The organism is Agrobacterium genomosp. 2 str. CFBP 5494 (assembly GCF_900013495.1).
In the GTDB taxonomy this organism is placed as follows: Bacteria; Pseudomonadota; Alphaproteobacteria; order Rhizobiales; family Rhizobiaceae; genus Agrobacterium; species Agrobacterium pusense.
Genome location: NZ_LT009718.1, coordinates 115344 through 170445, shown reverse-complemented (window position 1 = coordinate 170445; position 55102 = coordinate 115344). Strand labels below are relative to the sequence as shown.

Annotated in this window: 57 protein-coding genes and 1 pseudogene (2 of these 58 only partly in view); 28 read left to right on the top strand and 30 right to left on the bottom strand. The window is 59.1% G+C overall.

Annotated elements, in window-relative coordinates; genetic code table 11:
• The 3 genes and pseudogenes from AGR2A_RS00790 to rplS all read right to left on the bottom strand — a co-directional run.
• Nucleotides 1-759 carry the 5' portion of an amino acid ABC transporter permease gene (locus AGR2A_RS00790; protein ID WP_080822331.1) on the bottom strand. The gene continues 75 nt to the left of window position 1, outside the view, so 759 of the gene's 834 nt are visible here — the first part of the coding sequence; its start codon is at nucleotides 757-759; the stop codon falls past the left edge of the window.
• Nucleotides 756-1552 (bottom strand): annotated as a pseudogene (locus tag AGR2A_RS00785) (transporter substrate-binding domain-containing protein). Before AGR2A_RS00785 ends, AGR2A_RS00790 begins: the two are co-directional and overlap by 4 nt.
• A gap of 123 nt (nucleotides 1553-1675) precedes the next feature.
• Nucleotides 1676-2215, bottom strand: coding sequence for a 50S ribosomal protein L19 (gene rplS / locus AGR2A_RS00780; protein WP_003505101.1), 540 nt, complete (start codon nucleotides 2213-2215; stop codon nucleotides 1676-1678).
• A gap of 266 nt (nucleotides 2216-2481) precedes the next feature.
• Here rplS and AGR2A_RS00775 point away from each other — a divergent pair, with 266 nt between their 5' ends.
• Nucleotides 2482-3228 (top strand): sulfite exporter TauE/SafE family protein, encoded by a 747-nt coding sequence (locus AGR2A_RS00775; RefSeq protein ID WP_006698271.1) that lies wholly within the window; start codon nucleotides 2482-2484, stop codon nucleotides 3226-3228.
• On the opposite strand, the gene trmD is transcribed toward AGR2A_RS00775, so the two are convergent.
• The 5 genes from trmD to ffh form a co-directional block, all read right to left on the bottom strand.
• Complete coding sequence (gene trmD, locus AGR2A_RS00770) at nucleotides 3210-3908, bottom strand: tRNA (guanosine(37)-N1)-methyltransferase TrmD (protein ID WP_035207958.1); 699 nt, start codon at nucleotides 3906-3908, stop codon at nucleotides 3210-3212. The two genes, AGR2A_RS00775 and trmD, sit on opposite strands and share 19 nt — an antisense overlap.
• A gap of 3 nt (nucleotides 3909-3911) precedes the next feature.
• Complete coding sequence (gene rimM, locus AGR2A_RS00765) at nucleotides 3912-4478, bottom strand: ribosome maturation factor RimM (RefSeq protein WP_072495161.1); 567 nt, start codon at nucleotides 4476-4478, stop codon at nucleotides 3912-3914.
• A 120-nt stretch (nucleotides 4479-4598) separates the two neighbouring features.
• Complete coding sequence (gene rpsP / locus AGR2A_RS00760; RefSeq protein WP_004443943.1) at nucleotides 4599-4976, bottom strand: 30S ribosomal protein S16; 378 nt, start codon at nucleotides 4974-4976, stop codon at nucleotides 4599-4601.
• Between the two features lie 33 nt (nucleotides 4977-5009).
• Nucleotides 5010-5327, bottom strand: a complete 318-nt coding sequence (locus tag AGR2A_RS00755; RefSeq protein WP_003505091.1) for a chorismate mutase — start codon at nucleotides 5325-5327, stop codon at nucleotides 5010-5012.
• Between the two features lie 11 nt (nucleotides 5328-5338).
• On the bottom strand, nucleotides 5339-6910 hold the full coding sequence (gene ffh / locus AGR2A_RS00750; RefSeq protein ID WP_072495160.1) for a signal recognition particle protein: 1572 nt from the start codon (nucleotides 6908-6910) through the stop codon (nucleotides 5339-5341).
• Nucleotides 6911-7235: 325 nt separating this feature from the next.
• On the opposite strand from ffh, the gene AGR2A_RS00745 reads away from it, so the two are divergent.
• The 7 genes from AGR2A_RS00745 (at nucleotide 7236) to AGR2A_RS00715 (ending at nucleotide 14684) form a co-directional block, all read left to right on the top strand.
• Nucleotides 7236-8306, top strand: a complete 1071-nt coding sequence (locus AGR2A_RS00745) for an MBL fold metallo-hydrolase (RefSeq protein WP_048902859.1) — start codon at nucleotides 7236-7238, stop codon at nucleotides 8304-8306.
• Nucleotides 8307-8494: 188 nt separating this feature from the next.
• Nucleotides 8495-9394: a diaminopimelate epimerase gene (gene dapF, locus AGR2A_RS00740; protein WP_072495159.1), complete on the top strand. Its 900-nt coding sequence runs from the start codon at nucleotides 8495-8497 to the stop codon at nucleotides 9392-9394.
• Nucleotides 9391-10665, top strand: a complete 1275-nt coding sequence (gene mtaB, locus AGR2A_RS00735; RefSeq protein ID WP_045533386.1) for a tRNA (N(6)-L-threonylcarbamoyladenosine(37)-C(2))-methylthiotransferase MtaB — start codon at nucleotides 9391-9393, stop codon at nucleotides 10663-10665. The genes dapF and mtaB overlap by 4 nt, the downstream gene beginning before the upstream one ends.
• Nucleotides 10666-10697: 32 nt before the next feature.
• Complete coding sequence (ftsY, locus tag AGR2A_RS00730) at nucleotides 10698-12134, top strand: signal recognition particle-docking protein FtsY (RefSeq protein WP_072495158.1); 1437 nt, start codon at nucleotides 10698-10700, stop codon at nucleotides 12132-12134.
• A gap of 2 nt (nucleotides 12135-12136) precedes the next feature.
• Nucleotides 12137-12787 (top strand): septation protein A, encoded by a 651-nt coding sequence (locus tag AGR2A_RS00725; RefSeq protein WP_004443928.1) that lies wholly within the window; start codon nucleotides 12137-12139, stop codon nucleotides 12785-12787.
• Nucleotides 12784-13380: a DUF2585 domain-containing protein gene (locus tag AGR2A_RS00720; protein ID WP_004443925.1), complete on the top strand. Its 597-nt coding sequence runs from the start codon at nucleotides 12784-12786 to the stop codon at nucleotides 13378-13380. The genes AGR2A_RS00725 and AGR2A_RS00720 overlap by 4 nt, the downstream gene beginning before the upstream one ends.
• Nucleotides 13381-13502: 122 nt before the next feature.
• A complete protein-coding gene (locus AGR2A_RS00715) occupies nucleotides 13503-14684 on the top strand; it encodes a GGDEF domain-containing protein (RefSeq protein WP_035207948.1) in 1182 nt (393 codons plus the stop codon).
• Nucleotides 14685-14698: 14 nt separating this feature from the next.
• Here the strand turns inward: AGR2A_RS00715 and AGR2A_RS00710 are convergent, their stop codons facing one another.
• The 5 genes from AGR2A_RS00710 to ccmA all read right to left on the bottom strand — a co-directional run bounded on the left by AGR2A_RS00710 (nucleotide 14699) and on the right by ccmA (nucleotide 17817).
• Nucleotides 14699-15304, bottom strand: coding sequence for a DsbE family thiol:disulfide interchange protein (locus tag AGR2A_RS00710; protein WP_072495157.1), 606 nt, complete (start codon nucleotides 15302-15304; stop codon nucleotides 14699-14701).
• Nucleotides 15301-15474 carry a heme exporter protein CcmD gene (ccmD, locus tag AGR2A_RS00705; RefSeq protein ID WP_006698263.1) on the bottom strand — a complete coding sequence of 58 codons (174 nt, stop codon included), beginning with the start codon at nucleotides 15472-15474 and terminating at the stop codon, nucleotides 15301-15303. Before ccmD ends, AGR2A_RS00710 begins: the two co-directional genes overlap by 4 nt.
• A gap of 3 nt (nucleotides 15475-15477) precedes the next feature.
• A complete protein-coding gene (locus AGR2A_RS00700; RefSeq protein WP_006698262.1) occupies nucleotides 15478-16239 on the bottom strand; it encodes a heme ABC transporter permease in 762 nt (253 codons plus the stop codon).
• A 74-nt stretch (nucleotides 16240-16313) separates the two neighbouring features.
• Nucleotides 16314-16973: a heme exporter protein CcmB gene (gene ccmB / locus AGR2A_RS00695; protein WP_072495156.1), complete on the bottom strand. Its 660-nt coding sequence runs from the start codon at nucleotides 16971-16973 to the stop codon at nucleotides 16314-16316.
• A 202-nt stretch (nucleotides 16974-17175) separates the two neighbouring features.
• Nucleotides 17176-17817 carry a heme ABC exporter ATP-binding protein CcmA gene (gene ccmA, locus AGR2A_RS00685; RefSeq protein WP_072495155.1) on the bottom strand — a complete coding sequence of 214 codons (642 nt, stop codon included), beginning with the start codon at nucleotides 17815-17817 and terminating at the stop codon, nucleotides 17176-17178.
• A gap of 269 nt (nucleotides 17818-18086) precedes the next feature.
• On the opposite strand from ccmA, the gene acnA reads away from it, so the two are divergent.
• From acnA to AGR2A_RS00670, 3 genes are all read left to right on the top strand, one after another.
• Complete coding sequence (gene acnA / locus AGR2A_RS00680; protein WP_072495154.1) at nucleotides 18087-20780, top strand: aconitate hydratase AcnA; 2694 nt, start codon at nucleotides 18087-18089, stop codon at nucleotides 20778-20780.
• A 189-nt stretch (nucleotides 20781-20969) separates the two neighbouring features.
• Nucleotides 20970-21710, top strand: a complete 741-nt coding sequence (locus tag AGR2A_RS00675) for a DUF1223 domain-containing protein (protein ID WP_072495153.1) — start codon at nucleotides 20970-20972, stop codon at nucleotides 21708-21710.
• 389 nt (nucleotides 21711-22099) lie between these two features.
• Nucleotides 22100-22492, top strand: coding sequence for a DUF2794 domain-containing protein (locus tag AGR2A_RS00670; RefSeq protein WP_004443903.1), 393 nt, complete (start codon nucleotides 22100-22102; stop codon nucleotides 22490-22492).
• 114 nt (nucleotides 22493-22606) lie between these two features.
• Here the strand turns inward: AGR2A_RS00670 and AGR2A_RS00665 are convergent, their stop codons facing one another.
• From AGR2A_RS00665 to AGR2A_RS00655, 3 genes are all read right to left on the bottom strand, one after another.
• Entirely contained in the window at nucleotides 22607-23344 is a 738-nt protein-coding gene (locus AGR2A_RS00665) for a Bax inhibitor-1/YccA family protein (protein ID WP_006698258.1), read from the bottom strand.
• Nucleotides 23345-23562: 218 nt separating this feature from the next.
• The gene (locus AGR2A_RS00660; RefSeq protein ID WP_072495152.1) at nucleotides 23563-26124 is read right to left on the bottom strand and encodes an ABC transporter permease; all 2562 of its coding nucleotides are present in this window, start codon (nucleotides 26122-26124) and stop codon (nucleotides 23563-23565) included.
• Nucleotides 26121-26831, bottom strand: a complete 711-nt coding sequence (locus AGR2A_RS00655) for an ABC transporter ATP-binding protein (RefSeq protein ID WP_037090183.1) — start codon at nucleotides 26829-26831, stop codon at nucleotides 26121-26123. Before AGR2A_RS00655 ends, AGR2A_RS00660 begins: the two co-directional genes overlap by 4 nt.
• 91 nt (nucleotides 26832-26922) lie before the next feature.
• On the opposite strand from AGR2A_RS00655, the gene AGR2A_RS00650 reads away from it, so the two are divergent.
• Both AGR2A_RS00650 and thpR read left to right on the top strand, forming a co-directional pair.
• A complete protein-coding gene (locus tag AGR2A_RS00650) occupies nucleotides 26923-27573 on the top strand; it encodes an arylesterase (protein WP_072495151.1) in 651 nt (216 codons plus the stop codon).
• A gap of 68 nt (nucleotides 27574-27641) precedes the next feature.
• On the top strand, nucleotides 27642-28235 hold the full coding sequence (gene thpR / locus AGR2A_RS00645; RefSeq protein ID WP_004443895.1) for an RNA 2',3'-cyclic phosphodiesterase: 594 nt from the start codon (nucleotides 27642-27644) through the stop codon (nucleotides 28233-28235).
• Here the strand turns inward: thpR and AGR2A_RS00640 are convergent.
• Nucleotides 28169-28645, bottom strand: coding sequence for a low molecular weight protein-tyrosine-phosphatase (locus AGR2A_RS00640; protein ID WP_072495150.1), 477 nt, complete (start codon nucleotides 28643-28645; stop codon nucleotides 28169-28171). The genes thpR and AGR2A_RS00640 overlap by 67 nt on opposite strands.
• A gap of 58 nt (nucleotides 28646-28703) precedes the next feature.
• Here AGR2A_RS00640 and AGR2A_RS00635 point away from each other — a divergent pair, with 58 nt between their 5' ends.
• The 7 genes from AGR2A_RS00635 to AGR2A_RS00605 all read left to right on the top strand — a co-directional run bounded on the left by AGR2A_RS00635 (nucleotide 28704) and on the right by AGR2A_RS00605 (nucleotide 34522).
• Nucleotides 28704-29009, top strand: a complete 306-nt coding sequence (locus AGR2A_RS00635; RefSeq protein WP_004443891.1) for a 4a-hydroxytetrahydrobiopterin dehydratase — start codon at nucleotides 28704-28706, stop codon at nucleotides 29007-29009.
• Between the two features lie 51 nt (nucleotides 29010-29060).
• Nucleotides 29061-29441, top strand: a complete 381-nt coding sequence (locus AGR2A_RS00630; protein ID WP_004443888.1) for a YkvA family protein — start codon at nucleotides 29061-29063, stop codon at nucleotides 29439-29441.
• A 296-nt stretch (nucleotides 29442-29737) separates the two neighbouring features.
• On the top strand, nucleotides 29738-30241 hold the full coding sequence (locus AGR2A_RS00625) for an invasion associated locus B family protein (protein WP_003523183.1): 504 nt from the start codon (nucleotides 29738-29740) through the stop codon (nucleotides 30239-30241).
• 266 nt (nucleotides 30242-30507) lie between these two features.
• Nucleotides 30508-31680 carry a 23S rRNA (adenine(2503)-C(2))-methyltransferase RlmN gene (rlmN, locus tag AGR2A_RS00620; RefSeq protein ID WP_077987047.1) on the top strand — a complete coding sequence of 391 codons (1173 nt, stop codon included), beginning with the start codon at nucleotides 30508-30510 and terminating at the stop codon, nucleotides 31678-31680.
• Between the two features lie 108 nt (nucleotides 31681-31788).
• Nucleotides 31789-32742, top strand: a complete 954-nt coding sequence (locus AGR2A_RS00615) for an ABC transporter substrate-binding protein (protein ID WP_072495149.1) — start codon at nucleotides 31789-31791, stop codon at nucleotides 32740-32742.
• A gap of 107 nt (nucleotides 32743-32849) precedes the next feature.
• On the top strand, nucleotides 32850-33731 hold the full coding sequence (locus AGR2A_RS00610; RefSeq protein WP_004443879.1) for an ABC transporter permease: 882 nt from the start codon (nucleotides 32850-32852) through the stop codon (nucleotides 33729-33731).
• Entirely contained in the window at nucleotides 33728-34522 is a 795-nt protein-coding gene (locus tag AGR2A_RS00605) for an ABC transporter ATP-binding protein (protein WP_022556955.1), read from the top strand. Before AGR2A_RS00610 ends, AGR2A_RS00605 begins: the two co-directional genes overlap by 4 nt.
• A 38-nt stretch (nucleotides 34523-34560) precedes the next feature.
• Here AGR2A_RS00605 and AGR2A_RS00600 read toward each other — a convergent pair whose 3' ends face one another.
• A complete protein-coding gene (locus AGR2A_RS00600) occupies nucleotides 34561-35208 on the bottom strand; it encodes a LysE family translocator (RefSeq protein ID WP_072495148.1) in 648 nt (215 codons plus the stop codon).
• Between the two features lie 143 nt (nucleotides 35209-35351).
• On the bottom strand, nucleotides 35352-36206 hold the full coding sequence (locus AGR2A_RS00595) for an SDR family NAD(P)-dependent oxidoreductase (protein ID WP_004443871.1): 855 nt from the start codon (nucleotides 36204-36206) through the stop codon (nucleotides 35352-35354).
• 312 nt (nucleotides 36207-36518) lie between these two features.
• Here AGR2A_RS00595 and AGR2A_RS00590 point away from each other — a divergent pair, with 312 nt between their 5' ends.
• Nucleotides 36519-37742: an argininosuccinate synthase gene (locus tag AGR2A_RS00590; RefSeq protein WP_004443869.1), complete on the top strand. Its 1224-nt coding sequence runs from the start codon at nucleotides 36519-36521 to the stop codon at nucleotides 37740-37742.
• Between the two features lie 53 nt (nucleotides 37743-37795).
• Here AGR2A_RS00590 and AGR2A_RS00585 read toward each other — a convergent pair whose 3' ends face one another.
• The 3 genes from AGR2A_RS00585 to AGR2A_RS00575 form a co-directional block, all read right to left on the bottom strand.
• Nucleotides 37796-38992, bottom strand: a complete 1197-nt coding sequence (locus tag AGR2A_RS00585) for a multidrug effflux MFS transporter (protein WP_004443867.1) — start codon at nucleotides 38990-38992, stop codon at nucleotides 37796-37798.
• Between the two features lie 5 nt (nucleotides 38993-38997).
• A complete protein-coding gene (locus AGR2A_RS00580; protein ID WP_080822329.1) occupies nucleotides 38998-39456 on the bottom strand; it encodes a MarR family winged helix-turn-helix transcriptional regulator in 459 nt (152 codons plus the stop codon).
• Between the two features lie 133 nt (nucleotides 39457-39589).
• On the bottom strand, nucleotides 39590-40015 hold the full coding sequence (locus tag AGR2A_RS00575) for a hypothetical protein (RefSeq protein WP_037090200.1): 426 nt from the start codon (nucleotides 40013-40015) through the stop codon (nucleotides 39590-39592).
• Nucleotides 40016-40186: 171 nt separating this feature from the next.
• Here AGR2A_RS00575 and AGR2A_RS00570 point away from each other — a divergent pair, with 171 nt between their 5' ends.
• From AGR2A_RS00570 to ppa, 4 genes are all read left to right on the top strand, one after another.
• Nucleotides 40187-42247: a M3 family metallopeptidase gene (locus AGR2A_RS00570; RefSeq protein WP_072495146.1), complete on the top strand. Its 2061-nt coding sequence runs from the start codon at nucleotides 40187-40189 to the stop codon at nucleotides 42245-42247.
• Nucleotides 42248-42397: 150 nt separating this feature from the next.
• Entirely contained in the window at nucleotides 42398-44221 is a 1824-nt protein-coding gene (gene typA / locus AGR2A_RS00565; RefSeq protein WP_004443860.1) for a translational GTPase TypA, read from the top strand.
• A gap of 209 nt (nucleotides 44222-44430) precedes the next feature.
• The gene (locus AGR2A_RS00560; protein ID WP_006698245.1) at nucleotides 44431-44937 is read left to right on the top strand and encodes a GNAT family N-acetyltransferase; all 507 of its coding nucleotides are present in this window, start codon (nucleotides 44431-44433) and stop codon (nucleotides 44935-44937) included.
• Nucleotides 44938-45094: 157 nt separating this feature from the next.
• Complete coding sequence (ppa, locus tag AGR2A_RS00550; protein ID WP_004443856.1) at nucleotides 45095-45628, top strand: inorganic diphosphatase; 534 nt, start codon at nucleotides 45095-45097, stop codon at nucleotides 45626-45628.
• A 6-nt stretch (nucleotides 45629-45634) separates the two neighbouring features.
• Here the strand turns inward: ppa and AGR2A_RS29450 are convergent, their stop codons facing one another.
• The gene (locus tag AGR2A_RS29450) at nucleotides 45635-45940 is read right to left on the bottom strand and encodes a DUF167 domain-containing protein (protein ID WP_072495144.1); all 306 of its coding nucleotides are present in this window, start codon (nucleotides 45938-45940) and stop codon (nucleotides 45635-45637) included.
• Complete coding sequence (locus tag AGR2A_RS29445; protein ID WP_004443850.1) at nucleotides 45937-46227, bottom strand: YggT family protein; 291 nt, start codon at nucleotides 46225-46227, stop codon at nucleotides 45937-45939. The genes AGR2A_RS29450 and AGR2A_RS29445 overlap by 4 nt, the downstream gene beginning before the upstream one ends.
• Before the next feature lie 244 nt (nucleotides 46228-46471).
• On the opposite strand from AGR2A_RS29445, the gene AGR2A_RS00540 reads away from it, so the two are divergent.
• On the top strand, nucleotides 46472-47704 hold the full coding sequence (locus AGR2A_RS00540) for an MFS transporter (protein WP_004443847.1): 1233 nt from the start codon (nucleotides 46472-46474) through the stop codon (nucleotides 47702-47704).
• 115 nt (nucleotides 47705-47819) lie between these two features.
• Here AGR2A_RS00540 and AGR2A_RS00535 read toward each other — a convergent pair whose 3' ends face one another.
• The 6 genes from AGR2A_RS00535 to hemC form a co-directional block, all read right to left on the bottom strand.
• A complete protein-coding gene (locus tag AGR2A_RS00535; RefSeq protein WP_042936033.1) occupies nucleotides 47820-48551 on the bottom strand; it encodes a glutamine amidotransferase in 732 nt (243 codons plus the stop codon).
• Complete coding sequence (locus AGR2A_RS00530) at nucleotides 48541-49029, bottom strand: TerB family tellurite resistance protein (RefSeq protein WP_072495143.1); 489 nt, start codon at nucleotides 49027-49029, stop codon at nucleotides 48541-48543. Before AGR2A_RS00530 ends, AGR2A_RS00535 begins: the two co-directional genes overlap by 11 nt.
• A gap of 14 nt (nucleotides 49030-49043) precedes the next feature.
• Complete coding sequence (locus AGR2A_RS00525; protein ID WP_072495142.1) at nucleotides 49044-50660, bottom strand: heme biosynthesis protein HemY; 1617 nt, start codon at nucleotides 50658-50660, stop codon at nucleotides 49044-49046.
• A gap of 4 nt (nucleotides 50661-50664) precedes the next feature.
• Nucleotides 50665-52110: a COG4223 family protein gene (locus AGR2A_RS00520; protein WP_072495141.1), complete on the bottom strand. Its 1446-nt coding sequence runs from the start codon at nucleotides 52108-52110 to the stop codon at nucleotides 50665-50667.
• A gap of 73 nt (nucleotides 52111-52183) precedes the next feature.
• A complete protein-coding gene (locus AGR2A_RS00515; protein ID WP_072495140.1) occupies nucleotides 52184-52924 on the bottom strand; it encodes a uroporphyrinogen-III synthase in 741 nt (246 codons plus the stop codon).
• Nucleotides 52925-52928: 4 nt separating this feature from the next.
• On the bottom strand, nucleotides 52929-53858 hold the full coding sequence (hemC, locus tag AGR2A_RS00510; RefSeq protein WP_072495139.1) for a hydroxymethylbilane synthase: 930 nt from the start codon (nucleotides 53856-53858) through the stop codon (nucleotides 52929-52931).
• Between the two features lie 73 nt (nucleotides 53859-53931).
• On the opposite strand from hemC, the gene tsaD reads away from it, so the two are divergent.
• A complete protein-coding gene (tsaD, locus tag AGR2A_RS00505; RefSeq protein WP_035207919.1) occupies nucleotides 53932-55029 on the top strand; it encodes a tRNA (adenosine(37)-N6)-threonylcarbamoyltransferase complex transferase subunit TsaD in 1098 nt (365 codons plus the stop codon).
• A protein-coding gene (locus tag AGR2A_RS00500) for an NAD(P)H-dependent glycerol-3-phosphate dehydrogenase (RefSeq protein WP_072495138.1) crosses the window boundary here: on the top strand, nucleotides 55029-55102 show its start. It continues 910 nt past the right edge of the window; the window shows 74 of its 984 coding nt (coding positions 1-74); it begins with the start codon at nucleotides 55029-55031; its stop codon lies beyond the right edge, outside the window. Before tsaD ends, AGR2A_RS00500 begins: the two co-directional genes overlap by 1 nt.

The window sequence follows — 55102 nt, the reverse complement described above, 5'->3', positions numbered from 1 at the left end:
GATATAGGCGACGATCGAATAGGTCTCGAAAAACCGGAAAGAACCGGCGGCATAGACTTTTCCCATTTGGGTGATGTCGGTGACGCCGAGCACCGAAACAAGTGAGCTGTCCTTCACCATCGAGACGAAATCGTTCGAAAGCGGCGGAAAGATCGTCCGGGTCGCCTGTGGCAGAGTGATCAGCCTGAAGCGCTGATAGCGGCTGAAACCGAGGGCCTTTGCTGCCTCGATCTGCCCCTCCGGAACGGCCTGTATGCCGGCGCGGAATATCTCTGCAATGAAGGCCGCATAACCGATGGTCAGTGCGATGATCGCCCGCCAGATCATCGATACGTCCCGCACAAGCAAAGGCTCCACCCATCCCTGTGAGACAAGCGGAGCAGTCAGCCCGTTATAGAGCGCCACCAGGCCTGGCGTTCCCACAAAAGCGATGTAGAAAAGCAGAACGATGATCGGTATGCCGCGAACCACTTCGATGTAAAACCGCGCCACTTGCCGTGCCACGATATTATCAGCCATTCCGACGATGGCGATGCAAAGGCCGAGCAATGTTGCCAGCATAAAGGCCGTGAGCGTGACGGAAACCGTGATGCCGACACCTTTTGCCACGGTGCTGAACACCTGCGTGTAAATGCCATTGACAGCGATCATCGCGGCAAGGGCAATGCCGATCACGAGGATCGCGAGCAGCCACCAGGGAAAATCCTCGCTCGTGCTGTTCTGCGTGTTCCGCTTTGTTGTGGCGTCGTGCAGCGTCATTCGCCAAGCTTGTAGTCGAGGAACCACTTCTTATCGAGTGCGGCGAAGGTGCCGTCCGCCTTCAGCGCCGCGATCGCGGCATTGACAGGGGCAACGAGATCGGAACCTTTTTTGAAGATGAAACCGAAGTCATCGCCGCCAAGCGGACCACCGATCAGTTTGAGCGTGCCGTTTGACGCATCGACATAACCCTTGCCGGCAACGCCATCGGTGAGCACGAGGTCGACATCGCCTGTTTTCAACGCCTGAACGCTGGCGCCGAAGGTTTCCATCAGACGAAGGCGCGGATTTTGCTCGTTGCCATCCAGAACATCGTAAACGGCGGTGTAGAAGGGCGTGGTGCCGGCCTGTGCGCCAACGAGACCTTTATCGAAGGCGGCGAAACTTTTTGCGTCGGTAAAGCGGTTTTCGTCTGCCCGCACCAGCATGAACATTTCCGAACGCATATAAGGGACGGAGAAATCCACTTTTCCCTGCGGTCGTCCTTGATGCTGATTCCGGTCATGCCGATGTCGTATTGCCCCGCAGAAACTGACTGGATCATCGCGTCCCAGGAAATATTCTGATATTCGACCTTGAAATTCAGCCGTCTGGCGATCTCTTCCATCGCATCATATTCCCATCCGATGGCTTTTCCGCTTTTCGGGTCGACGAATTGCAGCGGCGGATAGGCATTTTCCGTGACCACGACGACGGTGCGTCCCTCAAGATCCGGCAGATCGACGGCGCCGGCGAGTGCAGGCGTCATGGCCAATACGGCGAGGGCGGCGAGAAACGGGCGTCTGGCGATCATGAAAGGCTCCGGAGCGATTTTTCTCAAATTGCACGCTTGCCGGAGCGAGAGCAAGACATGTGAGCGCAACAAAAAAGGCGGTCCCAAGACCGCCTTTTCCGTAAATCCAGTAAACTGGAAATCTTATTCTGCTGCGGTTTCTGCAGCCTTTGCTGCTTCTTCTGCTGCCTTGGCTTCAGCAGCTTCGGCTGCTGCCTTTTCGGCGGCGAGAGCCTGTGCTGCTGCTACCTTTTCAGCTTCCAGACGTGCCTTTTCTTCGGCAGCTGCCTGGCGCTCGGACTCGTTCAGCTTACGGGCGCGCGTACCGGTGTTTTCAACGATACGGGCAGCCTTGCCGCGACGGTCGCGCAGATAGTAGAGCTTCGCACGACGAACCTTACCGCGGCGAACGATTTCAACGCCTTCGACCAGCGGCGAGTAGATCGGGAATACGCGCTCTACGCCTTCGCCGTAGGAGATCTTGCGAACGGTGAAGCTTTCGGAAAGGCCGCCGCCGGAACGGGCGATGCAAACGCCTTCATAAGCCTGAACGCGGGTACGGTTACCTTCGGTAACGCGGACGTTCACGCGCAGCGTGTCGCCCGGAGAAAACTCAGGCAGGGTGCGCTTTGCTTCGATCTTGGCAGCCTGTTCGGCTTCCAGCTGCTGAATGATATTGGTCATGTTAACCTCTGATTTCTTCTGAAACAGCCAGAGCGCTCAACGGTTGCCTATCGGTCGATTGCCTTCAGGCCATGCCTTGCGGCAGGAGCGGGTTCGCCATTCTTTGCTTGCGGTTAAAGGGGTAAACCCCAATTCCACGCGGGCACATACACGAGGATGCACCGTTTGTCATCCCTTCATGACAATTTTTATCAATTCTTCACCGCGCTCCGACAGTTGCGAAGCGGCTTTCGGCCGGATATGGCATGAAAACCTTGGGAGGGGCCATGTCCATATTCATCGTTCTCATGCTGTTTGCAACCGGCTTTCTGTCAGGTGTCGTCAATGCGATTGCCGGCGGCGGCACATTCCTGACCTTCGGTGCGATGACGCTGGCCGGCCTGCCGCCGATTGTCGCAAACGCCACGTCGGCGATCGTGCAGTTTCCGGGCTACGTCACGTCCGTCATCGCCTATGGGCCGGAGATACGCGCCCATTGGCGCGAGGCGATCCTTCTGTCGGCTGTTTCCGTCGTCGGTGGGCTGGGTGGATCGCTCCTGCTTCTGTCGCTCGACAACCCCTCCTTTCGTCAGCTGGTTCCATGGCTGCTTCTCGCCGCCACCGCCGTTTTTGCCGCCGGCCCGTGGCTCAGGCCGAAGGCAAGCACCGAGCGCTCTCCCGGCAATCTGCCGAGCCTCGTCTTCCAGGGGCTTGCCTCCATCTATGGCGGCTTTTTCGGCGCAGGAATGGGCATCATGATGCTTGCCATCCTCGGAATAACCTCGGGCGGAAGCTATCATCATCTGAACGCTTTGAAGAACCTGCTGTCGGTGGTGATCGCGGTCATCGCGATTACGATCTTCGTCAGCGGCGGTGTTGTCTCCTGGTGGGCGGCGCTCATCATGTTTCCCGCGGCAGCGCTTGGCGGCTATGCGGGCGTGCACACGGCGCGGCGGGTGCCGCAGTGGGTCATTCGCTGGCTGGTGATTGCGGTCGGGCTGGTGCTGACGGCTTATTATTTCGTCTCGACCTGAGGCTTCTCAAGAAGGTCGGGCCGCCTTTCCTTCGTCAGCTTCAGCGCCTGTTCATGACGCCATTTGTCGATGACGGCGTGATTGCCGGAGGTGAGAACGGCGGGGATATCGCGGCCTTCCCAGACCTGCGGGCGGGTATAATGAGGATGTTCCAGCAGCCCGCCCTCGAAGCTTTCATGCACGCCGGAAAGGTCATTGCCCATGACGCCCGGCAGGATGCGGACGACGGCGTCCAGCAGCGTCAGCGCCGCCGGCTCACCGCCGGAGAGGATGTAATCGCCGATCGACACCTCCTCCAGCGCGCGCGCCTCGATCACCCGCTGGTCGACGCCTTCAAAACGGCCGCAGACGATGATTGCGCCGTCACCCGCCGCAAGTTCGCGCACACGGTTCTGGGACAAAGGCTTGCCGCGCGGGCTCATCAGCAGGCGCGGGCGCGTGTCACCATTGGAAACGTGGTCGATGGCCGCGGCCAGGACATCGGGTTTCAGCACCATGCCAGCGCCGCCGCCTGCGGGCGTGTCATCGACGCTTCTGTGCCTGTCGGTGGCGAATTCGCGGATCTGCACGGCGTCCAGCGACCATTGTCCCCGCTCCAGCGCCTTGCCGGCCAGCGAATATCCGAGATGTCCCGGGAACATTTCCGGGTAAAGCGTCAGCACGGTAGCCTTGAAGGTCATCGGTTACTTCTTGCCGAACGGCCGTACGCCGGTTTCGTCCTTGTCGTCGGGATTGTCGATCAGGCCGGCGGCCATCGGATCGATAAGAATGCGTCCGGCTTCGAGGTCGATCTCCAGCACCGCCGCCTCTGAAAAGGGAATGAGGGCCGGGCGACGGCCCGCACCCTTCAGCTCCAGCAGATCACCCGCGCCGAAATCATAGACCGCACTGACGGCGCCATAACTCTTGCCTTCGGCATCAACTGCCTCCAGCCCTTCGAGATCGGCATAATAGAATTCGTCGTCATCAAGCTCGTCGTCGGGCAGATTGTCGCGTTCGATGAAGAGTTCGAGCCCATTCAGGCTTTCGGCCGCATTGCGGTCGTTGACGCCCCTGAAGCGCACAATGACAACGTTCTTGCCCTCGCGAATTTCCAGAATTTCAAAAATGCGGCCATCGGCGCTGACCAGATTGCCGTAATCGCCGAGCGCCAGCGGGTCATCAGTATATGTGCTGACACGGACTTCGCCACGCAGACCCTGCGCGCCACCGATTTTTGCCATGAGTATCGGGTTTTCCAGCTTTGCCATCGGGCCGTCCGTCTTCTGGTATTGGTTGCGTCAGCTTTAAGGTCTGTTGACGCCAAAATAAACAAAAAACGGGCGGCGTGGAAATCCACGCCACCCGTTCCTCAAAAGTTTCCGTGCAGATTATTCTGCAGCAGAGGCTTCCGCAGCGGCAGCGGCTGCATCTTCAGCCTTCTGCTTCTTTTCAGCAACGCGTTCCAGAGCGCGCTTGCCCGGCTTTGCCTTTTCCGGGTTGCTGCGAGCGGCGCGCTCGGCAAGGCCGGCTTCTGCGAGGAAGCGCAGAACGCGGTCGGTCGGCTGTGCGCCCTTGGCGATCCATTCCTTGATGAGGTCAGCCTTCAGCTCAACGCGCTGCGGGTTGTCCTTGGCAAGCATCGGGTTCCAGGAACCGACCTTCTCGAGGAAGCGGCCGTCGCGGGGCGAACGGGCGTCAGCAACAACGATCTGGTAATACGGGCGCTTCTTGGAACCACCGCGTGCGAGACGAATTTTGAGTGCCATGTCATTTACTCCTTAGGATGGCTTGTCCGCCTTTCAGGCGGTCTTTTCTGTGCCGCCATGTTCGGCGGCGATTGCTTCATGATGCCGGATGACTTCCTTGATGATGAAGTTCAGGAACTTCTCGGCGAAATCCGGGTCCAGATTGGCGTCCTTTGCCAGGTGGCGAAGGCGTTCGATCTGGTATTCCTCGCGCGCCGGGTCTGCCGGCGGCAAATTGTACTTTGCCTTCAGCACGCCCACCGCCTTGGTACAGCGGAAACGTTCGGCAAGAATGTGAACCAGTGCGGCATCGATGTTGTCGATCGACTGGCGGTATTCGGAAAGCTGGGCTTTCACCTCTGTATTGTTCATTGGCGTCCCCCTCACTTCTTTTTCGGAAAGCCGGGAAGGCCCGGCATGCCGCCAAGACCCGGCAGCTTTGTGCCTCCGAGGCCCGGCAATCCGCCCGGCAGACCGCCAAGGCCGGGCATTCCACCCGGCTTGCCGAGGCCGGCGGCTTCCGCCTGCTTCTGGAGCGCTTCAAGCTGCTTCGGATCGATGTTGGACAAATCAGGCATGCCGCCGCCCATCATGCCACCGAGACCCATCTTGCCGGCAAGGCCGCCCATCATCTGCTTCATGATGCCGCCTTTGCCCTTGCCGCCCATGGCTTTCATCATGTCGGCCATGCCGCGATGCATCTTCAAGAGCTTGTTGATTTCGGCGGCATCGGTGCCGGAACCGGCGGCGATGCGCTTCTTGCGGCTGTGTTTCAGAATATCCGGATTGGCGCGCTCCGCCTTGGTCATGGAGGAGATGATGGCAATCTGGCGGTCGAACATCTTGTCGTTCATGCCGGCTGAAGCCATCTTGTCCTTCATGCCGGCCATGCCGGGCATCAGCCCCATGATGCCGCCCATGCCGCCCATCTTCTTCATCTGGGCAAGCTGGTCGGCCAGATCGTTGAGGTCGAACTTGCCCTTGGCCATCTTCTCGGCCATGGCGCGGGCTTTTTCCGCATCGATGTTTTCGGCGGCCTTTTCGACCAGCGAGACGATGTCGCCCATGCCGAGAATACGGTCGGCGATACGGCGCGGGTGGAACTCGTCGAGTTCGTTCATGCGCTCGCCGATACCGATCAGCTTGATCGGCTTGCCGGTGACGGCGCGCATGGAGAGGGCCGCACCGCCGCGGCCGTCACCGTCCATGCGGGTGAGAACAAGGCCGGTTATACCGACACGCTCATCGAAATTGCGCGCCAGATTGACGGCGTCCTGACCGGTCAGAGAATCCGCGACCAGCAGGATTTCATGCGGATTGGACTTCTTCTTGATGTCTGCCATTTCCAGCATCAAGGGTTCGTCGATGTGTGTGCGGCCGGCGGTATCGAGAATGACGACGTCATGCCCGCCGAGCTTTGCGGCCTGCACGGCACGTGCGGCAATATCCGTCGGCGACTGGCCGGCAATGATCGGCAGCGTGTCGACGCCGGTCTGGACGCCGAGCTGGCGAAGCTGCTCCTGGGCGGCCGGACGACGCGTGTCGAGAGATGCCATCAGCACCTTCTTCTTGTCGCGGTCGGTCAGGCGCTTGGCGATCTTGCCGGTGGTTGTTGTTTTACCCGAGCCCTGCAGACCTACCATCATGATGACGACGGGGGCGGTCGCATGAAGGTCGATCGAGACGCCTTCGGTGCCGAGCATTTCGACAAGCTCGTCATGGACGATCTTGACGACCATCTGGCCGGGCTTGATGGATTTCAGAACGGCCGCGCCGACGGCCTTTTCACGCACTCTGTCGGTGAAGGAACGTACGACTTCCAAGGCCACATCCGCTTCCAGCAGCGCACGGCGAACCTCGCGCAGGGCGGCGGCAACATCGGCTTCCGTCAGCGCGCCACGGCCGGTCAGTCCATTCAGAATGGAACCAAGGCGGTCCTGGAGGTTTTCAAACATCGTTTCTTCCTTCTTCGTTCCGGGTTTCCGAAACGTCGGTGCTTTCGCTGGCAAAAACAAGACGCAAAGCCAAAAAGCACCCGAGGGCGCATCGCGCTGTCGGGTGTTGACCTCCGGGATCTCTTTATACCTTTTCGGGTCCCGGTCGGCGGCTTGGAGTCGTGAAACTGCCAGCTGATGGGCGGGATAAACAGGAAAGTGCCGGAAAAGTCAAGGCAGCGTTGGTTTCCGCCCGACAAAGCCTGCATTTCATCTTTGCGTGATCGGTCGTCGGCCGCCAGAGGCGGTGCTTGAACGGCGCGATTCTGCTCCCTATACATTTGTCATGAACCGTCGAAAATTTTTCCGTTTTTCCGCTGTTGGTCTGCTCGCTCTGGCGGGCGGCGGCCTTTATGCCCGTCGTTCAAGCGCCAGCGCTTATTACAGCGGCCCTATCTCCGATCATTTCGACGGGATACGCTTTTTCAATCCCGGTGGTACGCCGCCCAGCAACTTCATGGGTCTGCTGAAATGGCGCTTCAACGGTGAACGCGCCAAGTGGCCGGAAAGCTATGCGAGCCCGTTTCCGTTTGCGAAACCGGACAGCCGGGTCGAGGGTAAAGACATGCGTGTCACCTTCATCGGCCATGCTTCCTTTCTTATCCAGACAGCGGGCCTGAATATTCTCGTCGATCCCGTGTGGTCTGAGCGCACCAGCCCCTTCAGCTTCGCCGGGCCCAAGCGCGTCAACCCGCCCGGTATCCGTTTTGAGGATCTGCCGCCCATCGATCTGGTGCTGGTAACGCATAATCACTACGATCATCTGGATATGGAGACGCTGAAGCGCCTGCATGTGGCGCACAAGCCGCTTTTCATCACGCCGCTCGGCAATGATGCCATCATCCGTACCGGCGTTCAGGCCGCGCGCATCGAGGTGGGCGACTGGGGTGATGTGATTGATGCCGGTGCGGTGAAAATTCACTTCGAGCCGTGCCATCATTGGTCGGCGCGTGGTCTGAACGACCGGCGCATGGCACTCTGGGCGGCGTTCGTCATCGAAACGCCGGGTGGGAAAATCTACCATATTGGCGATACCGGCTTTCACGAGGGCCTCAACTATCACGCCGCGCGCAAGAAGCATGGTGAGTTCCGCCTCGCCAACCTGCCCTTCGGCGCCTATGAGCCACGCTGGTTCATGAAGGGCCAACACCAGAACCCGGCGGAAGCCGTGGAAGGCATGGAGCTTTGCGGTGCGGCGCATGTCTGCGGCCACCATTGGGGTACGGTACAGCTGACCGATGAGGCGGTCGATGCGCCGCTCGCAGCCCTCAAGGTTGCGTTGAGCGAACACGGGGTGGAGGAGAGCCGTTTCCGGCCGATGCGCCCCGGCGAGGTTTTCGACGTGCCTTCTGCCTGACAGCCGCCCCGTTTGCGACGCAACAGTCTGGTAATTTGCCGGTGTTTCCGCCATGTTTTCGACGTGCCTTCTGCCTGACAGCCGCCCCGTTTGCGACGCAACAGTCTGGTAATTTGCCGGTGTTTCCGCCATATAGGGCGAAAGCACGGGAAAATCCCGTATGAAAAGCGGTTTTCAGGTTTAAAGCGATGGCGAACACGGTCGAATTTGCGAAGATGAACGGGCTTGGCAACAAGATCCTGGTTGTCAATATGCGCGGCCGACAGGATATGGTCACGCCAGAGGCAGCAATTGCCCTCAATGCCGATCCTGCCACCCAGTTCGACCAGATCATGGCCATCCACGATCCGCGTATCGCGGGAACGGATGCCTATATTGACATCCTCAACTGCGATGGCACCAAGGCGCAGGCCTGCGGCAACGGCACGCGTTGCGTGGTGCAGGCCCTGTCGTCCGAAACCGGCAAGACCAGCTTCACCTTCCAGACGGTCGCCGGTATCCTGAATGCCGTCGAGCATGAAGACGGCATGATATCGGTCGATATGGGGCTCCCGCGTTTCCGCTGGAGCGACATTCCGCTTTCTGAGGAATTCCACGATACCAGCCGCATCGAATTGCAGATCGGGCCGATCGATGCGCCGATCCTGCATTCGCCGGCCGTCATGTCGATGGGCAATCCGCACGCTATTTTCTGGGTTGATCGTGACCCGATGACGTTTGATCTCGAACGCTTCGGCCCGTTGCTCGAAAACCATCCGGTGTTTCCGGAAAAGGCCAATATCACGCTGGCGCAGGTGATTTCAGACAGCGCGCTTCGCACCCGCACCTGGGAGCGGGGCGCCGGGCTAACGCTTGCCTGCGGTTCGGCCGCCTGTGCTTCAGCTGTTTCCGCTGCCCGCACCGGCCGCACCGGCCGCAAGGTCAGCATCGATGTCGCCTCAAGCCCGATCCGCGTGCCGCTGACTATCGACTGGCGTGAAGATAACCACGTCATCATGACCGGCCCGGCCGAATGGGAATGGTCGGGCTCCGTCGATCCCATTACCGGCTTGTGGGCGCGGGATGCTGTCGAGCGGGGGGCTGTATGAGCGGGGTCGAGGTCATAACCTTCGGCTGTCGTCTCAACACCTATGAATCGGAAGTGATGCGGGCGGAGGCCGAAAAGGCCGGGCTTAACAATGCCGTGCTGGTCAATACCTGCGCGGTGACCGGGGAAGCGGTGCGACAGGCTCGTCAGGCGATCCGCCGCGCCCGGCGCGACAACCCACATGCGCGCATCATCGTGACGGGCTGTGCCGCCCAGACCGAGAAGCAGACCTTTGCCGAGATGCCCGAGGTAGACGCGGTATTGGGCAATGAGGAAAAGCTGAAAAGCGCCTCTTATCGCGCGCTGCCGGATTTTGGCGTTTCGGCGGAAGAAAAACTGCGCGTCAACGATATCATGAGCATCAAGGCGACCGCACCTCAGATGGTCAAGCACATAGACGGGCATGTGCGCGCCTTCATTCAGGTGCAGAACGGCTGTGATCATCGCTGCACCTTCTGCATCATTCCCTATGGGCGCGGCAATTCGCGCTCCGTGCCGATGGGTGCGGTGGTGGATCAGGCCCGCCGGCTGACGGAGAGCGGTTATTGCGAGATCGTGCTGACCGGCGTGGATGCGACCAGTTACGGCGCCGATCTGCCGGGTGAGCCTTCTCTTGGTTATCTTGCCAAGACATTGCTGAAGCAGGTGCCCGACATCCTGCGCCTGCGCCTTTCTTCCATCGACAGTATCGAGGCCGACCACCATCTGATGGATCTGATTGCCGGTGAGCCGCGTTTCATGCCGCATCTGCACCTGTCACTCCAGCATGGCGACGACATGATTTTGAAACGCATGAAACGCCGCCATTCACGTGCCGATGCCATCCGCTTCTGTCACGAGGTGCGGGCCCTCAGGCCCGATGTGGCCTTCGGCGCGGATATGATCGCCGGTTTTCCGACCGAGACTGAAGAGATGTTCGAGAACGCGGCGACGCTTGCGGAAGAATGCGGCATTTCCAACCTGCATGTCTTTCCCTACAGCCCGCGTGCCGGCACGCCCGCCGCACGCATGCCGCAGCTGGACCGAGCGCTTGTGAAGGAGCGGGCGGCGAGGCTTCGCGTGCGGGGGGAGTCGCTTAAGGTGGCGCATCTGCAAGGAATGGTTGGTTCGGTGCAGACCATTCTTGTTGAAAACAACGGTTTTGCCCATACGGACAATTTCACGCTGGTGGCGGCACCTGATCTTGCCCCGCGCACCCTTGCGCGGGTTGCGATTACCGGCCACAACGGCAAACATCTGAATATGAGGCTTCTGGCGGCAGATGCGGCCTGAGGCAGCGCAAGAAAAGAGACACGGGAACAACCATGGCCCTCGGCTTCATCAAAAAAGTCTTTTCGTTCGGCAAGGACAAGGCCGAAACGGAAGAGCGGCCACAAGAGAATGCTGCGCTTGAGCGCGGCAATGAAAACGCCTCTTTCGAAGCGGCGCTGAACGACGCCGAAGCGCATGATGCTGTCGACAGGGATCCTGTTTCCAAACTGGAGATGGAGACGGCCGGCGGCCCGGCCCCCGACGAGGCGGAAGATCTAGCCTCCTCCGGCGAGAATGAAGACGAGGACGCGCCGCTTCTTCCCGGTGCCGAGCTGTCCGGCGATATGGGCCTGGTGCCATTGTCGTTGCTACAGGCGGAAGCGGCTGCCGAGGAGCAGGTCGAGCCGACTCCGGAGGCTGCCGACGTCGTGCTTGATGCCGATGCGATGGATGCGCTGCTTGACGAGGCGGAAGCCGCGACCGCGCCTGAACCCATTGCGGTTCCACCAGCTCTGCCAAAGGGCTTTTCGTCCGCCAGCGAACGGCAGGAGCCTGCGCCTGCCGTAGCTGAGGTGAAACTGACATGGTTCCAGCGCCTGCGAAACGGGCTTGCCCGCACGTCTTCGCAGCTAACCACACAGATTTCGGCGCTTTTCACCAAACGCAAGCTGGATGAAGATACGCTCGACGAGCTGGAAGACCTTCTCATCCAGTCCGATCTCGGCGTCGAGACCGCCATGCGCATCACCGGCGCCCTGTCTTCGGAGCGTTACGGCAAGGATGTGAGCGGTGAAGATGTGGCGCGCATCATGGCGGGCGAGATCACCAAGGTTCTGAAGCCTGTTGCCAGACCTTTGGAACTCGATCTCTCGCACAAGCCGCATGTCATTCTCGTGGTCGGTGTCAACGGTACGGGCAAGACGACGACCATCGGCAAGCTCGCCGCCAAGCTTTCTGGCTCGGGCCTCAAGGTGATGCTGGCGGCCGGCGATACTTTCCGCGCGGCAGCGATTGAGCAGTTGAAGATATGGGCCGACCGCACCGGCTCGGACTTTATCGGCACCAAGCTTGGGGCAGATGCCTCGGGTCTGGCTTACGATGCCTATGAGCAGGCGCGGGCGCAGAAAAGCGATGTGCTCATCATCGATACCGCTGGCCGTTTGCAGAACAAGACGGAACTGATGGCGGAGCTGGAAAAGATCGTGCGCGTGCTCGGCAAGCTCGATCCGGATGCGCCGCACACCGTGTTACAGACTCTGGACGCAACGACGGGCCAGAACGCCATGAACCAGGTGGAAATATTCCGCAATGTTGCGGGCGTTTCGGGCCTGATTATGACAAAATTGGATGGCACGGCGCGCGGTGGTATCCTCGTCGCCATTGCCGCCAAACACAGGCTGCCGGTTTATTTCATCGGTGTGGGTGAAGGTGTTGACGATCTGGAGCCCTTCGAGGCGGAAGATTTCGCCAAGGCCATTGCGGGAGTTTGAGTATGGATATTGAAAGCAATTCCAAGGAAAGCGAAAAGATGGTGGCGGAAATCAGCCCGCTCCTGAAATTCGTGCTTGAGCTTGGCCCGCTCGTCGTTTTCTTTTTCGCCAATTCCCGCGGCGAATGGCTTGCCACCACTTTTCCGGTTCTAACAGAGTTCGGTGGCCCGATCTTCATCGCCACCGGCCTGTTCATGATCGCGACAGCGATTGCGCTCTCCGTTTCCTGGGTGCTGACGCGCAAGCTGCCGATCATGCCGCTGATTTCAGGCATCGTGGTCTTCGTGTTCGGCGCTCTGACGTTGTGGTTGCAGAACGACACTTTCATCAAGATGAAGCCGACCATCGTCAACACGCTGTTTGGCGTCATTCTGCTGGGCGGCCTGTTCTTCGGGCAGTCGCTGCTCGGTTACGTCTTCAATTCCGCCTTCAAGCTTACGGATGAGGGCTGGCGCAAGCTGACGCTGCGCTGGGGCATCTTTTTCCTCTTTCTGGCGGTGCTGAACGAGGTTGTCTGGCGCATGTTCTCCACAGACACCTGGGTGGCCTTCAAGGTCTGGGGCACCATGCCGATCACCATCATCTTCACCATGGCGCAGATGCCGCTTGTGATGCGCCATTCTGTCGAGCCGCTTGGCAAGGACGAAAAATGACAGTTGCGGAGATGCCGGCTTCCCGTTCGCGTTCGCTTAGATGGTTCGGCGTGGCCGCCGGGCTGCTTCTCCTGCAGATCATCATTCTCTACGCCATGGGCCGCATTCCGATTTGTGAATGCGGTTATGTTAAGCTGTTCGAGCCTGGCGTGAATACACCGGGCAACTCCCAGCACATCGCTGACTGGTACACCCCGTCACATATCATCCACGGCTTCCTGTTCTACTGGTTTGCGTGGCTGCTGTTCCGCAACAAGCCGCTTTCCATGCGGCTTTCCCTTGCGGTGCTGGTAGAGGCCGCGTGGGAAATTCTTGAAAACTCGCCCATCATCATCGATCGCTACCGAACCGCGACGATGGCGCTGGGGTACACGGGCGACAGTATCCTGAACTCGGCGATGGACACGGTTTTCATGGCGTTGGGTTTCTTCTTCGCCGCCCGTGCGCCGGTGTGGCTAACGGTGGTGGTCGCCATCTTCTTCGAGATATTCACCGGCTGGCTGATCCGCGACAACCTGACGCTCAACGTCGTCATGCTTGTCTGGCCTGTTGAAGCCATAAAGGAATGGCAGAACGCGCTCCCGCAAATGTGAACGGGGTTCGCCGACGTTGCAGTCCGAACGGCCCTGGAATCGCGCGATATATGCAGGCTTTCTTAAGGGCATTGCGGTAACATCCGGGTTCAAAGGCTCGTCTCTCCCTCCGGCAGAACCCATTGCAAGACAATTTCGCCTATCTTCTTCCCTTTATCATGCTGACATTCGGCGTGGTGTTTCTGTTCCTGCAGAGGACCGGGCAGGCTTCCGCCCGCTACTGGGGTATCGGATATCTTTCGGCGGCCTTTGCTTTTGCAACACCGCTGGTGCTTGGCGGGCTGCCTTTTGAAGTTCAGGCGATCCTTTCGAATCTGTTGTTCTTTTCCGCCTTCTTCCTCTATGGCCACGCGTTGCTCACCCATTTCGGGCGGCCGCTCTATACCAAGGCGCGGCTGTCGATCGTCGTGGTTGCGGTGTTGCTGGTTTCTTTCCATGTTTTCATCACGCCCGATCTGAAACGCGAACTCGTCATCGGCGATCTCGTTTGCGCCCTTTTGCTCGCGATCCCGGTCTGGCTCGTGCGAAAGCGCCCGGCTGCGCTTGCCGACAGGCTGATGGTGGGGATCGCCTGTCTCGTGGTGGTGGAGACGCTGGTGCGCATCGGCTTGCTGCTGGTGATGACGCCGGGAGGCTCGATGATCGAGCTCAGCGAGTTCTTCGAGTCGGATTATGCTTTCTACATGCAGCTTGCTGCGAGTATTTTTGGTTTCCTGCTCGCGCTTTCGGTGCTCGCGAGCCAGATTTCCGTCACCGTGGACCGGCATCAGCACGCGGCGGAGCATGACCCCCTGACGGACGTGCTGAACCGCCGTGGCTTCGACCGGCGTGTGCCCGACTTTCGTAATGATACGCCTGATGGCGCGGTGATTGCCTGCGACATAGACCATTTCAAGCGCATCAATGATGTCTACGGCCATGCGGCGGGAGATATCGTCCTCATCGGCCTTTCCGATCTTCTCACAAAAAATGCGCCCGAGGATGCGCTGGTAGCGCGTTTCGGCGGCGAGGAATTCGTGGTGTTCCTGCCCGGTCGGACGGCTGCTGCGGCCAGCCAGCTTGCCAATGGCATGCGGACAGGCCTGTCGTCACTGGATTGGCGCAGCCGGGGTGTGACCAGTCAGATCACGGCGAGCTTCGGTGTTTCCGCGGTCGCGAGGGGCGATCATTCCATTCACGACGCCATCAAGCGTGCTGATGACAGTCTTTATGCCGCAAAACGCGGCGGTCGCGATCAGGTGGTGCTGGAAGGCATGCGTCTGCCGGCGGAAGGCCCGCCTCTGAGGGTCGTTAACAAGGCGTGATGCCTTACGAGCGGTTATTTCCCGGCTGCGGCCGCAATGGCCGGTCGCAGGTCGCGCTCGACGCTGCGGGCATCGAAGGGGCCGACCTTTTTGTAAAGGATCGTGCCGTCCGCGCCGACCAGGTAACTTTCGGGAATGCCATACACACCCCAGTCAATCGCCGCCTTGCCGCTGGGATCGATACCTATGGCAGCAAAGGGGTTGCCGAGCTCGCCGAGGAAGCGCAGGGCATTGTCCGGCTTGTCCTTGTAATTGATGCCGACGACAGTGATGCGGTCGTCTTTCGCCAGTTCCTGCAACAGCGGATGTTCCTGCCGGCAGGGAATGCACCAGGAAGCGAAGACATTGACCAGTGTCAGCTTGCCCTTGATGGCGGCATCCGTCAGTGCCGGCAGGTTCGAACCTTCCAGTGGCGGCAGCGACAGGGTCGGCGCCCTGGTACCGATAAGCGCTGACGGTATGGCGCTGACATCCAGCCCGTTGACATCCTGATCATATAGCATCTTGCCGGCAACGAGGGCAAAGCCGCCGAACAGCAGCAAGGGAAGAAGCGCCAGCGCGTAACGTGCGCGGCCAGACGACCTGGATTTTGATGCGTCATTCTGGTTAGTCTGCGTCATTTGCCGTCACCAGCGGAACCGGCTCTTGTCCTGCGGCGCACGCCGGATGCTTCGAGTTCCTTCAGTTCCCGCTTGCGTGCCTGGCCGTCAACGACGACCCAGGCGATGAGACAGAGAACGACAAGGCCGGTCGCCGCATAGGACATGCCGATATAAAAGGCGTGTGTCATCCCTCAACCCTCCCGGTTCGCCATGCGAGCGGCAAGCCGGCGTTGCGCGGCCACGCGTCGGCGCCAGATTTCATTGCGCATGGCGGCGATATGCAGGGTGAAGAACAGCAACGTGAAACCGATCGCCATGGTCAGAAGCGGCCAGAGAAACTCCGCGTCGATGGCGGAGCCGCCCATCCGGATGACGCTTGCCGGCTGGTGCAACGTATTCCACCACTCGACCGAAAACTTGATGATCGGAATATTCACGAACCCGACGAGGATCAGCACCGCGCTGACGCGGGCGGCTCTGGATGGATCGTCCATGGCGCGGTTGAGTGCGATGAGCCCGAGATACATCAGGAAAAGCACGAAAACGGAGGTCAGCCGCGCATCCCACACCCACCAGGTTCCCCACATAGGCTTGCCCCAGAGCGAGCCGGTGATAAGTGCGATGAGCGTGAAGGCCGCGCCAATGGGGGCTGCGGCCTTATGGCTGACATCGGCTAGCGGATGGCGCCAGACGAGGGTGCCGATAGCGGATATTGCCATGACCGAATAACACATCATGGCCAGCCAGGCGGAGGGCACGTGCACATACATGATGCGCACCGTGTAACCCTGCTGGTAATCTCCTTCCGAGGTGAAGGACATGTAGAGGCCGGCCGCCAGCACCAGCGCGGTCAAACCGGCGAGCCATGGCAGGATGCGTGCCGCCAGCGCCAGAAACCGCGTGGGATTGGCGAGATCGCTGAACTTGGTGATGGAGAAAGTCTGCTCGTTCATGCCGTTTGTGTAACCCGAGAATGGCCGCCCCGCAATTGATCCCTGTCAACAGGGTATCGTGCGTTGCGGTTTCCTCAATCCATAACATTGCGCAGTGCCGAAGCGGCAAAGAAAGGGCCGGTCACGGCTGAAAATAACGTGATCGCGCAGAGAATGAGAAAGGGTGGCAGGAAAGGCGCCGGGTCCTGCACTGCCGCGTAGGAAGCGCTGACACCGAAGATCAGCACCGGAATGGCGAGCGGCAGGACGAGGATGGAGACCAGAAGGCCGCCGCGTGGCAGGGCAACGGCAACCGCCGCCCCTACCGCGCCGATGAAGGTGATGGCGGGAGAGCCGACGAGAAGGGTGAGCATCACCGCGCCGATTGCCACCTCGTCCATGTTCATGAACAGGCCGAGAAGGGGCGATGCCAGCACCAGGGGCAGGCCCGTTGATACCCAGTGCGCCAGGCATTTGACGAAGACGGTCAGCACCAGCGGCGTTTCCTGCATCAGGATGAGATCGAGGGAGCCGTCGTCGCGTTCGGCCTGGAACAACCGGTCGAGGCCGAGAAGGGCGGACAGAAGTGCGCCGATCCAGACAATGGCCGGGCCGATACGAGCAAGCAGGTTGAGATCGGGTCCAACGCCGAAAGGGATGACGGCAACCACTGTCATGAAGAACAGGACGCCGATCAGCGCGCCGCCGCCGGCGCGGATGGAGAGCTTGAGATCGCGGAGGAAGAGAGCGGTCATTGGGGCGACCTCGGTGGGTGTAGTTTACCCCCCTCTGTCCTGCCGGACATCTCCACCTCAAGGGGGGAGATCGACTCGCGGTTAGGTTTCGTCCAACTCAATGCTCGAGAATCGAGTGGCTGTAGCGCCTCTTGCCGATCTCCCCCCTTGAGGGGGAGATGCCCGGCAGGGCAGAGGGGGGTAAGCCGCGTGCACATCGCCATCACGCCCAAGCCTCCACGCCCGCGAACCCGGCCATTTGCAACTCCTGCGCCTTCTCCAGCCCCAAAGGCTGATGGGTTGCCGCCAGCACGATCCCGCCTTTTGCAAGATGGCCTTTCACAAGGTCGGTAAACATGTCGTCTGCCGCCCTGTCGAGCGCCGCAGTCGGTTCATCGAGAATCCATACCGGTCGCCATGCGACAAGGAGCTTTGCCATCGCGAAGCGGCGCTGTTGACCGGCGGACAGGTAACCGAAAGGCAGGTGGATAATGCTGTCAAGGCCGACACTCTCGGCCGCTTCGTCAATCGCTACGCCCGCCGCGCCATGAAAGTCTCCAAGGAAATCCTTCCAGAAGTGCAGGTTCTCGGAAACTGTCAGTTCCGTCTTCATCGCATTGCGATGGCCGAGATAATGGCACGCTTCCGAAGGTCGCATCTCGGCTTCTATTCCTTCGCCGGCTATCTTCACTTGCCCCCGCTCGGGTCGCAACAGACCGGCCACCGTGCGCAGCAGCGTCGATTTTCCCGAGCCGTTACGCCCGGTCAGCACCAGCGCCTCACCGTCGCTTAACTTGAAGGAAATGTTCATGAATATGAAATCTTCGCCGCGTCGCACGCCAAGATTTTCCGCCGTCAGATGCATGCTGCGGTTCCAATTAAAATTTGCCGTTCGATCATAAAAAAATCGATTAGCGTCGTGGAATGGTCTGGCACGTTTGTCTGAAATTATCTATATGGGTGTCAACACGCCAGCGGCCGGCGTGAACATCATCTTGCGCCGGACTTGACGATTGCGAGGAGCAATTTTCACGTGCGGACAGCGGAAATGGTCGTACCCGCATCCTGATGTGCATGAGTGCATAGGTGTCCGCACGAACGTGTTGGCTATCAGTGTAAGCGGGGTTTTTATCCATGCCCAAATCACTCGACAGTTTCAAATGTCGTTCCGTTCTTACCGTCGATGGTAAGGACTATGTCTATTTCAGCCTGCCCAAGGCTGAAGCCAATGGCCTGAAGGGCGTTTCCAAGCTGCCCTATTCCATGAAGGTCCTGCTCGAAAACCTCCTGCGTTTCGAGGACGGCCAGTCCGTTACCAAGGAACACATTCTGGCGGTTTCCGAATGGCTCAACAACAAGGGCCTCACTGAAAACGAAATCGCCTACCGCCCCGCCCGCGTTCTCATGCAGGACTTTACCGGCGTTCCTGCCGTGGTCGATCTTGCCGCGATGCGTGATGGTATCAAGGCTCTCGGTGGAGATCCCGAAAAGATCAATCCGCTGGTTCCTGTCGATCTCGTCATCGACCACTCCGTTATCGTTGACGAATTCGGTACGCCGAACGCTTTTGCCCGCAACGTCGAACTTGAATATGAGCGCAATGGCGAGCGTTACCGCTTCCTCAAGTGGGGCCAGCAGGCATTCAAGAACTTCCGCGTTGTTCCCCCCGGCACGGGCATCTGTCACCAGGTCAACCTGGAATATCTCGGCCAGACCGTCTGGACCAAGGAAGAGGACGGCGAGACCATCGCTTATCCGGATACCTGCGTCGGCACGGATAGCCACACGACCATGATCAACGGCCTCGGCGTTCTCGGCTGGGGCGTCGGCGGTATCGAGGCTGAAGCGGCCATGCTTGGCCAGCCGGTTTCCATGCTTCTGCCTGAGGTCATCGGCTTCAAGCTGACTGGCAAGGTGAAGGAGGGCGTCACCGCGACCGACCTCGTTCTGACCGTCGTGCAGATGCTGCGCAAGAAGGGCGTCGTTTCCAAGTTCGTCGAATTCTTCGGCCCCGGCCTTGATTCAATGTCTTTGGCCGACCGAGCGACCATCGGCAATATGGGCCCGGAATATGGCGCGACCTGCGGCTTCTTCCCGGTTGACAGCGAAACCATCAATTACCTGACGATGTCCGGCCGTACAAAGGATCGTATTGCCCTCGTGGAAGCCTACTCCAAGGCCCAGGACATGTGGCGCACCGGCGACGGTTCCGATCTTGTCTTTACCGACACGCTCGAACTCGACCTCGGCGACGTCGTACCGTCCATGGCCGGCCCGAAGCGTCCGGAAGGCCGCCTGCCGCTCGAAACCATCGCGCCCAATTTCGCGACGGCTCTCGAAAACGACTACAAGAAGCCCGGCCAGCTTTCGAGCCGCTACGCGGTGGAAGGCGAGGATTTCGATCTTGGTCACGGCGATGTGGCGATTGCCGCCATCACCTCCTGCACCAACACCTCCAACCCCTCCGTCCTCATCGCTGCCGGCCTTCTCGCCCGTAACGCTGTCGCCAAGGGGCTGACCTCCAAGCCATGGGTGAAGACGTCGCTTGCACCTGGATCACAGGTGGTTGCCGAATATCTCGACAAGTCGGGCCTTCAAAAGGATCTCGATGCGATCGGTTTCAACCTCGTTGGCTTCGGCTGCACGACCTGCATCGGCAACTCCGGCCCGCTGCCGGCGCCGATCTCCAAGACGATCAACGACAAGGGCCTGATTGCGGCCGGCGTTCTCTCCGGTAACCGCAACTTCGAAGGCCGTATCTCGCCTGACGTGCAGGCGAACTATCTCGCCTCTCCGCCCCTCGTCGTCGCTTACGCTCTTGCCGGTACGGTCCAGAAGGACCTGACCAAGGAGCCGATCGGCAATGATAAGGACGGCAACCCGGTCTATCTCAAGGATATCTGGCCGACCTCGAAGGAAATTCAGGAGTTCATCCTGAAATACGTCACGCGCGAGCTTTACGAGACGAAGTACGCCGACGTCTTCAAGGGTGATGCCAACTGGCAGGCCGTTCAGGTGCCGCCGGGTCAGACCTATGCCTGGGACGACAACTCGACCTATGTCCAGAACCCACCCTACTTCGTGGGCATGGGCAAGACGGGTTCGGGTCTCAAGAACATCAAGGGCGCGCGCGTTCTCGGTCTCTTCGGCGACAAGATCACTACCGACCATATTTCTCCGGCCGGTTCGATCAAGGCGGCATCGCCTGCCGGTGCTTATCTCACCGAGCATGGTGTCGGCGTTGCCGACTTCAACCAGTACGGCACACGTCGTGGCAACCACGAAGTGATGATGCGCGGCACCTTCGCCAACATCCGCATCCGCAACCACATGCTCGGCCCGAACGGCAAGGAAGGTGGCTACACCATTCACTATCCGTCCAAGGAAGAGATGTCGATCTATGACGCGGCCATGAAGTACAAGGCTGAGGGCGTTCCGCTCGTCATCTTTGCGGGTGTCGAATATGGCAACGGCTCATCCCGTGACTGGGCGGCCAAGGGTACCAACCTGCTCGGCGTCAAGGCGGTCATCGCGCAGTCCTTCGAGCGTATTCACCGTTCGAATCTGGTCGGCATGGGCGTCGTCCCCTTCGTCTTTGAAGAGGGAACGTCCTGGGCGAGCCTCGACCTCAAAGGCGATGAAATCGTTGAGATCGACGGTCTCGAAGGCGAGATCAAGCCGCGTGAAAAGAAGATCGCCAAGATCACTTACAGCGACGGCACGGTGAAGGAAGTTCCGCTTCTTTGCCGTATCGATACGCTTGATGAAGTGATCTACATGAACAATGGCGGTATTCTGCAGACCGTTCTGCGCGATCTGGCTGCGTAAAGCTTCGACAATCGAAGGCGCCGGGAGGAATCCCGGCGTCTTTCCGTTTCAAGTCGCTTGTTTTGTGATTGTCGCTCACCCCTTCGTGACTTTCTATTGAAGGGCGTTAGACGTTATTTTCCGGTTTGCATCCCGGCGGGATTGATCGCATCAATTCGTCTGGATCTCTTCCGGACAAAGGTTTTTGTAATGCCGCTGAAATTCCCCCTGTCGATATGTCTTCTCGGCACGTTGCTCGTCACCTCCGCGCAGGCGCAGGAGGCGGTGAAGGGCGTCGTCGAATTGTTCACATCGCAGGGATGTGCATCCTGCCCCCCGGCGGATGAGGCCCTGCGCAAGATGATCCAGAAGGGCGACGTCGTCGGTCTCTCCTATCATGTCGATTATTGGAACTATCTCGGCTGGACGGATTCGCTCGCATCCAAGGAAAATACCGAACGGCAATACGGTTACATGCGTGCACTCGGCCGCAACGGGGTCTACACGCCGCAGGCCATTCTGAACGGCCGTGACCACGTCAAGGGCGCGGATGTGCGCGGGATCTATGACAGGCTCGACTCGTTCAAGCGTGAGGGCAAGGGATTGAACGTGCCCGTCTCGTCAAAATTTGCGGGTGATGAGGTGGAGATCGATATCGGTGCCGGCAGCGGCAAGGCCGATGTCGTCGTCGCATATTTCACCCGGGAGCAGACCGTGGATGTGCAGAAGGGTGAAAACCAGGGAAAAAAAATGTCCTACTGGCACAGCGTTTATGACGTGCAGACGGTCGGCATGTGGGACGGTTCGCCGATGACGGTAAAGCTGCCGGCGAGCGTGGTCGCCAAGGTAAAAAAGGGCGGCTGCGCCGTGCTGTTGCAGACGGCGAATGCAAGCGGTGATCCCGCGGCGATTGTCGGTGCAAGTATTTTATTGGGGAACGAAACGCCATAATCGCCGATCTGGCGATTGAAGATCCGGTCCGGGCACTGGGGGCTGGGGGTAAAGGGTCAATGCACCGGACCGGGTCATCTTGGTGCCTAGGCATCAATTGACAATGCGACTATTCCACCCAATTCAGGCCATGGTTTGACCGAAATACGGCAGGCGCCCGTAAAATGGGTGCCTAAATGGTTACCGTTTTTACCCTGCTTTTGCGCGGGACGGTTTGTCGGTGATGTTGGGGCAGATGCTCGTTGTCGCATTGTTTTTCTGCCTGCAGAGCTTTCGAAGCCGAGAAACCCCATCTGGTTCCTGTGAGCGCCGTAAGTCGACGACACTTGCAATTTCGAGCCGCCAAGCTCACATTGATCTGATGATTTGGGTGGAATCGGAGGTACTGGATGACCGATCAACCGGATGTGCAGCAGGCTCAAACCGCTTCACGCGACAGCTCCACCGTTATCGATCTCCGTGAATACAAGAAGAACAAGGATCCATTGCCGGTGACCTTTCACCGCCGCGAGCTGGATGCGATTTTGCGCATTTATGGCCGCATGGTGGGAGAAGGGGAGTGGCGGGATTACGCCATCGATCATCTGAAGGAAAAAGCGGTGTTTTCCGTCTTTAAACGGTCGGGAGAAATGCCGCTCTACAGGATCGAAAAGAACCCCAGGCTGGCGGCGAAGCAGGGAGCTTACAGCGTCGTGAATGTGGATGGCCGCATTCTGAAGCGCGGCCACGAGCTGCCGCAAGTCCTCAAGGTTTTCGACAAGGTTTTGAAACTTATCGAATGAGCTCCAGTAACGTCAGTCTCCTGCCTTGACGGACGATCAGGCGCATTGAGCGAAATGAGGTAATAAAAAAGGCGACCCTGAGGTCGCCTTTCTTTTTCCGTAGGATCCAATCCCTTAGTCGTCGCGGTTCCCGAGGAACTGCAGGAGGAAGGTGAAGAGGTTGATGAAGTCGAGATAGAGCGTCAGCGCACCCATGATGGCCTTGCGGCCGGCGACGGCAACATCGTCAGCATCGAAATACATTTCCTTGATCTTCTGGGTGTCGTAGGCGGTCAGGCCTGCGAAGATCAGCACGCCAATCGCGGAAATCGCGAACTGCAGCGCGGAGGATGCAAGGAAGATGTTGACGATCGAAGCGATGATCAGACCGAACAGGCCCATGATCAAGAACGAACCCATGCCAGACAGGTCTTTCTTGGTCGTGTAACCGTAAAGCGAGAGCGCACCGAACGAGGCCGCGGTCACGAAGAAGGTCTGCACGATACTCTGGCCGGTGTAGACCAGGAAGATCGAGGAGAGCGAAACACCCATCAGCGCGGCGTAAACCCAGAAGGTCGTCTGCGCAGCGGAAACGCTCATGTTCTGGATGCGGAAGCTAAGGAAGAAGACCAGTGCCAGCGGCGCGAGCATCACGACCCAACGAAGCGGCGACGCGAAAAGCAGCTGCTGGACAGCCGGATTGGAAGCGGCGAGCGTATAAGTGCCGAACGCGGCAACGCCGGTGATGACCAGAGCCAGCGCCATAAGGTTGTAAACCTTGAGCATATAGGCGCGAAGACCTTCGTCGATCAGCGCACCAGACTGTGCACGCGTCTGCGCCATGCGGTTCTGGTAGTTATTAAAGTCAGCCATTGTTTCCTCTTTTGAGCTCCGTAATTGCTACGGTGTCGGGATACCTCCCGGGCGCCGCTGCGGAGCTTCAGCAAGCCTGCTCAAGAATATGATGGCAGAACGTGTTCGATACAAGGCCTTTTCCCGCCGAAAAGACACCGTATGCGCGAAAAGCGCTCACGTTTTGGCGATCATTACAAAGAATTAATCGTTAAAGTTAAGCGGCGCACAACCGATGATCATTCACCGGCCTGTCTGAGAACAGGCGCTGCCTTCTGCCCGAGAATCCGCCAGGTGCCGATGAGGCCGATGCCCACAGTCATCACAAGGGCGACGACAAGGGTTCCGATTGCCACATCCGGCAGGAAGCTGGAGGGTAGCTTCATGATGCGGGCGATCACGAACCATGCGGAGACACCGCCGGCGAAAAGCGCGAAGACGGCGGTGGCGAGACCGAGGATCATGTATTCATAGGAGAAGGCGCGTATGAGCAGGCTTCGCGTGCCGCCCAGCGTTTTCAGGATGACGGCGTCATGCGTACGGGCGCGATTGCCGGCCGCAAGCGCGCCGGCGAGAACCAGGACGGACGCAATGAGCGCAACGGCTGCGGCGGCGCGGATCGCGGTCGCGAGCTGGCCGACAAGCCGGTTGACGACGTCGAGCGCATCCTTCACGCGGACGCTGGTGATTGTGGGATAAGTATTGGTGATGGCGCGCAATATGCGGCCTTCGTCGGCCGCAGTTGCGGAAGGATCGGCAAGTGTTGCCAGCCAGGCATGGGGCGCGCCGCGGAAAGTATTGGGCGAAAACACCATGACGAAGTTGATCGACAGGGATTCCCATTCGACATTGCGCAGATTGGCGATCTTCGCCGTAATGCTGCGGCCAAGCACGTTGACGGTAACGCTGTCGCCAATCTTCAGGCCCAGATCACCCGCCTCTTTCGCTGCGAAGGAGACCAGTGGTTCGCCGCTATAATCCGGTGCCCACCAGGCGCCTTCCGTCAGCTTGGCATTTTCAGGAATGTTTTCGGAATAGGTGATGCCGCGGTCACCACGCAGCACCCATCGCCCGGACGAGGGTACGTCCATTTTCGTCACGTCTTCTCCGTTGAGAGCGAGGATGCGGCCGCGCAGCATGGGCACTTCCGTCAGGGTGCCATGCGGCGCTTCCTGTTTGAGAAGATCGCGGAAGCCTTGCACTTCGCTGCCCTGAATATCGACGAAGAAGAAATTCGGCGCCTTCTCCGGCAGGCTGTCCGTTAGTTCGCGGCGCAGGTTGCCGTCGATAAGCGTCAGCGTCACGAGGAGGGTCAGGCCGAGGCCGAGAGAAAGAACCACCGAGGGGGTGAGTGCGCCCGGTCGGTGAATATTGCCGATCGCCAGTCTCAGCGCAGCCGAATGAACGCGCGGACTGCGCTTGGCGATGGCCTTTACGCCGGAGGCGACCAGCCGCAGCACTACGAAGGCAAAGGCAATGGCCGCGAGGAAGACCGAGGCTATGAAACGGTCTTCCGCCGACAAGACAGCAAGGGCCGCAAGCGCCGCCAGAAGCGCACCGGTCGCGGTCAGATAAGGCCAGGACGGCCAGCTTCCCTCCTCGAAACCCTGTTCGCGGAAGAGCGCCGTAGCCGGCACCTCGCGTGCCTGACCGAGTGGTACGATGGCGAAGGCGAGTGTCGTCAGGAGGCCGAACAGGGCGGCGAGACCGAGCGCGCCGGGATAGAAGGCAAGTTCTTCCGGCACTGGCAGCACGCCTTCCAGAAACCGCATGGCGATGAGTGGCGCAACGGCACCGACCACAAGCCCGATGACAATGCCGACGGCCGCAATGAAGGCGATCTGGAAGAGATAGGTCATGGTGACCACGGAGGCCGGCGCACCCAGGCATTTCAGCGAGGCGATGGTAGTGCGCTTGGAATCCAGAAATGCGCGAACGGCATTGGCGACGCCGACACCGCCGACGATCAGGGCAGTGAGGCCAACCAGCGTCAGAAACTGCGAGAACCTGTTGACGTTTTCGGTGAGCGACGGGGCAGCCCGGTCGCTGGTGCGGATCGACCAGCCGGCATCGGGAAACGCCTTGTTGGCTGCATCGGTCATTGCCGCCCGTGCTGCAGGGTCGTTCAGCTTGATCTTGTAGGCGTGTTCGACGAGACTGCCCGTCTGGACGAGACCAGAGGCGAAAAGGGCGTCGCGGCTGACCATCAGTCGAGGAGCAAAACCGAAACCATCAGATAGGGCATCCGGCTCATCGATCACGGTGCCGTTCAGTTTCAACGTCACATTACCGAGCAGGATCTCATCGCCGACCTTGATTCCGAGCCGTTCCAGCAGAAGCGGCGCGGCAATCGCGCCATAGGTGTCGTCATTTCCGGCCAGAAGCTCGCTCAGCGGCCGGTTCGGCTCGGCCACGAACGTTCCATAGAGCGGGTAGGAGCCGTCAACGGCCTTTACTTCCGTCAGGGTCTGTTCTGAGCCATTGGCGAGGCGCGCCATGGAGCGTAGACCGGTGGAAACCGCGACGGTGCCGAGACTATCGAGGTAAGCGCGCTCTTCTGCCGTCACTTCCCTGTTGCGCAGCTCAAAACGCACGTCGCCTGCCAGTATGGACTGCCCCTCCGTGGCGATGGCGCTGGTGACCGCGCGCGAGACGGAATTGACGGCGGCGATGGCGCCGGTTCCAAGCGCGATGCAGGCGAGGAAGATGTAAAAGCCCCGCAGGCCGCCGCGAATTTCGCGCCGCGCGAGCCTTGCGGCGTTTCTGACATTTGCAAAAGACGGAAGAAAGATTCCGGTCATGCGGATACCGCCCGAGCCATCTGTGAGCGGGCGCTGTCGCCCTCGATTTCGCCGGAGCGGACCTTGATCTGCCGTGAGCATCGGGCCGCCAGCGAGGGATCATGGGTAACGAGGATCATCGTCATGCCGCGCTCGGCCTGTTTGGCAAACAGAAGATCGGCGATCTGTTTGCCCGTGTCGGTATCGAGGTTGCCGGTCGGTTCATCGGCTATCAATACGGCTGGCGACGGGGCGAGTGCGCGGGCGATGGCCACACGCTGCTGCTCGCCGCCGGAGAGCTGTCCGGGATAATGATTGAGGCGCTCGCCGAGACCGACAGCGACCAGTTCACGCTCGGCGATTTCGAACGGGTTCGGAACGTTTGCCAATTCCAGCGGCACTGCGACATTTTCCAGTGCGGTCATGTTGGCGATGAGGTGGAAGGACTGAAAAACGATGCCAATGTTGCGGCCGCGGAAATCCGCGAGCGCGTCCTCACCGAGCTCGTGCAGCGGCGTATCCGCAATGATGATTTCGCCGCTGTCGAGCCTCTCGAGCCCGGCAAGCACCATCAGAAGTGTCGACTTTCCCGATCCGGAGGGGCCGACGATGCCAACCGCCTCGCTCTCTCTGATTGAGAGATCGATGTTCTTGAGAACGTGGACGGAGGCGGCGGCATTGCCGAGCGTGAGGTCGGCTTTCTTCAGCTCTATGATGCTTTTCGTCACAATTCTCGTTCCTATATAGGGTGATGAAAACGATCTGGCGGTAGATGCGGTCAGTATTCCAGGCAATGGGAACCAAGTTAGGAAAGCCGTGATGAGATTTAAAGCTGCCCTGTTTCACTTCATCGTCATTTTCGCCACCTCCCTTTCCGCCACTGCTGGCTTCGCCCAGGAGCGGACATTGCAGCTGGTTGGCCTCGGCGACAGCCTGATGGCCGGTTATCAGCTTCCCCCGACTGACAGCTATACCGCACAGCTTGAAGCTGCATTAAAGGCCAAGGGGATCAATGTCGCCATCGCCAACGCAGGTGTGTCCGGTGACACTTCCTCAGGCGGTCTGGCGCGGGCGGAATGGTCTGTTCCCGATGGCGCTGACGGCGTCATTCTGGAACTGGGCGCCAACGACGCACTGCGGGGAATTCCGCCGGAACAGACCGAAAAGAACCTCGACACCATCATTTTCGGTTTTCAGAAGCGCAACATAGCCGTGTTGCTGGTCGGTATTATGGCGCCGCCAAATATGGGCGATGATTATGCAAAGCGCTTCAATCCGATATTCCCGAAGCTTGCGGAAAAATACAACCTGCCGCTTTATCCCTTCTTTCTGGATGGCGTGGTGACGGATGATGCGCTGAAGCTGGACGACAAGATGCACCCCAATACCAAGGGGGTGGCAGTGATGGTCGAAAAATCTTTGCCGGCTGTTGAAAGCTTCATCAAGACAATCGGTGCGCAAAAAAAATAAGCACTTGCGCCCGTCTGCATTGCGTGATTCGCTATGCTTGTTCTGCCAAGAGATTCGGGGAGCTCGCCATGCCGAGACTGTTTACCGCCCTCGAAATTCCGCGCAATGCGGCGATGAGCCTCTCATTGTTGCGCGGTGGTCTGCCGGGAGCCCGGTGGATCGATGTGGAGAATTATCACATAACCCTGCGTTTTATCGGTGACATCGACGGTCGTACCGCCGATGAGGTCGTTGACAGGCTGGACCGGATAGACCGGCCGGAATTCCAGCTCAACCTCACCGGAATGGGCTCCTTCGGCTCCAAGAAGCCGCATTCCATCTGGGCTGGCGTTTCTCCCTCGCCCGAAATGCATGCGCTGCAGGCGGAAATCGAGAGAATCTGCCAAAGGATCGGTCTCCCGCCCGATCCGCGCAAGTTCATGCCCCACGTCACGCTGGCGCGGTTGCGCTCCTCCCGCGTGGACGATGTGGTGCAGTATCTTTCCGGACGCGGCAACTTCCGCACCTCACCCTTTACGGTCGGGCGCTTTGTGCTGATGTCGTCGAAGGAATCGGTGGGTGGCGGGCCCTATATCGTCGAAGAGGTGTTTCCGCTTCACGAGGCGCGGTCCAGCTCGATCTTTTCGAGCAGCGATCTGCATCCCGCCAAAAGCATGTTGTAAACTGTGAAGAATGCGTCCTCGGCCCCGTAGTAGGGATCGGGGACGTTCTCGCGATGCCCGGCGGCATATTCCATGAAAAGATGGATTTTGTGCCGGTGCCTTTCGGAGCTCAATCGCAGCAGGTTCGCCAGATTGTTTTCGTCCATGGCGAATACCAGATCGAAGGTCTCGAAATCCGCCGCAGTGACCTGTCTCGCCCGTTGAAGTGAAATATCGATACCGTGCCGGCGCGCCATGGCGATGGATCGCGGATCGGGCGCGTCACCCCTGTGCCATCCGCCGGTGCCGGCGGAATCGACGGTAAGCTGATGAAGCGCTGCGCTGTCGGCAAGGTTCCTCAAAATCCCTTCGGCCAACGGTGAGCGGCAGATATTGCCCATGCAGACGAAGAGAATAGCTGTATGTTTCATGGAATATGCGTCGATCCGGTCGTTGAAGCGTTAATGGGTTTAAAGCGGAGGCAAATTCATGAAATATCCCAGACTCGAGCCCGATGCCATCCGGCAGGCCCTGCAGAAACTGGAGGGTTGGTCCCTGCGCGAAGACGGGGCGGCGATCGTCCGTTCCTTCAAGTTTTCCAGCTTTGCGGAAGCCTTCGGTTTCATGGCTGAATCCGCACTCGTCGCAGAGAGGCTCAATCATCATCCCGAATGGTCCAACGTCTATTCGCGGGTCAAGGTATGCCTCACGACCCACGATTCGCAGGGTGTGACGGAGCGCGATTTTCTTCTGGCCGAGGCCATGCAGAAGGCCGCTGCCGGCCGAGGTAATTGAACGCTCCGCCTTAAATCCCATATAATAGCCGTGACCGGAGGACCGTCGATCATGGATGATGTGAAAATCGGTGAAATTCTTCTGCCGGGTGAAACCGACAGGCAGCGTGAGCGCGAAGAGGTTGTTCGGACCAGGTTCTGGCCGAAGCTGAAACGTGTCATGTCGAAAGTGCCGTTTGCCCGCGATGCGGCCGCGGCCTATTATTGCGCGATCGATCGCGACACGCCGCTGCGCGCCAAGGGTATCATCCTCGCTGCGCTGGCTTATTTCATCATGCCTTTTGATGCCGTGCCGGACATGCTGGCCGTCGTCGGTTTTACTGATGACATAGCCGTCATTACCGCAGCGCTCGCGATGATCCGCGCCAATATCAAGATGGAACATTACGACGCGGCGGACGCCATGTTGAAGCGGCAGCAGGAAGCCGGGTAACGCCTCTGTGATCTGCCCGTTCGGGCGCGCCCGACGGGCGACAAATTCTTGCCTGAATTTATGTGTCATACACACGGAGGAAGGGTGTCGCACGCCCTTCTCCTCAGGGCGTCGGGAGTCGCCAATCTGTAACACTGCAAGACGTTTCCGGCATTTTATGCGTGTTGTTGACGGTTTGGTAACCGCTTCCCGACCACAATGAGAAAAGACGATCCGCACCTGAACGTGGCCGATCCAGACTCTGGGCTCGCCGATGCTTCGGGCCAATGGAAGACAATAACCCGGCAGGAAATTCTATGTTTGTAAGAAGTGTAGCAACCGCAGCGGCCATTTTGCTGACCAGCGTCGGCGTAGCATCTGCACAGTCGCCCACGCGCATCCAGCAGTTCAATGCTTGGGGTGCCTATTCGTACAAATCGGGCAACAGCACCGTCTGCTACGTTCTTTCCATTCCCACCGCCAAGGAACCGGCGAGCGTCGACCACGGCGATATATTCTTCATCGTCTCCCAGCGCCCGGGCCAGAACATCTCCTACGAGCCGCAGGCCATGGTAGGTTATCCGCTGAAGCAGGGTTCGAAGGTCAATGTGACGATCGACAACAAGAATTTCGTCATGTTCACCAAGGACAAGGCCGCCTGGGTTGAAAACGCTGCGGAAGAACCGGCTCTCGTGGCTGCCATGAAGGGCGGCAAGTCCATGACCGTCAAGGCTGTTTCCGGCCGTGGCACCGCGACCTCCTATTCCTATTCGCTGTCGGGTATTTCGGCTGCTCTCAAGCAGATCGAGAGCTGCAAGTAACGCTGACCCTTCATCGCGTGTGACAATGGCCGGTCCTCGACCGGCCATTTGCGTTTTTGCCAGTTTGATGCTAAAGGCGCGGCAATATTGACAGGCGGATGCGCGAAAAGTGCTCCGCCTTTGATTTTCTCGACATGCAGACGATTTTCCGCCTTCCCGACAGGCCGGTCGTGCGACGCATGGAACGATGGGATAACGTGATGTCCGTAATGCAAGCTCCTGCCGGTCTGGCAGTCAAAACCCCGCTGATCGCCAATAGCGATCTCATGTCCGGCAAGCCGTCGCTGATCGGCATGACCCGTGAGGAGATGGGTGAGGCGCTCGCGGAAATCGGTGTGCCGCAAAAGCAGGTGAAGATGCGCGTCAGCCAGTTGTGGAACTGGCTTTATGTGCGCGGCGTTTCCGATTTCGACAATATGACCAATGTCGCCAAGGAGCTTCGCGAGAAGCTGAAGGCGGCCTTCACCATCGCTCGACCTGAAATCGTCGAGGAGCAGATCTCCAATGACGGCACCCGCAAATGGCTGATGCGTTTTCCGCCGCGGGGCGCTGGTCGTCCCGTCGAGATCGAAACGGTTTATATTCCGGAAGAAGGGCGCGGCACGCTGTGCATTTCGAGCCAGGTGGGCTGTTCGCTGACCTGTTCTTTCTGTCACACCGGCACGCAGCGTCTGGTGCGCAACCTGACGGCCGAGGAAATCCTCTCGCAGCTGTTGCTGGCGCGTGATCGGCTCGGTGACTTCCCCGATGGTTCGACGCCGGTTGGCGCTTATGTGCCGAGCGAAGGCCGCAAGGTCTCCAACATCGTGATGATGGGCATGGGCGAGCCGCTCTACAATTTCGAGCATGTAAAGACCGCGCTTCTGATCGCCACCGATGGCGATGGCCTGTCGCTTTCCAAGCGCCGCGTCACACTCTCCACCTCGGGTGTGGTGCCGGAAATCTTCCGCACCGGCGATGAGATCGGCGTCATGCTGGCGATTTCGCTGCATGCGGTGCGTGACGAGTTGCGCGACATGCTGGTGCCCATCAACAAGAAATATCCGTTGAAGGAACTGATCGAAGCCTGCCGCAGATATCCGGGCCTCTCCAACGCCCGGCGCATCACCTTCGAATATGTGATGCTCAAGGACGTCAATGACAGCCTGGAAGACGCCAAGATGCTGGTGCAGCTTCTGAAGGGGGTTCCGGCCAAGATCAACCTCATTCCGTTCAACCCGTGGCCGGGCACGAATTACCAGTGCTCGGACTGGGCGCAGATCGAGAAGTTTGCCGATTTCATCAATCAGGCAGGTTACGCCTCGCCGATCCGCACGCCGCGCGGCCGCGATATCCTAGCGGCCTGTGGCCAGCTGAAGTCGGAATCCGAGCGCATGCGCAAGACCGAAAGGCTGGCTTTCGAGGCGATGATGATCGCCAACCACGGCGCAGACGACTGAATAAGCCGGTTTTGCCTCATAAAGCTGGGTTTCCGGCGGTTCTCCGATTGATTTCGGCCTGTCTTGTTCCTAAGAAGACGAAAACAGGGAACCAACAGGAGGATATCCATGCGCGCATTCATTCTGGCTCTCGCCGCTGCGAGCGCCATCGTTCTGCCGGCGAAGGCTGAAACCGTCACCGTTGCCGTGACCGCCATCGTCGAACATCCGGCACTCGATGCCGCCCGCGATGGCGTGAAGGCTGCCCTTGCCGAAGCGGGCTACAAGGAAGGTGAGAATCTCAAGTTCCTTTACGAATCCGCGCAGGGCAATCCCGGCACCGCAGCACAGATCGCGCGCCAGTTCGTTGGCGAGGCACCTGCTGTCATCGTGCCGATTTCCACGCCGTCTGCCCAGGCCGTCGTTGCCGCCACGCGCGACATTCCGGTCGTCTTCACGGCGGTTTCCGATCCGGTCGGCGCGCAGCTCGTCAAGGATATGCAGAAGCCGGGCCGTAACGTCACCGGCCTTTCCGACATGTTGCCGGTCGGCGAACATCTGGCGCTCATCAAGGAAATCTCGCCGAACGCCAAGTCCATCGGCTTCATCTACAATTCGGCCGAGGCAAACTCCGTTTCGACACTCGCCCTCTTGAAGACCGAGGCCGAGAAGGCGGGTCTCAAGGTTGTTGAATCCGTCGCCACCAAGTCGGCTGAGGTGCAGGGTGCGACCCGTGCGCTGGTCGGCAAGGCCGACGTGATCTACGTTCCGACTGACAACACCATCGTTTCGGCTTTCGAGGCTGCTGCCGGTGTTGCGTCTGAAGCCAAGATCCCGCTTTATGCCGCCGATACGGATTCCGTTGCTCGCGGTGCGGTTGCTGCCCTCGGCTTCAACTATTTCGACGTTGGCAAGCAGACCGGTGCCGTCGTTGTCCGCATCCTCAAGGGTGAAAAGCCGGGCGATATTCCGGCAACCGTTGCTGTTGGCACCGATCTCGTGATCAACAAGAAGGCCGCTGAAAAAGCAGGCGTCACCTTCCCCGAAAGCATTACGAAGCGCGCTACCAAGGTCATCGACTGAACCGAAACCTGACTGAATAACGGGCGGCGGCAAACTCGCCGCCCGTTTTACGTGGCACGAGACGGTGCCCGTATCCGCCCGATGGCGGCAATAACAAGGACATTACCGTGAGCCAAATCGCCTTCTGGGGTGCCGTGGAGCTGGGACTGGTCTTCGCTTTCGTGGCGATCGGCGTTTACCTCGCTTTCCGGGTGCTTGATTTTCCTGACCTGACCGTGGACGGTTCGTTTCCGCTTGGCGCTGCCGTGGCAGCCGTGCTGATCATCGCCGGTCTGAATGCCTGGGTCGCGACGGCGATTGCGATGGTGGCCGGTGCGGCTGCCGGCATCGTGACCGCCACACTCAATGTGCGTTTCAAGATTCTGAACCTGCTTGCCTCGATCCTGACGATGATCGCACTGTTTTCGGTCAACCTGCGCGTGATGGGAAAGCCGAATGTCGCGCTGCTCAATCAGGACACGATGATATCGCCGTTTTACGGCCTCGGCCTTTCTGAATATCTGGTGCGGCCGCTCTTCGTCGGCGCTTTGGTGCTGATTGCGGTCATTCTCGTCTGGCGTTTCCTTGAAAGCGATGCGGGTCTTGCCATGCGCGCGACGGGTGCCAATGCGCGGATGGCGCGGGCGCAGGGCGTGAAGACCGGTAGCCAGATCTATCTTGGCATGGCGCTTTCAAATGCGCTTGTGGCTCTTGGTGGTGCGCTGTTTGCCCAGACCAATGGTTTTGCGGATGTGACTTCCGGTGTCGGCACCATTGTTGTCGGGCTTGCGGCCGTCATCATCGGTGAAACCCTGTTTGGCGCGCGCGGCATCCTGATCGCGCTGATTGGCTGTGTCTTCGGCTCCATCGCCTATCGTCTCGCCATCCAGCTTGCTCTGTCGAGTGATGTGTTGGGTCTCAAGGCGTCCGATCTCAATTTTGTAACGGCGGTACTGGTGGCCATCGCATTGATCCTGCCCCGACTGCGCCGCGGGGGAGCAACATCGTGATTTCGCTTTCCGACATCCAGGTCGTCTTCGGGCGCGGCACGCCGCTGCAGAAGCAGGCGCTGTCCAAGATAGACCTCACCATTGAGGATGGTTCGTTCGTCACGGTCATCGGTTCCAATGGTGCGGGCAAATCGACACTTCTCGGTGTTCTGGCCGGCGATGTGCTGCCCACGGCAGGCAGGGTGATGATCGGTGGCGCCGATGTTACCCGCAAGCCGACCGCCAGCCGGGCGGGGCGGGTGGCACGCGTGTTTCAGGACCCGCTGGCGGGCAGCTGCGGCGCGCTTACCATCGAGGAGAATCTCGCGCTGGCGGCATCACGTGGTGAACGTCGCGGTCTTTTGCCTGCGCTCGGACGTGGCCGGCGGGATTTTTTCAAGGAGCGTATCGCTTCGCTCAATCTCGGTCTGGAAAATCGTCTGAAGGACCGCATGGACCTTCTGTCGGGCGGCCAGAGGCAGGCGGTCTCTCTCGTCATGGCGACACTATCAGGCTCGGACGTGCTTCTATTGGACGAACATACGGCAGCGCTCGATCCTGGCATGGCGGAATTCGTGATGGAATTGACCCGCAAGGTGGTATCGGAGCGCAAGCTGACGACGCTGATGGTCACCCATTCCATGCGTCAGGCGCTGGACTATGGCACGCGCACGATCATGCTGCATGCCGGTGAGATCGTGCTCGACGTTTCCGGCGACAGCCGCAAGGATCTTGAGGTGGAGGATCTGATCGACATGTTCCGCAAGATACGCGGCCAGAAGCTCGATGACGATGAGTTGCTGATCGGTTGATTGTAAAAAGGCGCCGTAAGGCGCCTTTTTGTTTGCCGTCAGCGCGCCTGTGTGAAGAAAATCTTGACGGCGAAAAGCGAAAAGACGCCGGCGATCGTATAATCCAGTCCGCGCAGAATTTTCCGGTTGCGTTGCAGCCAGGCGGAGAGAACATCTGCGGCGATCACGATGCCGATGCCGATCGGCAGTGCGACGATGATTGACCAGATGCCGAGGAAAATCAGCTTGCCGGTCACATGCGGATCGGATGCGCTGACGAATTGCGGCAGGAAGGTCATGAAGAAGATGATGATCTTCGGATTCAGCAGGTTGACCCAGATGCCGTTCAGCAGGGCGGATTTGAGGGAGGCCTGCGCTTTTTCGCTGGTGCCTCTGACCATCACGAAATCCGAGCCCTTGCGGATCGCCTGAATGGCGAGCCAGACAAGATAAGCGGCTCCGCCGGTCTTCAGGATCATGAAAGCCGTCGGCGAGGCGACGATGAGGGCGGCGACACCGAAGGCGACCAGTATCGTGTGCACGGTGATGCCGATATTGGTTCCTACCAGGGTCATGAAGCCCGCCGCCCGGCCTTCGCGCAGGGAGCGGCTGATCCAGAGCGTCATGTCCGGACCCGGCGTTACCGCCAGGAGAAGGATGGCGATGGTGAAGGCGATCAGTGTTGGCAGGCTTGGAACGAAATCCATCGCGGCACCCGTAAAGCTGGAGAGGGCCGTTGTTTAACGTGATTGCGGATTTCTGCCAATGTTTTTGAGTGGCGGCCCTAGCGCAGTGGTGGATTAAGCAGGGCGGGGCACCGCAATTTTCAGATCGCGGCGGCCCCTTGGCGTCAGTTCTTGAGGAAGCTGGTGAAGGCGGCGGAATATTCCGTGTGCCAGCGCGAGAGCGGCGGGCGGTTCTGGACGATATCATAAGCCGCCCAGAGAATGCGTTTCTCGTCCGTCGGGCGGTCAACCTCGCCATCCGGGCAGAGAATGTAGAAATCGCCCCGGCCGATGCTTTCGAGCATGAACTCGATGGTCTGTTCGCCGGTCCAGGCGCCTTCCGGTTTTTCCGTTCTGCCGTGGGCTGTAAGGCCTGTGAAGACGAAGCCGGGGATGAGGAGATGGGCGGAAACTCTACCATTTGGAACATTGCGCAACTCGTGTTGAAGCGCTTCCGTGAAGGTTTTGACGCCCGATTTCGAGACATTGTAGGCGGGATCGCCGGGAGGCGTGGTGATGCCCTGTTTCGAGCCGGTGTTGATGATGAGTGCCGGCTCACCATGGGCGATCATGCCCTGACCGAAGACACGGCTGCCATTCACAACGCCCATCAGATTGACGCTGATAATCTTTTCCCAGTTGGCCTGGGGACCGAAAATGGCGCTGCCAGGCTGGATGCCGGCATTGTTCATGAGGACGTGAACGCGCCCGAAACGCTGAATTACGGCGCGTTCCAGCGCCTCCAGCTCATCGAGTTTCGAGACGTCGGTCGGGATCGCAACGATTTGCGCCTCGCCGTCCCGGGCAAGTGCCAGAACGTCCGCATGCGCGGCGGCAAGTTTCTCGCCATCGAGATCGACGAGCACGACACTCATGCCGAAACCGGCGAATTTGCGGGCGGCGGCGAGTCCGATGCCAGAGGCCGCACCTGTTATGACGGCGACATTATCTTCCTTGAATGCGGGGTGGATGGTCGTCATAGGTTTTTCCTTCGCGTCGTTTCTGCTGTTCCAGCGGTTTGCAACGTTGCCTGAACCTGAGTGGCTTCATTCACGGTTTTCAAGTCGATCGCGCCGCTTCATCATAAAGCGCGAATTTTCTAAATGCATGTGACAACGGCTTCGTTCCCCTCGGTGTAGCTGTCGTCACGTGCGTCACGCGTGTCCATCAATTGTTTTGTCGCTTATCTCACGGAAAAGCGCTTCACACATTTCGGGTTGCACTGTAAAAGTGCCGAAATCCCAAGGAAATGGCGGTGTCCCGATGCCGTCATCATGCAGATGGACATCACTATGGCACTCCCGAAAGACGTTAAGAAAGTCGTTCTCGCCTATTCCGGCGGCCTCGACACCTCGATCATTCTGAAATGGCTTCAGACGGAACTCGGCGCTGAGGTCGTTACCTTCACCGCCGATCTCGGCCAGGGCGAAGAGCTTGAGCCGGCACGCAAGAAGGCCGAGATGCTGGGCATCAAGGAAATTTTCATCGAGGACGTCCGTGAAGAGTTCGTGCGCGATTTCGTGTTTCCGATGTTCCGCGCCAACGCCGTCTACGAAGGCGTCTATCTGCTCGGCACCTCCATTGCCCGGCCGCTGATTTCCAAGCACCTGATCGAAATCGCCAGGAAGACCGGCGCCGACGCCATCGCCCATGGTGCGACCGGCAAAGGCAACGACCAGGTCCGTTTCGAGCTTTCGGCCTATGCGCTGAACCCTGACATCAAGATCATCGCCCCGTGGCGCGACTGGACGTTCAAGAGCCGTACCGACCTCCTGAACTTTGCCGAACAGCACCAGATTCCGGTTGCCAAGGACAAGAAGGGCGAAGCGCCGTTCTCCGTCGACGCCAACCTGCTGCACTCCTCGTCCGAGGGCAAGGTTCTGGAAGACCCGGCGGTGGAAGCTCCTGAATATGTGCATATGCGCACGATCTCCCCGGAAGCCGCTCCCGACAAGGCAACCGTCATCAAGGTTGGTTTCCGAAAGGGTGATGCCTGCTCGATCAATGGTGTCGAGATGTCGCCTGCGACGCTTCTTGCCACGCTCAACAATTATGGCCGTGAAAACGGCATCGGCCGTCTCGATCTGGTCGAGAATCGCTTCGTCGGCATGAAGTCGCGCGGCGTTTACGAAACGCCCGGCGGTACCATCCTTCTTGCCGCGCATCGCGCCATCGAGTCCATCACGCTCGACCGGGGTGCTGCGCATCTGAAGGACGAGCTGATGCCGCGCTACGCCGAGTTGATCTATTACGGCTTCTGGTTCTCGCCGGAGCGCGAAATGCTGCAGGCCCTGATCGACAAGAGCCAGGAGCATGTGGAAGGCGAAGTGACGCTGAAGCTCTATAAGGGCAACGTCATGGTAACCGGCCGCGAGAGTGCCAAGTCGCTCTACTCCGACGCGCTGGTGACCTTTGAGGACGACCACGGCGCTTATGACCAGAAGGATGCGGCAGGCTTCATCAAGCTCAATGCGCTGCGTCTTCGCACGTTGGCAAAGCGCAATCTCAGCAAGTAATTCTGTTCTTGAAAAAATAACGAAACCCGCTGGTGGTGACACCGGCGGGTTTTTCATGTCGCTCTTCTGGAGACGATGCGGAAGCCGATGTAGCTGGCAACGGCCGTGAATTCCATCATGGGAATGATGACGCCGAAGCCGGTCAAAGGTGAACCGATGAGGGAGGCTGCAGCGCCGCCGGCGAAGCCCGATCCCATCTGGATAAATCCCATCATGGCCGATGCCGAACCGGCGATATGCGGGAAGGGCGCAAGCGCTGCTGTCACCATCGAAGGGGTCAGCAGGGCGATGCCGACAGTCGCGACTGCAACGGGCCCCATGATCGAAAGGAACGATGGCGGCATCAGGAAAACCGACAATAAAATAAGGAGGCCGCCGGTTCCGGAAAAACAGAGGCCGATCACGACCGAGCGCCGGTCACCCAGTCGGGGTGCGATGTAACGCAGGGCAATCGAGCCGAAGAAGTAGGCGCCTGTCTGCATCAGCATGCCGATGCCGAAGGCGGTGGGTGTCATGCCGACCTCGTTGATAAGGATGAAAGTCAGCATGGTGGCCTGCGCATAAAGCGCGCCGATGGAACCACCGAGCACCAGTGCAGCCAGAAGGAAACGTGGCGCGCTGAGCAGCGTGCCATAGGCCGACAGGAGCCGCCTGGGCCGGATCAGGCTCCTGTCCGGAACCGTTGTTTCCCGCAAAAAAATCACGACGGATAAAATGGCGATGGCTCCGAGGCCGACCATCAGAAAAAACACGGATTTCCAGCCGAAAGCCGCGAGTGAAAGTCCACCGATCGTCGGTCCGAGGGCAGGACCGACCGCCAGCATGATACCAATGAGATTCATGATGCTGGAGGCTTCGGCGCCGGTAAACTGGTCGCGCACCACGGCACGCGCCACCGTCATACCGACCGAAGCACCGATGCCCTGAACCAGCCGGGCGAAAAGCAGCACTTCGATCGTCGGCGCGGAAATGGCCACCAGGCCGCCGCCCAGAAAGATCAGGAGGAAGACGATGCTTGCCTTTCGCCGACCGAAGGCATCCGATGCCGGCCCGGCGAGCAGTTGCGCCAGCGCGAACCCGGCAAAATAGAGGGACAGGCTGAGCTTGACGGCGGACTGGTCAGTGGCAAAAACCCGCGTCAGTTCCGGCATGGCGGGTGTGTAAATCGCCATGGATATGGGCGCAAGCGCCGTCAAAAACGCACCAAGCATCGCCGTGCGTTTCGTGGACATGATCGGTTTTGGCGACATGGTGATCAGCCGTTCTGCCCCGGTTGTTCCGGCTGCAGATTGTCACGAAGGGTTTGCAGAAAGTGGCGGAACAGCGCCATCTCCTCGTCATTCAGGCCCTGGGTAGCGTGGCGAACGAGTTCATCTATTTCCTGCCGCACGGCTTCCAGCATGTCGGCTGAGGATTTGGTCAGCACAATACGCTTGGAGCGTCTGTCCTGCGGGTCCTGCTGCCGCTCGATGAGATCGAGGGACTGCAACTTATCAAGATAGGCGCAGATCGTCATGGGTTCTATTCCGAGGCGAGCGGCGATGTCCGACTGTTTGCTGCCGTCAGCGACAGCGACCGTCAGCAGCGCGCGCGCCTCGCCGGGGGTCAGGCCCAGTCCGGCCTCGGATATACGGCGCTCAAAAGCACTGTTCAGCAGGCGTGCACCGCTGTTCAGCAAAAATGCCAATGAATCTTTTTCGCGTTTCGTGCCCATGCTTCGCCTTTTCGTAAGTCAGCCTTACTAAAATCCAGGCGATAATCAATGGTACACAAATCATATTACCGAAAATCGAGTAAACTATATGTCACTTCGATCGCAAGGTATCCCGCAACCCGGTCTAGGACCGTCACGCCAAAGCAAAAAAAGACAGAACGTCCTGCATTTTTTCAACCTCGTCTGCGGTGCCGATGGAACGGGCAATTTCAGCTCGGTCGGAAAAATAGGTCAGGAAGTCGAATTCCGTGTCCTCGGTCACATCAGCTATGTCGATGACCTCACCGCTGGCACTAAGGGTTTGTGCCGGAAGTTCGGACGAAAGTTCAAAAAGGGTGTCCTGGCTGATTTTTCCCGCATGGTAATAATCTCGGGCGATTTCGCGCAGGTCGCGCGGGCTGATGCGGGTAAAATCTATCCCTCTTACCGTCTCTTCAAAGCCTGAGGCTGCATCGGATTTTCCGGCCTTGCCGAAATCGGCAATGCCCACGGATCTTGCGTTTCTGGAATTGTCCCTGAAAAGGAAATTATTAGAGGCCCTTAAAGAATAAATCTCCATAATACATATCTCCGTCATGGGATATTATTTAAAGAGGCAGACCATGATGTCGTCATATCGGTCAATACTTGGAAATGAAGGCGAGTGCGTATTCCACACCAAATTCCGATATTGAATTGGCGGCGGCGGCGTGCCCATATGGCTAAACCGGAATTGTACGAGGAACATGAAATGCCATCTGAGACCGCGCTTTATCCCGCACTCGTTCACTGGAACGGTCACAATGGTCTGCCAAAATTCGATGCAGTCAGGGATGAGGATTTCGCTCCGGCCTTTGACGCCGCACTTGGTTCCCATGAGCAGGAGATCGATGCGATCGCAGCCAATGTCGAGGCGCCGACATTTGTAAACACTGTAACTGCGCTTGAGGTCGCGGGTGACGATCTTTCACGCATTTCGGCGCTGTTCTGGAACAGGGCAGGAGCGAACACCAATGGCGTGATCCAGGCGCTGGAGCGGGAGATTGCTCCGAAAATGTCGCGGCACTATTCTACGATCGGCATGAACGAGTCTCTGTTCAAGCGCATCGATACCTTGTGGGAAAAACGCGAGACGCTTGGGCTGACAAGTGAGGAAAACCGTGTTCTCGAACGGCACTGGAAGGGTTTCGTGCGCTCCGGCGCGAAATTGCCGAAAGACCGGCAGGAGAGGCTGGCGGCGATCAATGAGGAGCTGGCCGGTCTCGGTGCAAAGTTCGGGCAGAACGTGCTGGCGGATGAAAAGAACTGGAAGCTCTTGCTTTCCACGGAAGAGGAACTTGCCGGCATTCCCGGTTTTCTGCGCGACGCAATGGCGGGTGCGGCCCGGGAGCATGGCGAGGATGGCAAGTTCGCCGTCACCCTTTCCCGTTCCATCATCGAGCCCTTCCTGACCTTTTCCGAACGTCGAGACCTGCGCGAACAGGCCTTCAGGGCATGGGTGGCGCGCGGTGAAAACGGCGGCGAGACCGACAACCGCGAGATCGTCCGCCGCACGCTTGAACTGCGCGAAGGGAAGGCGAAGCTTCTCGGTTATGTGAATTTCGCCGCCTACAAGCTTGACGACACGATGGCAAAGACGCCCGATGCTGTGAACGGCCTTCTGGGGCAGGTCTGGGAAAAGGCCGTTCGCCGCGCGGGTGAGGAGGAGGCTGAGCTTGCCGCCATCATCGCCGCGGAGGGCAAAAACCACGACGTTCTGCCATGGGACTGGCGACATTACGCCGAAAAGCTCCGCGCTCAGAAATTCAATTTCTCCGAGGCGGAACTGAAACCTTATCTGCAGCTGGAAAAGATCATTGAAGCCTGCTTCGATGTGGCCGGGCGGCTGTTTGGAATTCGTGCCGTCGAGGTCAAGGGTGTCGCCGCCTATCACCCGGACGTCCGGATTTTCGAGATCCGCGACGACCAGGGCGATCTGAAGGCCATGTTCCTCGGCGATTATTTCGCGCGGCCCTCCAAGCGATCAGGCGCATGGATGAGTTCGTTCCAATCGCAGCACAAGTTGCCGCTGAAAAATGGTACGGTCGGAGAAATCCCGATCATCTATAATGTCTGCAACTTCGCCAAACCGGCCGAAGGTAAGCCCGCGCTTCTTTCGCTTGACGATGCGCGTACACTCTTCCACGAATTCGGCCACGCGCTGCATGGCATGTTGTCCGATGTCACCTACCCCTCGGTGTCGGGAACGGGCGTATCGCGCGATTTCGTCGAATTGCCCTCGCAGCTTTACGAGCACTGGCTGACTGTGCCGGAAATCCTGGAAAAATACGCCCTGCATTATGAAACTGGTGCGGCAATGCCGAAGGCGCTGCTGGACAAGGTTCTGGCCGCACAGACCTTCAATGCCGGCTTCAGCACGGTGGAGTTTACCTCTTCGGCGATTGTCGACATGGCGTTCCATACGCGCGACAGCGTCGACGACCCGATGGCCGTGCAGGGTGAGGTTCTTTCAACGCTCAACATGCCTAAATCCATCGTCATGCGCCATGCGACACCGCATTTTCAGCACGTTTTCTCCGGCGACGGTTATTCCGCTGGATATTATTCTTACATGTGGTCGGAAGTGCTGGATGCCGATGCCTTTTCCGCCTTCGAGGAAACCGGCAATGCCTTCGATAGCGATATGGCGCGGCGGCTGAAGGACAACATCTACTCCGTCGGTGGTTCCGTGGATCCCGAGGAAGCCTATCTCGCCTTCCGCGGCAAGATGCCGAGCCCGGACGCGATGCTTTCGAAGCGCGGTCTCCTATAAGAGACTGTCATATTTCTGAGCTAGAAGCTGAGCGCAGGGGGCTTATGACATGAGCCCCCCTTTCGCATTTGCAAAAAAAAGGTTATGAGCGCGCCAAACTAAATTGGCGTTTCTCATCAATATAGCGCCCAACCTCAGAGATTTTGAACAATGGCACTTCGCAACATCGCGATCATCGCGCACGTTGACCATGGAAAAACGACGCTTGTTGACGAGCTTCTGAAGCAATCCGGTTCGTTCCGTGAAAACCAGCGCGTGATGGAACGCGTGATGGATTCCAACGACATCGAAAAAGAGCGCGGCATCACTATTCTCGCCAAGGCGACCTCGATCGAGTGGAAAGATACCCGCATCAACATCGTCGACACCCCCGGCCACGCCGACTTCGGCGGTGAAGTCGAGCGTATCCTGTCGATGGTGGATGGCGCCATCGTTCTCGTTGACGCTGCCGAAGGCCCTATGCCGCAGACGAAGTTCGTGGTTGGCAAGGCGCTGAAGGTCGGCCTTCGCCCGATCGTCGCCATCAACAAGATCGACCGTCCGGATGCCCGCCATGAGGAAGTCGTCAACGAAGTCTTCGACCTTTTCGCGGCTCTGGATGCAACCGACGAGCAGCTCGACTTCCCGATCCTCTACGGCTCGGGCCGTTCCGGCTGGATGAACGTCAATCCGGAAGGCCCGACTGATGAAGGTCTTGCGCCGCTTCTCGATCTCGTCGTCAAGCACGTGCCGGAGCCCAAGGTGGAAGAAGGTCCGTTCCGCATGATCGGCACGATCCTCGAAGCCAACAACTTCCTCGGCCGCATCATCACCGGCCGTATCGCTTCCGGTTCGATCAAGCCGAACCAGGCGGTCAAGGTTCTCGGCCAGGATGGCAAGCTGATTGAAAACGGCCGCATCTCCAAGATTCTTGCTTTCCGTGGCATCGAGCGCACCTCGATCGAAGAAGCCCATGCAGGCGACATCGTCGCCATAGCAGGTCTCTCCAAGGGCACCGTCGCCGACACGTTCTGTGACCCGGCCGTCATGGAGCCGATGCAGGCGCAGCCGATCGATCCGCCAACCGTTACCATGTCCTTCATCGTCAACGATTCGCCGCTCGCCGGCACCGAAGGCGACAAGGTGACGAGCCGCGTCATCCGTGACCGTCTGTTCAAGGAGGCCGAAGGTAACGTTGCGCTGAAGATTGAAGAATCCGCCGACAAGGATTCCTTCTTCGTATCTGGCCGTGGCGAATTGCAGCTGGCGGTTCTGATCGAAAACATGCGCCGCGAAGGTTTTGAGCTTGCCGTTTCGCGTCCGCGCGTCGTCATGCACAAGGATGAGAACGGCCAGCTGATGGAGCCGGTCGAAGAAGTTGTCATCGACGTGGATGAGGAGCATTCCGGCGTCGTCGTGCAGAAGATGTCCGAGCGCAAGGCCGAAATGGTCGAGCTTCGCCCCTCGGGCGGCAACCGCGTCCGTCTGGTGTTCTTCGCGCCGACCCGTGGTCTGATCGGTTACCAGTCGGAACTTCTGACCGACACGCGCGGTACGGCCGTCATGAACCGCCTGTTCCACGACTACCAGCCTTACAAGGGCGAGATCGGCGGTCGCGTCAACGGCGTTCTGCTGTCGAACGAGTCGGGCGAAGCTGTTGCCTATGCTCTGTTCAACCTCGAAGATCGCGGCCCGATGATCATCGATGCCGGTGAGAAGGTTTATGCAGGCATGATCATCGGCATTCACAGCCGTGACAACGACCTCGACGTGAACGTGCTGAAGGGCAAGAAGCTCACCAACATCCGCGCCGCCGGCAAGGATGAAGCCGTGAAGCTCACCCCCCCGATCAAGTTCACGCTGGAGCGCGCGCTTTCCTGGATTCAGGATGACGAACTCGTTGAAGTCACGCCGAAGTCGATCCGTCTTCGCAAGCTTTATCTCGATCCGAATGACCGCAAGCGTTTCGAAAAGGCAAAGCTTGCTGCCAGCTGATCGGTTCGATCCCTGTTTCGAAAACCCGGCCTTGCGCCGGGTTTTTTTATGCATTCTTTTTTATGTGTGCATGAGTCGAAAGGAGCTTTGCCAAAGGTTAAGGATGCGTTAATTTTTTCTGGTCGTCCACATGAATAGGCTGTGGGTAAGCTTGCCGGCGTTAACCTTTATGACTGGTAAGTTTCCGTGGCCGGGGCCAGAATCGCGTTATGAAAACGTTATCCATCGATGTTCGCCGTGCTGAACCGCATGATGCGCGCGCCATATCCGAGGCGCACCGTCTGTCGTGGCAACAGGCCTATGCCGGGCTTATCCCGCATCGGCCGTTGACGCAGATGCTTGAGCGCCGTGGCGAAATCTGGTGGAAAAAGGCAACCAAGGGTTCAGCAACCATGCTGGTGGTTGAAGTGGCGGGCGTTGTTGCCGGCTACGCGACGCTGGGCCTCAGCCGGGCGCGCGGACTGCCGCATGACGGCGAAATTTACGAACTCTATCTCCGTCCGGAATATCAGGGCATCGGCCTCGGATCACTGCTTTTCACGGAAGCGCGCCGGTTGCTGACCTCGCTTGGCTGCAACGGTATTGTCGTCTGGTGCCTTGAGGACAGCGATGTAGCCAATCGCTTTTTCCGCTCGCATGGTGGGCGCGACATTGCCGAAGGCATGGAAGATTTCGGTGGCAAATCACTTCGCAAGGTCGGTTTCGTCTGGAACTGACGGCGCAAATTCCGGGATTGTCTTTTCGCGTCCGGTCGTGACCGCATCGCTGGCACCCAATTTATCCATTATGCCTTATATGCCCACAGCCGTGTTGCAATGCGCAGACTTTCCCAGTATCGAAAACCAAATCCAACCCGTCGAATGAGGGAAGCGAATGCGTATCGATGCAATTTCCGTAGGCAAAAATCCGCCGGAAGACGTTAATGTTATCGTTGAAGTGCCGGTCGGTGGACACCCGATCAAGTACGAGATGGACAAGGATGCCGGTGCGCTGATCGTTGATCGCTTCCTCTACACGCCGATGACCTATCCGGGTAACTATGGTTTCGTACCGCACACCCTGTCCGACGATGGCGATCCGATCGACGTTCTCATCTGCAACACCCGCCCGCTGGTACCGGGCTGCGTCATCAATGTTCGTCCCATCGGCGTGATGATCATGGAAGATGATGGCGGCAAGGACGAGAAGATTCTGGCGGTTCCGGTTCCGAAACTGACCCGTCGTTACGACAAGGTCAATAATTACACCGATCTTCCGGAAATCACGCTGAAGCAGATCGAGCACTTCTTCGAGCACTACAAGGATCTGGAGCCCGGCAAGTGGGTGAAGATGGGCGGCTGGCAGGATGTTGACGTTGCCAAGAAGCTGATCGTCGAAGCCATCGAGCGCTACAAGGCGCAGGGCTGATCTGGTCTAAAGCTTCTTGAATCGGTCTTCAAAATCCTCCGGGTCGGTGTCGATCCGGAGGATTTTTTTGCGCGCTGTTTCGCCCGAAACGAAGCTGATGGCGGTTTTGGGTACGCCAAGTTTCTTTGCCAGCAAAACAGCCAGGGCCTTGTTCGCCTTACCGCCTTCCGGCACGGCGCTGACCCGGGCCTTTAGCTGCGCGTTTCCGTCCGCATCAAGCTCCACGCCATCAATCGCGTCCCGCCCGCCATTCGGCGTGAGGCGAACGGAGAGCCGGATATGATCACCGTGTTTTTGCCAGCAGCCGTTCACGCGAACATCGGGTACAGCGTGTTCCACATGAAGGAGCGGATGAAGAAGATGATCAGGAGCACGATGATCGGCGAAATGTCGATGCCACCGAGATTGGGCAGAACGCGACGGATGGGGCGCAGAACCGGTTCCGTGACATTGAACAGAAAGCTGCCGATGGCGTTCACGAACTGGTTGCGGGAATTGATGACGTTGAAGGCGTAAAGCCATGAAAAAATGGCGCTGCCAATCAGCACCCAGGTATAGAGGTTCAAGGCCAGATCGATGGTCTGAAACAGGGCAAGCATCAATATCTCCGTATCTTGGTTGCAAGACATTTAGACATTCGTCGCTGAACCGGCAAGTGTTGCGCCGAATCGTAATCATCACCGGTTAGATCCACCTGCTGTGATCGTGGTCTAACTCATAACCGGGCGGCAGGATTTCACGCAAAAACCGCTCACACTTTGCGCGATCGCGATGGTGAGGGCTGGTGATTCCTGTCATATCGCTTTATTGCCATCACACATTTTCTTCGCGAGCACCCAGCCGATGTCTCTTCCTTCTGCCGAAAACCGTTTCGGTGCATTCCGGCATTCATCCTATCGACGTTTCTTCAGCGCCCGGTTTTTTTCAGCCTTTGCCATACAGATCGTCAGTGTTTCGGTTGGGTGGCAAATGTATGAAGTGACCGGCAATGCCTTTTATCTCGGCCTGATCGGTCTTTTCCAGTTTCTGCCGTCCCTTCTCTTGATCCTTGTTACGGGAACGGTTGCCGACCGTCACAATCGCCGGCGTATTATGGCCATATGCCTGATGGTTGCGGCGCTCTGTGCCGTCGCTCTTCTGGCGCTGACACTCACGCACAGCTTTTCCCCTTGGCCGGTCTTTGCCATTCTTGTCGTCTTCGGCATAGAGCGCGCTTTCATGGGACCGGCGGTCCAGTCGCTGGCGCCCAATCTCGTGCCGGTGGAGGATTTGCCGAACGCCATCGCCTGGAATTCTTCTTCCTGGCAGATGGCCTCCATTCTCGGTCCCGTTGCCGGCGGCCTGCTTTATGGTCTCGGCGCCTCCGTTGCCTACAGTGTGGCGCTCGTGCTCTTTATCGTCTCCGCAGGACTTGCGGTGGCGATCCGCAAGCCGGAGCAACGCGGCCCGGCAAAGGCGATCAGCCTCGAAACCATGCTCGCCGGGTTTAAATTCATCTCGCAGGAAAAGATCGTCCTCGGTGCAATATCGCTCGATCTCTTCGCGGTGTTGCTGGGTGGCGCGGTTGCATTGATGCCGATCTTTGCCAAGGAAGTGCTGACGCTCGGCCCGTGGGGCCTCGGGCTTCTGCGCGCGGCGCCCGGTATCGGCGCCATCACCGTCGCCGTTATTCTGGCATTCAAGCCCATTCGTCACCATGCCGGCCTGCTGATGTTCGCTGGCGTTGGCCTTTTCGGCGTTTCAACCGTGGTCTTCGGACTTTCGCAAACCGCGTGGCTGTCCATCGCCGCGTTGGTAGTCATGGGCGCATCGGACATGGTATCGGTTTATGTGCGAGAAACTTTGATCGCGCTTTGGACACCGGATGAGGTACGGGGGCGTGTGAACGCGGTGAACATGGTCTTCGTCGGCGCATCGAACGAACTGGGTGAGTTTCGTGCCGGCACCATGGCTCATGTTGTGGGTGCCGTTCCAGCCGTTGTCATCGGCGGGGCTGGCACGCTCGCCGTGGCGGTCATCTGGGCGCTCGGCTTTTCCAAGCTGCGCAAGATCGACAATCTCGACGCGCCGCACTGACAGCGATGGGTCTCAGATCGTCTTGGCTTTTCTTCGAAGCGCAAAAGCGATCTAACTTTTTGTTTTCACCGATTATCCGGACGTAAAGCCGCAGCGCATCTTTACCGGAAATGCTCTAGCGCTGCGCCTTGCCCTCAAAAACCAGATCGAGAAAATTGCTGAGCCATGCCCTGAGCGGCGTATCGAACAGCATGCGGCCTTCCAGATGCTGGCTGCCCACCTGGGCATTGGGCATGCCGAAACGCTGCGCGCCGCGCACCACCCAGCTATGCATCATGGCACGGGTCAGCTCGGCGTGAAACTGCAGGCCCCAGGCATTTTTTCCATATCGATAGGCCTGGTTGGGGTAGGTTTCGCCCGATGCCAGAAGTTCGGCTCCACGCGGCAGCTCAAAGCCTTCGCGATGGAAGTGATAGACCATCTTCGGCCAGTGCGGCATCAGCAGCCGCCCATGTTCGGTGGCATGGAGCGGATACCAGCCAATCTCCACCTTGCCGTCCCTGTCGGCTTCCACCCTGCCGCCCAAATGTTTGGACAACATCTGCGCACCGAGACAGATGCCGAGAAAAGGCTTGTTTTCCTTCAGCGGCACTTTCAGCCAGTCGATTTCGGCTTTGACATAATCATGCGGATCATTGGCGCTCATCGGGCCGCCGAAAATGATGGCTCCGGCGTGTTTTTCCAGCGTCTGTGGCAGGTCATCGCCGAGCGCGGGACGCCTTATATCCAGACGATACCCTTTTTCCACCAGCATCTGGCCGACGCGACCGGGCGTGGAGCGTTCCTGATGCAGGACGATGAGCAGCGAAGGTTGTTGTTTCTGTTGCCTGGAGGGGTCAAACAGCATCGTCTTCGTTTTCGCTTTCTTCAGCGGGTCCGGACCTCGTGGCAGCCTGCTGACGTTGCAGGACCCTGTCGCGCACGGAAACACCCAGCAGATCCGCGACACGCCAGATCACATGGTCTTCCATCTCGCTTCGTTCGCCGTCAGCGTAAACAATATCCCATAATATGCCAATAAGCTCCACGCGCTGATCTTCATCCAGGTGGCGACGGATATCGGTGGTAAAGCGGTAATAATCGACGGCTTGCTTGCCGGCCTCCTGGCCGGCGGCGAGCAGGGCATCAAGCTTTCCGCCGTCGAGATGATAATATTCATGCAGAATTTCGCGAAGACGATCACGCTCGCTTTTCGAGATGGTGCCATCGGCTTCCATGACCTGGAAACAGAGGGCGGCTACCGCCACCCTCAGATCATCGGGACTGAAATCACCTGCCTGCGGGCCGACGAGGTTCTGAATAAACGACTGTATTTGCTGGAACATCGATAGCCTGCTCGTCAGAAGAGTTTGAGCCGTGTCTTGGGTTCGGCTTCCGCGCCGGATTTCTTCACACCCGGATCATCTGGCGCACCGCCGAAAAAGGGCACTGCTTCGGCCTTTTCATTCGCCGCTTCGGTTTCCACCGGCGCTTCGATCGCGACGGGCTTTTTCTCCGTCGGAGCCGAAACACTCGGTTTTACCTCTATGGGCTCAGCCGAAGCCCGCTTTGGCTCCGCACGGGTCTCGGGCGCGGTTTCCACGACGACCGTCTTTACCGTCGGTTCGGTCCTTGCGGGTGCTGCGGCAATCGCGTTTTCGATTGTCAGATCTTCAACAGGGCCTTCCAGCTGCCCGAAAGGCGCTTTCCATTCGAAGGCATCGAGACGACCCGTGACAGGCGAGACCGGCAGCCATTTTTCAGAGACGATACCGTCGGCGACCCATGCCGGATCACGCGGCGCGCGCAGTGCCTGCGCCATCCAGTAGCGCACACGGCCCTGATCCCCGGTTTCGGCCTCCTCGATATCGGCCATCAAGAGGAAGATGCTTTCGCGCGGCTCGATCCGGGCGGCGGCCTCGGCCTTCGTCCGGGCCTTGGCGAATTCCTTGGCGTCGAGCGCCGCCTGCGCCACTGCAAACAGGGATTCGATGTTGTTGGGCTTCAGACTTTCAAGCCGCTCTGCCCGCTTCAGACGGTCGATGGCGGTATCGCCGCTGCGGGCGCGTGCGTAAAGTTCGGCGATCTGCGGATGCGGATCGTTTTTCCAGACGGGTTCAAGAATCGCGGCGGCCTTGCGCAGATTGTCTTCGCGCAGGTAGGACTTTGCCGCGATAAGCGCTGCCGGGACGAGGCCTTTTGCAAGCTTGAGAGCGTGCTTCGCGTCCTCGCGCGCACCTACCGGGTCGCTTTCCAGTTTCTCGCCGGCCTTGGCAGTGAGAAGCACGGCTTTCAGCCGCTCCGCCTCGCCGCGTTCGATGACGCTGGCCGCCTTCTGCTGATCAAGCAGACGGATGGCATCGTCCCACTGCCCATTGCGGCATCGGTTTTCCAGCGTCGCCTGTGCCGCCCATGGCAGATAGGGTGCTTTTTCCGCGGCGTCCTCGGCATATTGCTGGGCGGCTTCGTAAGCGCCCTGACGACGTGCCTCGATATAGAGGCCGCGAAGGCCGAGTTCACGCGTTTCGGGATCGCGCGCCATGGCCTCGAACTTACGGCGCGCCTCATCATATTTGCCTTCGATGAGATCGGCCTGTGCATCGAGCAGGTGGATCAGCGGCTCCTGATCGGCACTCAGTAGTCCCTGCGTGCGGGCCGTCATCTTCCGTGCAAGAATGGCATTGCCAGCGCCAGCGGCGATGAGGCCAGTGGAGAGCGCCTGATAACCGCGGTCGCGCTTGCGCGCGCGGAAATAACGACGGGCGGCATTGGGCGAAGTCCATACGGCGTTGACGATCCACCAGAGCAGCATGACAGCAGCGATGAGCGCCGCGATGATGGAGGCTGCGACCATCAGGCTCATTTCGATCAGCTGACCTTGCCAGACGATGGAAAGGACGCCCGGCCTGTCAGCCAGCCATGAGAAACCGAAACCGAGGGCCAGAACGATAACGGCGAAAGTCAGAATTCTGGTCATGCCCTTACCCCTGCCTGCCGGTGCTGGTGATGGCGCGGTTCAACGTGCCGCCCACCAGATTTTCGACCTCGACGCGCGCATCCAGAGATTTCTTGTATTCAGCGGATGCCGTCTTGGCGGCATCCGGAAGACCGTTCCACTCAAGTGCCGCGCCCTGAAGATCGCCATTGCGCAGCTTGTTTTCCATGCGTGCGATCCTGGCTTCGGGGGTTTCTCCTTCGATGTTTCCGACGGGTCGCACCTTCACCAGCGAAAAGGCGCTTTCGGTCAGGCGTTCCATGATGCCCTGATTGGGGTCAGGCTGGTTTATGGCTGAGAGCATCGCATTGGCGACATCGGGGAACTTCTGCATCAGCTCCGAGCGTGATGGTACGCCGGTTGCGGCGAAGGATTGCAGCGATGCGATGGCCGGATCGTCGGGCGTTACCTTGGACAGGGTATCCAGTTCCGTCAGGAACGGTCCACCGCGATCGATCGCGGCCTTCAGCGCGGCCGATGCTATAGCGCGGGCGACTTCGATATCGTCGCGCGGCTCGTTGATCTTGGCTTCAGCGTCAGCGAGACGGCGTGTCAGTTCCGCTGTCGCCGAACTCTGCGCAGACCGTTCCGACTGGAGAGCCGCTTCGAGGGCGGTGACTTTCTCTAACAGCCCATCGACCTGCGAGGCCTCCCCGTTCACGCCTTCGAGGGTTGCGATGCGCTGTTCCAGCGCCGAGGTGTCGGAGGCTGGCGCATTGGCAAGCTGCTGGCGCAAGCTGTCCAGATCGGTTTTAAGGGCAGCGATTTCCTCGCTTCCCGCCTTGCCTGCATTAAAGGAGGGCAGGATGCCTGCATATTGCATGCTGCCGGCGGCGGCGAGCGCCACAAGGCCGCCGACGATACCTGCCGCGATCAGGCCCGAGGTCGCCGCCTGTTTGCTTTCGACCCGCTGCGGTATGGAGGGCTTTGCCGGTCCTGAGGACGAGGTCGCGGTCGAAGGCTTTGCCGTGGTGGCGCCGCCGGATGCGCTGGTGGAGGCTGTGGATCCGGAGGCAGGCTTTGCTGTTGCAGCAGCGGCAGCGCTCGTCTGGGCGGTGCCTGTCGAAGATTTAGTATCGGTTTGAGCCGGAGCGGGGGAGGGCGTGACAGGCGCGTTCTGTCCGTTATCCAGGTTCTCCGCCTTCGGTGTCGCCGCCACGGCGTCCGCTTTCCCGACATTGGGCTCGGGCTCGAGAGGGGGTCTCTTTGGCTGATCCCATATCGGTGCGGCATTGCCTGTTGCGGTTGCTTCCGATCTGATATCCGAAACTGCGGAATCCGCCGCGGTCTCCGGGGTTTTGTGACCGGGCTTTTTGTCGGTCTCGGCGGCATCCACGTCGGCGGAAACTGCTTTCACGTCTTTGGCGTCCAGGTCGATCGTGACCGGTTCGGCTTTGGACTTGGAGTGGCGTGGCGGCTTTCCCGATACCATGACAACCTCATTTCTGCCTGCAGTACTCTAAACCTAGTCAGTGACGGCGGCAAAGGAAAGAGGCGAGCTCGAATTAGGTTCCAGAGTTGCGGTGCAGAAGTTCAAACATTGCAGCCTCGCTCGGCTCTTTGGCAGCAACCGCGTTTACGCGGAAGATTTCCGGAACGAGAGAAAACACGTTGCGGCTGATGCAGATGAATTGTGTTCTCGCCAACGCCTTTTCGTATTTTTCCGTCGATACATGATGGAAAAATGCCCGCGCCGCTTCCGATGAATAAAGCAGGACCACATCCGCCGCGTTTTTCACCAGGGCCGTTTCGAGCACAGTTTCAGGAACGTTGCAGGGCAGCATCTCGTAACAGTCGACCGTTTTGAAGGCAATGCCGGCGGCGGCAAGGCCTTCCTCGAAGACGGCGCCACGGGGTCGGCCGGCGAGATAAAGCAGGGGTTCTTTCTCGGAAAATAGGGCCGCGCGTTCAGTCATCAGCGCGTTCAGACTTACGGCGTCGCCGGAAGCGGTGAGAATGTGTTTGAAACCGATTTTTTCCGCCGCTTCAGCCGTTGCCCTTCCGACGGCGAACAGCGGTTTTGACAGATTGGGAACCAGCCGGTCTCGTGATGTCTCCAGTGCCCGCAAAGCCTCTGCGCTGGTCACGGCGATGGCCGCCATTGGGTGCGACAGCGCCGAGATGGCGCGCTCGTGATGATGGACGGGATAGAACAGCGGCAGTAGCACCGGCGTGTGGCCGAGCGCTTCGAGTTTTGCGGCCGTCCTTTCGCCCGAACGCTGCGGCCGGGTGACGACGATCCGCATTGGCTCAGCTCCAGCCTTCGAAGAAACTGCTGCCTGCCTTGGCGCGTACCTCTTCGCCGGCCTGTTGGCCCAGTCTCGCCGCATCCCTGCGGTTGCCAGAGATTTCGATGCCATGGCTCGTCTGGCCATCGGGGGTGAGGATGAGGCCGTAAAAATGCAGTTCCTCGCCGTCACAGGTGGCATAACCGGCAATCGGCGTGCGACAGGAGCCGTCAAGCGCCGCCAGAAAGGCGCGCTCACAGCTCACTGAATCATGAGTGGACCTGTCGTTTATGGGCGCGAGCAGTTCGTCCATGCGCGTATCGCCGATGCGGCTTTCCACGCCGATTGCGCCTTGGGCTGGAGCGGGAGGGAACTCCTTCGGGTCAAGAATTTCCGTCGGAACGGTGTCCTTTCCGAGCCGCTTCAGGCCCGCAAGGGCAAGAAGTGTCGCGTCCGCCTGGCCTTCCTCCAGCTTACGCAGCCTTGTATCGACCTGACCGCGAAAAATGATCACGCTCAGATCCGGCCGCAGGCGACGGATCAGCGCCTGGCGACGCAGGGATGCGGAGCCGACCACGGCGCCATGCGGCAGTTCGAGCAGCTTTAGCGCGGTGCGGCCGATGAAGGCGTCGCGTATGTCTTCACGCGGCAGGAAGGCGGACAGATAAAGGCCTTGCGGCAAAACGGTCGGCATGTCCTTTGAGGAATGCACGGCCATATCGAGTTCGCCTGACAGTAGCTGGCTTTCCAGTTCTTCGGTAAACAGGCCCTTGCCGCCGATTTCGGACAAGGCGCGATCGGTTATCCGGTCGCCCTTGGTGGATAGCACGACAATTTCGAACATGTCTTCCGGCAGACCATGCGCCGCCATCAGTCGGTTGCGCGTCTCATAAGCCTGTGCGAGCGCCAGCGGGCTGCCGCGCGTGCCGATTCGGAAAGGTTTTGTTTGCATCCGCGTCTATCCATTGTTACCGGAGTTGTCTTAGACCAACTCCGCGCATGATCGCAATGAACGAACAGATGTGATGACCCCCTTTCTTCGTATCCTCGGCATAGAGACAAGCTGTGACGAAACCGCTGCATCCATTGTGGTTCGGCATGCGGATGGGCGCGGCGAGATCGTCTCCGACGTCGTTTTGTCGCAGCTCGAGGAACACAGCGCCTATGGCGGTGTGGTGCCGGAAATTGCCGCACGGGCCCATGTCGAGGCGCTGGATACGCTTGTGGAAGAAGCGCTGGAGCAGGCGGGCGTGACCCTTGCCGACGTCGATGCCGTTGCTGCTACCTCCGGCCCCGGGCTGATCGGCGGCCTGCTGGTGGGCTTGATGACGGGCAAGGCCATCGCAAAAGCAGCAGGCAAGCCGCTTTATGCGATCAACCATCTGGAAGGACATGCACTGACGGCGCGCCTCACCGATGGTCTATCTTTTCCCTATCTGATGCTGCTCGTGTCCGGTGGCCATACTCAGCTGGTGCTGGTGCGTGGCGTTGGCGATTATGAGCGCTGGGGCACCACCATCGATGATGCGCTCGGCGAGGCCTTCGACAAGACCGCGAAACTTCTCGGCCTGCCCTATCCCGGGGGCCCTGCGGTTGAGAAGGCGGCGGCAAAGGGCGATCCCGACCGCTTTCCGCTTCCTCGTCCGATGGTCGGCGAGACCAGGCTCGATTTTTCCTTTTCCGGCCTGAAAACGGCGGTACGGCAGGCGGCGACCGCGATCGCGCCGCTGTCCGAACAGGACATTGCCGATATCTGCGCATCGTTCCAGAAAGCGGTCTCACGCACACTCAAGGACCGGATTGGCCGTGGCCTTGCCCGTTTCAAGCAGGAGTTTCCGCATATGGAAACCCAGCCTGCCTTGGTCGTCGCAGGCGGCGTTGCGGCCAATCAGGAAATCCGCCAGACGCTGCAGTCGCTTTGCGATACCCATGGCTTTCGTTTCGTTGCGCCGCCGCACCGGCTCTGCACCGATAATGCGGCCATGATCGCATGGGCCGGGCTGGAGCGAATGGCCGACGGCCGGGAAGCCGATCCGCTGGAAATCCCGCCGCGCTCGCGCTGGCCGCTCGACGGCAGTGCGGAGACATTGATCGGTTTCGGTAAAAGGGGAGCCAAGGCCTGATGCAGCGGGAGAAAATCGTCGTCATCGGCGCCGGCGCCTTCGGAACTGCGCTTGCCGTCGTCATCGCGCTGGA

Excerpts from the sequence above, each read along its gene's own strand:
- rplS (WP_003505101.1), bottom strand. The coding sequence starts at position 2,215 with ATGACCAATATCATTCAGCAGCTGGAAGCCGAACAGGCTGCCAAGATC.
- AGR2A_RS00775 (WP_006698271.1), top strand. The coding sequence starts at position 2,482 with ATGTCCATATTCATCGTTCTCATGCTGTTTGCAACCGGCTTTCTGTCA.
- trmD (WP_035207958.1), bottom strand. The coding sequence starts at position 3,908 with ATGACCTTCAAGGCTACCGTGCTGACGCTTTACCCGGAAATGTTCCCG.
- rimM (WP_072495161.1), bottom strand. The coding sequence starts at position 4,478 with ATGGCAAAGCTGGAAAACCCGATACTCATGGCAAAAATCGGTGGCGCG.
- rpsP (WP_004443943.1), bottom strand. The coding sequence starts at position 4,976 with ATGGCACTCAAAATTCGTCTCGCACGCGGTGGTTCCAAGAAGCGCCCG.
- AGR2A_RS00755 (WP_003505091.1), bottom strand. The coding sequence starts at position 5,327 with ATGAACAATACAGAGGTGAAAGCCCAGCTTTCCGAATACCGCCAGTCG.
- ffh (WP_072495160.1), bottom strand. The coding sequence starts at position 6,910 with ATGTTTGAAAACCTCCAGGACCGCCTTGGTTCCATTCTGAATGGACTG.
- AGR2A_RS00745 (WP_048902859.1), top strand. The coding sequence starts at position 7,236 with ATGAACCGTCGAAAATTTTTCCGTTTTTCCGCTGTTGGTCTGCTCGCT.
- dapF (WP_072495159.1), top strand. The coding sequence starts at position 8,495 with ATGGCGAACACGGTCGAATTTGCGAAGATGAACGGGCTTGGCAACAAG.
- mtaB (WP_045533386.1), top strand. The coding sequence starts at position 9,391 with ATGAGCGGGGTCGAGGTCATAACCTTCGGCTGTCGTCTCAACACCTAT.
- ftsY (WP_072495158.1), top strand. The coding sequence starts at position 10,698 with ATGGCCCTCGGCTTCATCAAAAAAGTCTTTTCGTTCGGCAAGGACAAG.
- AGR2A_RS00725 (WP_004443928.1), top strand. The coding sequence starts at position 12,137 with ATGGATATTGAAAGCAATTCCAAGGAAAGCGAAAAGATGGTGGCGGAA.
- AGR2A_RS00720 (WP_004443925.1), top strand. The coding sequence starts at position 12,784 with ATGACAGTTGCGGAGATGCCGGCTTCCCGTTCGCGTTCGCTTAGATGG.
- AGR2A_RS00710 (WP_072495157.1), bottom strand. The coding sequence starts at position 15,304 with ATGACGCAGACTAACCAGAATGACGCATCAAAATCCAGGTCGTCTGGC.
- ccmD (WP_006698263.1), bottom strand. The coding sequence starts at position 15,474 with ATGACACACGCCTTTTATATCGGCATGTCCTATGCGGCGACCGGCCTT.
- AGR2A_RS00700 (WP_006698262.1), bottom strand. The coding sequence starts at position 16,239 with ATGAACGAGCAGACTTTCTCCATCACCAAGTTCAGCGATCTCGCCAAT.
- ccmB (WP_072495156.1), bottom strand. The coding sequence starts at position 16,973 with ATGACCGCTCTCTTCCTCCGCGATCTCAAGCTCTCCATCCGCGCCGGC.
- ccmA (WP_072495155.1), bottom strand. The coding sequence starts at position 17,817 with ATGCATCTGACGGCGGAAAATCTTGGCGTGCGACGCGGCGAAGATTTC.
- acnA (WP_072495154.1), top strand. The coding sequence starts at position 18,087 with ATGCCCAAATCACTCGACAGTTTCAAATGTCGTTCCGTTCTTACCGTC.
- AGR2A_RS00675 (WP_072495153.1), top strand. The coding sequence starts at position 20,970 with ATGCCGCTGAAATTCCCCCTGTCGATATGTCTTCTCGGCACGTTGCTC.
- AGR2A_RS00670 (WP_004443903.1), top strand. The coding sequence starts at position 22,100 with ATGACCGATCAACCGGATGTGCAGCAGGCTCAAACCGCTTCACGCGAC.
- AGR2A_RS00665 (WP_006698258.1), bottom strand. The coding sequence starts at position 23,344 with ATGGCTGACTTTAATAACTACCAGAACCGCATGGCGCAGACGCGTGCA.
- AGR2A_RS00660 (WP_072495152.1), bottom strand. The coding sequence starts at position 26,124 with ATGACCGGAATCTTTCTTCCGTCTTTTGCAAATGTCAGAAACGCCGCA.
- AGR2A_RS00650 (WP_072495151.1), top strand. The coding sequence starts at position 26,923 with ATGAGATTTAAAGCTGCCCTGTTTCACTTCATCGTCATTTTCGCCACC.
- thpR (WP_004443895.1), top strand. The coding sequence starts at position 27,642 with ATGCCGAGACTGTTTACCGCCCTCGAAATTCCGCGCAATGCGGCGATG.
- AGR2A_RS00640 (WP_072495150.1), bottom strand. The coding sequence starts at position 28,645 with ATGAAACATACAGCTATTCTCTTCGTCTGCATGGGCAATATCTGCCGC.
- AGR2A_RS00635 (WP_004443891.1), top strand. The coding sequence starts at position 28,704 with ATGAAATATCCCAGACTCGAGCCCGATGCCATCCGGCAGGCCCTGCAG.
- AGR2A_RS00630 (WP_004443888.1), top strand. The coding sequence starts at position 29,061 with ATGGATGATGTGAAAATCGGTGAAATTCTTCTGCCGGGTGAAACCGAC.
- AGR2A_RS00625 (WP_003523183.1), top strand. The coding sequence starts at position 29,738 with ATGTTTGTAAGAAGTGTAGCAACCGCAGCGGCCATTTTGCTGACCAGC.
- rlmN (WP_077987047.1), top strand. The coding sequence starts at position 30,508 with ATGTCCGGCAAGCCGTCGCTGATCGGCATGACCCGTGAGGAGATGGGT.
- AGR2A_RS00615 (WP_072495149.1), top strand. The coding sequence starts at position 31,789 with ATGCGCGCATTCATTCTGGCTCTCGCCGCTGCGAGCGCCATCGTTCTG.
- AGR2A_RS00600 (WP_072495148.1), bottom strand. The coding sequence starts at position 35,208 with ATGGATTTCGTTCCAAGCCTGCCAACACTGATCGCCTTCACCATCGCC.
- AGR2A_RS00595 (WP_004443871.1), bottom strand. The coding sequence starts at position 36,206 with ATGACGACCATCCACCCCGCATTCAAGGAAGATAATGTCGCCGTCATA.
- AGR2A_RS00590 (WP_004443869.1), top strand. The coding sequence starts at position 36,519 with ATGGCACTCCCGAAAGACGTTAAGAAAGTCGTTCTCGCCTATTCCGGC.
- AGR2A_RS00585 (WP_004443867.1), bottom strand. The coding sequence starts at position 38,992 with ATGTCGCCAAAACCGATCATGTCCACGAAACGCACGGCGATGCTTGGT.
- AGR2A_RS00580 (WP_080822329.1), bottom strand. The coding sequence starts at position 39,456 with ATGGGCACGAAACGCGAAAAAGATTCATTGGCATTTTTGCTGAACAGC.
- AGR2A_RS00575 (WP_037090200.1), bottom strand. The coding sequence starts at position 40,015 with ATGGAGATTTATTCTTTAAGGGCCTCTAATAATTTCCTTTTCAGGGAC.
- AGR2A_RS00570 (WP_072495146.1), top strand. The coding sequence starts at position 40,187 with ATGCCATCTGAGACCGCGCTTTATCCCGCACTCGTTCACTGGAACGGT.
- typA (WP_004443860.1), top strand. The coding sequence starts at position 42,398 with ATGGCACTTCGCAACATCGCGATCATCGCGCACGTTGACCATGGAAAA.
- AGR2A_RS00560 (WP_006698245.1), top strand. The coding sequence starts at position 44,431 with ATGAAAACGTTATCCATCGATGTTCGCCGTGCTGAACCGCATGATGCG.
- ppa (WP_004443856.1), top strand. The coding sequence starts at position 45,095 with ATGCGTATCGATGCAATTTCCGTAGGCAAAAATCCGCCGGAAGACGTT.
- AGR2A_RS29445 (WP_004443850.1), bottom strand. The coding sequence starts at position 46,227 with ATGCTTGCCCTGTTTCAGACCATCGATCTGGCCTTGAACCTCTATACC.
- AGR2A_RS00540 (WP_004443847.1), top strand. The coding sequence starts at position 46,472 with ATGTCTCTTCCTTCTGCCGAAAACCGTTTCGGTGCATTCCGGCATTCA.
- AGR2A_RS00535 (WP_042936033.1), bottom strand. The coding sequence starts at position 48,551 with ATGCTGTTTGACCCCTCCAGGCAACAGAAACAACAACCTTCGCTGCTC.
- AGR2A_RS00530 (WP_072495143.1), bottom strand. The coding sequence starts at position 49,029 with ATGTTCCAGCAAATACAGTCGTTTATTCAGAACCTCGTCGGCCCGCAG.
- AGR2A_RS00525 (WP_072495142.1), bottom strand. The coding sequence starts at position 50,660 with ATGACCAGAATTCTGACTTTCGCCGTTATCGTTCTGGCCCTCGGTTTC.
- AGR2A_RS00520 (WP_072495141.1), bottom strand. The coding sequence starts at position 52,110 with ATGGTATCGGGAAAGCCGCCACGCCACTCCAAGTCCAAAGCCGAACCG.
- AGR2A_RS00515 (WP_072495140.1), bottom strand. The coding sequence starts at position 52,924 with ATGCGGATCGTCGTCACCCGGCCGCAGCGTTCGGGCGAAAGGACGGCC.
- hemC (WP_072495139.1), bottom strand. The coding sequence starts at position 53,858 with ATGCAAACAAAACCTTTCCGAATCGGCACGCGCGGCAGCCCGCTGGCG.
- tsaD (WP_035207919.1), top strand. The coding sequence starts at position 53,932 with ATGACCCCCTTTCTTCGTATCCTCGGCATAGAGACAAGCTGTGACGAA.